Raw genomic sequence first — 56,587 nt, 5'->3', positions numbered from 1 at the left:
TGCTCCGGCGAGGCGCTGCCCGCGGATCTGGTGCAGCGCTGGTATGGGTCATTTTCAGCCCCCCTGCACAACCTCTATGGCCCGACCGAGGCAGCGGTGGATGTCACCTGGTATCCCTGCCGGGCAGACGAGGCGGTGACCAGCGTGCCCATCGGCTATCCGGTCTGGAATACCTGCATCCACATTCTCGATCCCTGGTTGCAGCCGGTGCCCCCCGGTGTAGCGGGGGAGCTCTGGATCGGCGGCGTGCAGGTGGCGGATGGCTACTTTGGCCAGCCCGAGCTCACCGCCGAGCGCTTTATTGCCAACCCCTTCGGCGCGGGGCGGCTCTATCGCAGCGGCGATCTGGCCGCCTGGCGCGAGGATGGCGCCATCGAGTATCTGGGGCGACTCGATTTTCAGGTGAAGATCCGCGGTCAGCGCATCGAACTGGAGGAGATCGAGCTGGTGCTGCTGCGCCATCCCCGGGTGGCACAGGCGGTGGTGCTGGCCCCCGAATTTGCCCCCGGCGATCGCCGTCTGGTGGCCTATGTGGTGGCTGCAGATAGCACAGAATTGACGCTGGCCGAGCTGGCACCAGCCCTTGGCGCCGCCTTGCCCGACTACATGGTGCCGGGGCTCCTGGTAAACCTGGCCGAGCTGCCACTCACCCCCAATGGCAAGCTGGATCGCAAGGGGCTGCCGCTGCCCGATATGGCGTCGGCGGTGGGTCAGTCGCTGCCGAAAACCCTGCTGGAGGAGCGGCTCTGTCGCCTCTTCGCCGAGGTTCTGGGGCTGGCGCGAGTCGGCGCCGACGATAACTTCTTTGCCCTCGGTGGCCACTCCCTGCTGGCGGCGCAGCTGGTGGTGCGTATTGAGGAATCAATAGGACAGACTCTCACCTTGGCCAGCCTGTTCGAAGCGCCGAGCCCTGCCCAGCTGGCGCGCCGTCTTGGCGGCGAGCGGGAGGCAATGCCCATGCTGTTGCCCCTGCGAGCGTCAGGTGCGCAGTCGGGCGCATCGGGCCCCACCCTCTTTTGCGTCCATCCTGCAGGGGGGCTCGGCTGGTGTTATGCGCCGCTGGTGCCCCATCTGCCAGCCGACATGGCGGTCTATGCCCTGCAGGCGCGAGCGCTCTGCCAACCGGATGCGCCGCTGCCCGCCAGTTTCGACGAGCTGGCCCTCGACTATGTGACCGAGCTGCGTCGTCAGCAGAGCGAGGGGCCTTACTGGCTGCTCGGCTGGTCCCTCGGGGGCATGCTGGTGCACCGGATGGCCGCCATGCTGCAAGAGCAGGGACAAGAGGTGGCCATGGTGCTGCTGCTCGATGCCTACCCGTGCCAGCAGTGGCAGACCCAGCCGTTGCCCGACGAGCAGCGGATGCTCGATGCGCTGCTGCGGATGGGGGGCATTGCGGTTGCGGACGAGGCGCTCGACTCTCTCACTCGCGACGAGGTAGTGGCCCGGCTGGGGGCGGAGGGGAGTGCGCTGGCCATGCTCGACGAGCAGGTGGTGAGCGCCATGATTGAGCTGGTGGGCCACAACAACCGGCTGATCCGCCAGCCGGTCGACTACTGCTACCACGGGGAGGTGATCTTTATCGAGGCGTCAGCCTCCCGCCAGCCCTGGCTGGATGGACGCGGTTGGGAGTCGCTGACAAAAGGGGAGATCCGCTATGAGCGCTTCCCCTGTCTGCATCAGGAGATGGTGCATCCCGACTGGCTGGCGAAGATCGGCGCCCTTATTTGTGAGCGGGTCGATGGGGTCGGGCAACAACCGCACATCCGGCAGGAGGGGGACGAATGACCCCGGTTGCCGCCATCCGGGAAGCTTTGTTGGCGGGCAAACTGGTGGGGCTGGGGGAACCGCATTGGCACCCAGATTTTATCCGGCGCCAGCACGCCTGGCTCTGCGAACCGACGCTCTGGGGAGTCATGACCGATCTGGTGCTGGAGTGCGGCAACCGCCGCCATCAGGGCTTGCTCGATGCCTGGCTGACGGGGCAGGAGAGCTGGCAGGGTGAGCCGCTGACGCTGGCGCGGCTCTATCCGGTCTGGCTTGACTCCTGCGCCTTTCCCGCCTGGATGGCCCCCGAGTTTCCGGCTCTCTTTTCCGCTCTGCGCCAGAGCAATCTGGCGCGCCCCGAACATGTGCGGCTGCGGGTGCATCTCTGCGAGCCTTCATTCGAGTGGCAGGAGATGAGCCCGGAGCTATGGCAGCAACACAACAGGGGGCGGGATCAGGCGCTGGCCGATTATCTTCTTGCACTTCCCGCCCGCGGCGTGGTGGTGCTGGCGGGGGCGCGCCATCTGCTCAAAGCCGCAGGAGATCCCCACTTTGCGCAGCCGACGCTGGGCCAGTTGCTGGAGGCAGCACGGCCGGGCTGGCTGCAGGTGCTTCACCCCTGGCCAATGGTTGCTGGGAAGGGAGATGAGGAAGATGAGCGGGTGTGCGAGTTGGCCGGGATCACGACTGCCAATCTCTATCCTCATTGGCCGGCGCATCCGCCGCTGGAGACCCTCATCGATCGACTGGTGCGCGTGGCTGACCGGGGACGGGAGATGCGAATTTGCCCCACCTTGCTGGCCGAGCCCTGGCGCAGCCGCTTGTTGAGTCGCGCTCACTTGCTGCCAGTTGGCATGGCCCGCCAGCTGCAACAGTGGTTGGCGTAACTGCTGGTTGGAGTAACCCCTGACAAGAAGTAACAGCTAACTAAAGTAACTCAATGGGGGAGCAAGGCTCCCCTTTTTCACATTTGGCATCCTGCGTTCAGTGCTGCAAAGTTGCACCATTTACGGCATACCTTGCCACTCATCGCCGAAAATTCAGCTCCTTCGCTACTTTAAAGAAGTTTCTACTGGTCTTACCTGAGTAAATCCCTTTGCTTTTTGTTTAACAAGGTATTTACATCTAGGTGTCACCAGCATCGGTGACGCTCACAACGGCAAGGAGCCAGTTATGACCCATGTCGACATCCCTTTCCTTCGTTACCTCGATGCGGAAGGGTGCCCGGTCGCCACCTTACCGACCTGGCTGGACAAGGCGATACTGCACACCTTCTACCGCAATATGGTGATGGTGCGCAGCTATGACAAAAAAGCGATTGCGCTGCAACGAACCGGCAAACTCGGTACTTTTCCCTCCCATCTCGGCGCAGAAGCCGTGGGGATTGGCATTGGTCTGGCCATGCAGCCGCAGGATGTCTACGTTCCCTACTATCGGGACATGCCCACCCTCTATGTGCGGGGCGTGCCGATGGAGAAGAACCTGCAATATTGGGGTGGTGACGAGCGGGGCAGTTATTTTCTCAAACCTGATGGGACTCCCTCTGAAGATCTCCCCATCTGCGTCCCCATCGCCACCCAGATCACTCACGCCTGCGGTATTGCGTCTGCCTTCAAACTGCGTAATCAACCGCGCGTCGCTGTAGTCACCATCGGCGACGGTGGCACCTCCAAGGGGGATTTTCTGGAGGGGCTCAACTGCGCCGGTGTCTGGCACCTGCCGATGGTCATCATCGTCAACAACAACCAGTGGGCCATCTCGGTGCCACGCAAGCTGCAATCGAGCGCTCCTACGCTGGCCCAGAAGGGGATTGGCGCCGGGGTGCGCAGTCTGCAGGTGGATGGCAACGATGTGGTGGCGGTCTACGATGCCGCTCGCAGTGCCGTCGAACGGGCCCGCAGCGGCAAGGGGCCGACTTTGATCGAGGCGGTCAGTTATCGCCTCGGCGATCACACCACGGCCGATGATGCCACTCGCTATCGCGATGGGGCCGAGGTCGAGGCAGCCTGGGCGAAAGAGCCGGTCAAGCGGCTGCGCCAGTTTATGCACAGCCAGGGCTGGTGGGATGAAGAGCAGGAGCAGAGCCTGCTGGCGGAGGCTACCCGAGAGGTAGAGCTGGCGGTCGCCCGTTATGAGGCGATGGTGCCCCAGCCACCGGAGGCGATGCTCGACTACCACTATGCCAGCCTGCCCGCCGAACTATTGCCCCAGCGCGAGCGACTGATAGCCAAGGGGATGAAGCAGGAGGTTGGCCATGAGTGAGATCAGTTTGCTGGAAGCGGTCAACATGGCCCTTCACTACGAGATGGAGCACGACCCGGATGTGGTAGTACTCGGCGAGGATGTGGGAGTCAACGGCGGGGTGTTTCGCGCCACAGTGGGACTGCGCGATAAGTTCGGTTTCAAGCGGGTGATCGACACGCCGCTGGCCGAGGGATTGATCGCCGGGGTGGCGGTTGGCATGGCCACTCAGGGGCTCAAGCCGGTGGCTGAGTTCCAGTTTCAGGGTTTCATCTTCCCCGGGATGGAGCAGATCATCTGTCAGGCGGCGCGGATGCGAAACCGCACCCGTGGCCGCCTCTCCTGTCCCCTCGTCTATCGCTCCCCGTATGGCGCGGGCATCCATTCGCCGGAGCATCACAGCGAGAGTGTCGAGGCGCTGTTTGCCCATATTCCCGGGCTGCGGGTGGTGATCCCCTCCAGCCCGAGGCGTGCTTATGGCCTGCTGCTATCGGCCATACGCGATCCAGATCCCGTGATGTTTTTCGAACCGGACCGCATTTATCGCTCGATGAAATCCGAGGTGGTGGATGACGGTGTCGGCCTGCCGCTGGATGTCTGCTTTACCCTGCGCCCGGGCCGGGATATCACGGTAGTGGCCTGGGGAGCCTGCATTCAGGAGGTGATGCGGGCGGCGAACCTGTTGGCCGAGCAGGATATCCAGTGTGAGGTGCTGGATCTGGCCACCATCAAGCCGCTGGATATGGAGACCATCCTCACCTCGGTACGCAAGACCGGCCGGTTGCTGGTGGTACACGAGGCGTGTGGCAGCTTCGGGGTCGGGGCCGAGATTGTGGCGCGGGTGACCGAGCAGGCACTCCCCAGCCTCAAGGCGCCGCCCAAACGGCTGACCGGCGTGGATGCAGCCGTTCCCTACTATCGCAACGAAGCGTATTACCTCATCACCGAGCAGGATATCGCAGATGCGGCTCATCAGCTGATGGAGAACCAGTGGCTATGAAATTTTTCAAATTACCGGATCTGGGTGAAGGGTTGGCCGAAGCCGAGATCGTCGAATGGAAGGTGAGTGCCGGTGATACCGTTGCGGTCGATCAGGTGCTCTTGTCGGTGGAAACGGCCAAGGCGCTGGTGGATGTGCCCTCTCCGGTGGCAGGGGTGATCGCCCGTCTCTGCGGCGCCGAGGGAGATATCCTCCATATCGGTGCGCCGCTGGTGGAGTTCGAGGGGGGGGAGGATGATGGCACCGTAGTGGGCAAGGTGAGCGCCCATCAGCAGCATATCGAGGATCACTTCGTGGTGGGGGCCATTGTCCCGGGTGGCGCGCTGGTGCAAGCCATGCCTGCCGTGCGCCTGCTGGCACAAAAACTGGGTCTGGATATCGACCGGATCAAGGGAAGTGGCAGCGGCGGCATGGTGACCGAGGTGGATGTGCAGCAGGCATTCGAGGCCCAGCAGAGCAGTGGCAACGAATTCCTCAAAGGGTCGCGGAGGGCCATGGCCAAGGCGATGGAGCTCTCTCATCAGACTGTGGTGCCGGTCAGCATCACCGACGAGGTGGATTTGCGTCATTGGCGCCCTGATGAAGATGTGACGGTGCGCCTTATCAAGGCCATTGGCGTGGCGTGCCGCGCCGAGCCCTCGATGAATGCCTGGTTTGATGGCGACACTCTGTCACGGCGGCTGTTCAAAGAGGTTAATGTAGCCATCGCAGTGGATTCAAAGCATGGCCTCTATGTGCCGGTGATGGAGAACGTGGCCGAGCGGGAGGGGGCGGATATCCGGCAGGGGCTGGATCGGATGATCGCTGATGTGAAGGCGCGCGCCGTGCCGCGCGAGATGTTGCAGGGGGCGACCATTACGCTCACCAACTTCGGCGCCATCGCAGGCCGCTATGCGAGCCCCATCGTGACGCCGCCGCAGGTGGCCATCATAGGGGCAGGCAAACTGTTCGAAAAAGTGGTGTTCATCCATGGTGAAGCGCGTCCCGTCAGGGCATTGCCGCTGTCGATGACATTTGACCACAGAGCCTGTACTGGCGGGGAGGCGGCTCGTTTTCTCAGAGCGCTGGTCGAAGCGTTGGAAGCAGCCACCTTATAACGGTTTGTGCCCTGTCATTGGCAGGGCACAAATTTGTTTGCGTAATCTACAAAGCCACGTATAATCCAAACCAGCTTGAAAGGGCGATAGTTATGTCAATGAATACGATGTTTCACATCTTGTCCTGTTGTTCATAAGTTAATCCCGTTTTTTGAGCTTTACCCGCTGAAAAGCATAAGTAATTATTTTGAATACAGGTTTAAAAGATATGTCTAACATGATCACCGGTACCGTTAAGTTTTTCAACGAAACCAAAGGTTTTGGCTTCATCCAGCAAGAAAACGGCCCGGACGTTTTCGTTCACTTCAGCGCCATTCAAGGTAACGGTTTCCGTACCCTGGCTGAAGGTCAGCGCGTACAGTTCTCTGTGACCCAAGGTCAGAAAGGCCCGCAGGCTGAGAACGTAACCGCTCTGTAATTCTTACAGAATTTAAGAAAGCCGTGGTACCTCTGGTGCCACGGCTTTTTGTTTATCTGGCTTTTGCTACTAATACCTATGTGCTGAATCATGCTGTTATCGCTCCTGCTTGCTGCTACCTTGACTCCGACGTCCGATGCGCCGGTACCGGTTCAATCCGCGATGGAAGCGCAGGTGATCTGCCAGCAATTTGTCCAGATCCGGATGGGCACTGCACAGCAACCCGATGAGGTGAATGCGCGACTGGTGCCTGAAAGGGAGCGGGAGTGGCTGGTGGATGGCAAAGTAAAAGGACCCGAAGGTCCTTTGCTGTTTGCCTGTCATCTTCACCAAGGGGAGCGCTGGGAGCTACTCAACTTTTCCCTCTGGGCACCACAGCCGGTCAAAGCGGTTTGAGTGCGACCAACAGATGTTGCAGGTGTTCAACCATGGTCATGCCAAACGGGGTGAGATATCCGCCATCTTCTGCGCTGATGAGCCCCTGTTGATGCAGACGGGCTGCCGCTTGGCACAACTCTTCAGACATATCGCTGCGTAATTTAATCCCTAGGCTCATGTTGGCCGGATCAAAGCATGCCAGTATTTTCAAATCGTTCACGAATTCGTTAGAAACCTGGTCGATCCCAATCATGGATTTACTCCTTACGCTAAAGATGTATGCAAACTAGCATCCCCGGATCCACTTTAGTGGGCGCTGGCTCAAATTATTGACCTTTGACTGGATGCTGCGTTTCAAATGCTGTTTTTTTCGGCGTAATCAGATGGTTGGCTGACAGCTTCGCCAAGGGCCGAGCCGGACCAAACGTGGTAGGATAGGGCACTTCTTTATATCGGACGGTCTATTGGTGGCTGTTCGCCCTGTTCAAGGTATCGCTCATGGTCAAGATCACTCTGGTATCCCTGCTGCATTCACTTTGTACCCGCTTTCCGGTTTACCCCGCTGCTTCGTTGACGTCCCTGCTGGATGCCCATCAGGGCGAGGTATGGTTGCCTGCACGTAAGGGAGCCGACATTGCACTGTTGCGCAAGCATGCCAAGGGGGCTCATGAGCTGGCGTCACTCGATGCGGGCTGGTGCGATTTTGCCGCCAGCGATAGCGGTGATACACCCGAGCTGGATGCACTGGCCAACTACGACAGCGAGATGATGGATAACCTGCTGATGTACTGGCACACCGCCGCCAAGATCAACAGCCCGATCACCGATAACCTGTTCGAGCTGCGTCGCGAAGTGGTGGATGAGGCCCACGGTGCCAAACTCGCTGCCGCCTGGGAGCAGCAACAACAGCTGCGTTTTGAGCAGCTGATGGCGATGGCGGCCAATGTCCGGGATCTGCTCTGCTTTGTCGAGGTGGAGTCCGCCTACTGGCTGCGGCAAAAGCTGAGCGAGCAGCCTGATGTGGAGCTGATCACCCCTGCGCTGTAAAAGGGGCAATATGATTGCTGGCGGTCTCGTTATCGAGGAGGCTGCTCTATCCTTATTTGCGTCATTGTCCTCCCCATCCGGTGCCAAGGGGCTGCAAGCTGGACAAGCTGACGACAAGATGTGAACATGGCGCCCTTTATCGAGAGAGAGACTTGGCCAATGAGCTATGAACTGAGCGACACCGAGCGCAATGCCGCGCTGCAACTGAACGCTGACTACCGTTACGATCACTTCATCAGCAAGCTGGTCGAGCATGAAGAGCTGTTCGTCCTCACTGACGAGCATGGCGTCATGATGCTGACCACCGATGATGAAGATTGCATCCCGGTATGGCCGCACCCGGAGTACGCCAAGGCGTGGGCCGAAGGCGAGTGGGCCGATTGCAAACCACAGTCCATCACCCTCAAGGTGTGGCTGGAGCGGTGGATTGACGGCATGGAGCAGGACGAGCTGTGTGTTGCCGTGTTCCCGACCCCGGATCAGGAAGGCATCGTACTGGAGCCGGCTGACGTGGCTGACGCCATTGCCGAGAAGCAGGCCAAGCGCGGCTGATCACCGAGCTATTCGCAACACCGGTTGCCAACAAAGACCCCGCTATCTGGCGGGGTCTTTGTTTTAGGTCTGTTTGCCAAACGAGTTGTGGCTATCAGGGCTGGCGATAGGTGGTGTCGATGATGGGCTCGGCCGGGAAAGTCTTGCCACTCTTGATGGCTGCCCTGGTCTCGGATTTTAGCTCTTCATCAATCCACAGCAGACCGCCATAGCTGTAACCGCTGTTGTCGCCACCGAGTGGCCAATAGAGCTGCTCGCTCTTGGGCGTTGCTGGTACTTTTGGCAGTTTGATCCAGCGCCATGCCCCTTCCCGGGTGTAGGGCACCTGATACGCAGGCACGAAGCTGGCCAGCTCATAGAGCCGCTGCTGGATCTGCCGTGACAGGGCCGCTTTTTTGGCAAAGTCGAACTCCTTGTCATACTGCTCCACCAGCGCTGTGATGGCGTCGTCATCGATGTTCATGATGTTGTTGGTCTGGGGCTTGTTGGCGTTGACCTTGTGGAAGAACTCCCAATAGGCGGGATAGCGGCTACCCGCCCAGGCCATCCAGGCGCTCTGGTGCTTTTTCTCCAGCATCGATTTGAAACCGGCCGATGCATCCATCAGGTTGAGCTCCAGATTAAGCCCCGCCTTTTTGGCCTCTTCCCGCAGCAGTGTGAGCCGCTGGGCGTGCTCTGCGGTGGTGTAGGTGATGGCGAGGGTCAGTGACTGCCCCTTGTCGTTTTGCAAAATCCCCTGCGGCCCCACTTTGTTAAAGCCTGCCTTGGCAAAGTATTCCCGTGCCAGTTGGGGATCGAACGGACGGGCCTTGATCTCGCTGTTGGTAAACTCCCCCTGACCTGAGCCATAGCTGTTGAGGCGTTGGTAATCCCCCCGCAGTAGGGTAGCGAGCATTCTGTCGAAATTGAGGGCATGCTGGATGCCGAGGCGAACATCGAGATTGCGCAGCAGCGGATCGGCGGTGTTGAGATAGAGCCCCATCGGCGGTTGCGGGGTCTGGTTGTAGAACCAGCGCCGCTCGATATACCCCTTCTCGAACTCGGCGGTGTTGGTCTTGTCGTGCCACCAGTTGGGGATCACCAGCGGGAAGCTGTCGAGATCGCCGCGCAGGAAGTGCTGCCAGGCGATGTTCAGATCCCTGAGCACCTTGATCTCGATCCGCGCAGGATTGAAGCGATGCTGGAAGTAGCGCTCGTCATCCCCCCACCAGTTTTCAATCCGCTTGAAGGTGACCGATTTGCCCTTTTTCACCTGATCGATCTGATAGGGACCGGTGACCGGCAACACCTTCCAGTTGTACTCCTTGACCCAGTTGGCGGTGAGCTTGATGGCGTGGCTCGGCTCCGGGCTGATGGGCAGCGATTCGAGCAGATCCTGGCGGCTCTTTTCGGTGCCGCTGGTGATGGCCAGGGTGTGATCATCAAACTTGGTTATGTCTGCTATCTGGGTGCTGTAGTAGTTGTTGTACCAGGGGTCGTTGATCTCCTTGCTGCGCATCATCTTGAGGGTAAAGAGCCAGTCATCGGCGGTGACCGGTTGGCCATCTGACCAGCGTGCCTTGGGATTGATGCGAAAATAGAGGGTCTTGTTGTCGGCGCCGAAGGCCCACCCGTTTGCCAGCATCGGCATGGGGTTGCCGGTGACGGGATGAGTGCTCAGCAGTGGCAGGTTGGTTTCCCGCACGTAACCGGCAAAGCTGCCGTTGGAGTCGGGGCCATATTTGCGCAGGGTCAGGGGGAAGCTGGTCATAAAGGTGCGAAAGGTGCCGCCGCGTTTGGCGGCCGGATCGGCATAGAGAGGGTCCTGGTTGTTGCTCTCCCACTTCAAGTCAGCGGGCAGTGTGGCACTCCAGCCAAACGGGCTCCAGCACAGGGTCAGGGTGATGGCGGTGGCGCGAATGATAGGGGGGAGGCGGCGCCCCCCGGCGGTGATGGTCGATGGCATGTCCTTGCTCTCCTGAAGTCTGCTTCCAGCAGATCACACACTGGTGATGTCAGTCCCGATGGGGACTGGCTCATCATGAAAATTTTATCCTGTCAGGTCAATGAAATAGCGTAAATGGGCAGGCGCTCATCATGTCGCTCTCTGTGGTTTGAACCAGCGCAGTCGGCTACCCAGCAGATGGACCACAAAGCCGAGCAGCACCAGAGCTGAGCCCAGCCACTGCAAGGGTGTTGGATGTTCATCGAGCAGCAGCGCTGCCGTGACCATGCCGACACAGGGGATCAGCAGGGAGAGCGGTGCCACCTGCGCCACCGGATAGCGCATCAGCAGTCGTCCCCACAGGCCGTAACCCAGCCAGGTCGCGACATACGAGAGATAGAGCACGCACAGCAATCCCTGCCAGCTGAAGTCGCGCAGGCTGCTGGCCATCAGCTCCGGCCCTTCGAACAGCCAGGAGAGGGCGAAAAATGGCAGGATGGGCACCAGACCGCCCCAGGCGATCAGGCTCGGCAGCGTGGTCTGGTAGCGCAGACCAATCTGGCGATTGATGACGTTGCCAAGGCCCCAACAGGCGGCGGCACACAGCGTCAGGATAAACCCGAGCAAGGTCAGGTTGCCTTCACCGTGAGTGGCGATGAGATAGAGGCCGAATCCCGCCAAGGGCAGCGCCACCCAGTGGTGGGATTGCCAGCGCTCCCCCAGCCAGATCATTGCAAAAAGCAGGGTGAACACCACCTGGGATTGCAGCACCAGCGAGGCCATACCTGCGGGCATGCCGAATTTCATGGCACTGAACAAAAATGCGAATTGACCGAGGCTGATGGCGCCGCCATAGGCCAGCAGCCAGCGCCAGGGCATGGCGGGTTTGGGTACCAGCAAGATGGCGGGGAAGACCACGCCGATAAAGCGCAGCGCACCCAGCAGCAGTGGGGGGATCCCCTCCAGCCCCCACTTGATGGCCACGAAGTTAAGCCCCCAGCAGAGGATGACCAGAGCGGCCAGAAACTTGTCTTTGGTGTGCATGCGGTGTCCTTCGGTCTGTGGCCTCTGCCATGAGAGGCCAAAAGAGGACGAGCATACCCCCGCCAGGGTGGGCGCCGTCAAGCCGACCGGCGGGGGAGCAACCCGGCAACGGGGGCCAGGTGCGATTCAGGCAGAGACGCAGTGCACTGTGATGCCGCGTGCGGCCAGGGTGGCCCGCATGGGGGCGGGCAGGGCATCATCGGTAACCAGCACCTTGATCTGGCCCGGCGCGCCAAGCTGACTCGGGTGGATGGCGCCAAATTTGCTGCTGTCGGTGATCACCACATTGGTCATCCCCTTGGCCAGCACGCTGTTGACCACGTCGGCCCGCATCATGTCGCGGCCGGTGAAACCCATCTCGGGATGAAAGCCATCCACCCCGATAAAGGCCTTGGAGAAGTGCACCTGCTCGATGCAGAGGCGAGTGAGCGGCCCTACCACGCTCTCGCTCTGATGCTGGAACAGCCCGCCGAGCAGCACCACCTGAGCCGGGGTGTCTTTGAGCAGATGGGCGATATAGCTGCTGATGGTGATGATGGTGACCCGTTTGTGCAGGGCCAGATGGCGCGCCAGCATGGCGTTGGCGCTGCCCCCTTCGATAAAGACCGTTTCGCCATCTTTCACTAGCTGGGCGGCCCGCTCGGCGAGGCGCTCCTTGAGCAGGTAATTGATATTCATCCGGGCATCCGGGTCATCGGTCTCCAGCGCCATGGCCGAGCCGTGTACCCGTCTGAGCAGTCCCTGCTTCTCCAGCGCGGTGAGGTCGTTGCGCACCGTCACCTCAGACACACCTGTGTGTCGGGAGAGTTCACTCACGCTCATCTTGCGAGCCTGATGGACCAGAGTGAGGATCAGTTGGTGGCGTGGATTCATGGTGCGCTCACATAGAAGGTGTTGGATAGCGGCAAGCCACCCATGGGGTGGCTTGCCAATCATATGACGTCACAGGCGCCATGGGGAGCGCCCCGTCAGAGACTGTGCTCGGTGCGGGCGATGATATCATCTTGCGCATCCGGGGATAAGGCGGTGAAGAAGGCTGAATAGCCCGCCACCCGTACCACCAGATCCCGGTATTGATCCGGATTGGCCTTGGCTGCCAGCAGGGTTTCCCGCGAGACGATGTTGTACTGCACGTGCCACCCCTTGTGCACCTCGAAGAAGGTGCGCAGCAGGCTCATCAGCTTGGCCTTGTCCCGCTCGTTCTCAAGGCTCGCCGGACTCAGCTTCTGGTTGAGCAGCACCCCGCCGAGGATGGCAGCCGTGGGCAGCTTGCCGATGGAGTTGAACACCGCCGTCGGGCCGAGACGATCCGAACCCGACGAGGGGCTGGCCCCTTCCGCCAGCGGCGTGCGGGCGTGGCGGCCATCCGGGGTGGCCATGGTGGCGGCACCGAAGGGGACGTTGGCCGAGATGGAGGAGGTGCCGGCATAGTAGGTGCCGCCGATGGGGCCACGGCCGAAGCGGGAGTTGTGCAGCCCCTTGAGCTCGTCGATGTAGCTCTGGTAGGCCTGCACCAGCAGCAGGTCAACCTCGTCCAGATCGTTGCCATATTTGGGGGCTGCATTGGTGAGGCGCTGGCGCAGCTGCTCCCCCGCCAGTCCTGAAAAATCTTGCTCGAGTGCTTCGGCCAGCTCTTGCTGATCCACTATCCCCTGTTCGAACACCAGTTTCTTCAGGGCAGCCAGACTGTTGCCGAGGTTGGCGATCCCCACCTGCAGACCTGAGACCCAGTCATAGACGGCGCCCCCCTCCTTGATGGTCTTGCCGCGCTCGATGCAGTCATCCACCAGGGCGCTGCAGAGGATGTCGTGGGCCTGAGCCTCCAGCACGCTGTCGACCACGCAGTCGATCTCGATGGATTTGCGGGTGAAGTAGCGCACCTGTTCGTCCCAGCGGGCCATCACCTCGTCAAAGTTGCCAAAGCTCCCGTCTCGCAGCGACTGGGGCTGGGGCAGGAATACCTTGCCGGTGGTGGCATCGCGGCCGCCATCAAGGGAGGCCAGCAGGATGCGGGCGAAGTTGATAAAGCTCATGCCGGTGCAGCGATAGCCCCACTTGCCGGGCACGGCGGTCTCGATGCAACCGATGGCGGCGTAGTGGTGGGCATCCTCCACGCTCACCCCGAGCTTGATGAACTCGGGGATCACCACCTCGTCGTTGTTGAAGGCGGGCATGCCAAAGCCGCAGCGGATCACCTGAATGCAGGCGTCGAGGAAATCCTCGCTCATCCCGGCATGGTAGCGCACCGAGAGGTTGGGCTGGGTGGATCTCAGCTGGCCGCAGGACTCCAGAATCGCGTAGGAGAGGCCGTTGACCGCGTCATGGGTACTGCCATCCCGCCAGTTCTGGCCGCCGATGGTGACGTTTTGATAGAGCGGGCTGCCGGCGGATGCCTTGGAGTGGGTGCCGGAGCGGATCTTGTTCACCTCCAGCAACTTGAGCCAGCACCCTTGCAGCAGCTCGATGGCGCGCGTCCGAGGCAGGGATTCCGACAATTCCACCTCGCGGCGATACCAGGGGTAGAGGTGCTGATCCATCCGGCCAAACGACACCGAGTGACCGTTGGATTCGATCTGCAGGATGAGCTGGATAAAGTAGCAGAGCTGCAGCGCCTGCCAGAAGGTCTCGGGGGTCTGGTGGGCGATGTGGGCGCAGTTGAGCGCGATGGTCTCAAGCTCGTTTCGGCGCTCGGGGCGAGATTCTTGTGCTGCCATATCATGGGCAAGTGCGGCGTAGCGCGAGATGTGAGCGCTGACCGCATCCAGAGTGATGGCGACGGCGTGCAGGAACTGCTCGCGCTGCAGATCGGCCCAATCCGCCAAATCCAGCCGACTGCGGCGCTCGGCCACCTTGGCCTTGAAGCCATCGAGCCCCAGCGTGAGCAGCTCCTCATAGTTGACCGCGAGGTGGGCATCCCCCGAGGTCATGTTGCCCTCGGCCTTGATGATGCCGCTCTCCAGCAGCGCTTTCTGCTCGTCGGTAAAGAGGCCGAAGCAGCGATCCTGCACCGTCTGGCCGCGCCAGAAGGGGGTGAGGGCGTGGATGATCGCCTTGTCGGTTTCGCTGACTGCAAAACCGGCGCCGGGGCGATCTGCCAGCTCGTCGATCTCCTTCTCAATCCAGCTCACCGTGTATTCGGGAAAGAGCGGCGCCGCCCGTACCTGACTGGCCTGATTGCCGACGATCAGCTCGTCGTGCTTGATCCAGATGGTGCGTTCCTTGAGGTGATGGGCCAGAGCCAGGGCGCGGCGCACCGGCAGCGGCCGGGCGAGATGAGTCTGATAGGCCTCGGTATAGTGGCGGGCCCGCTCGGTACAGACCGGCGGCTGAACGATGTGGATCAGGCTCTCTTTGTGGGCGCGGATCCGCGGGCTGAGGGTATTGAGGTCGAGCTGGGTCATGATCTTATCCTCTGGTCACAGGGGTCAGCCCCTGACGTTGGGCGTATGCGTGGGCAAAGCGGAGTAAATCGGGGTCGTCAAACGGTGTCTCAGGCGCCTGATAGGGCAGATCCAGCAGGGCATATTTGCCCATCCCCAGCGTGTGGTAGGGGAGGAAGTGGATCTCCTGCACCGTGCCGAGGCTGGCGGCGGTGTCGGTGATGGCTTCGATCGATGCGTGGTCGGCATTGAAGCCGGGAATGAGTGGCACCCGGATCTGCATCGGCACGCCGCGCTCGGCGAGGCGCTTGAGGTTCGCGATGGGCAACTCCACCTTGCCGCGGGTCCAGTGGAAGAAACGTTCTTTATCCACGTGTTTGAGGTCCGCCAGCACCAGATCCAGTGAGGGAAGGCTTTGCTCAATCTGGTGCCAGGGCACATGCAGGCAGCTCTCGACCGCGGTGTGCAGCCCTTCGGCCTTGCAGCGGGCCAGCAGGTTGGCAGCAAATTCGGGCTGCATAAACGGTTCGCCACCGGAGAGGGTGACGCCACCGCCGCTGCGCTCGAAGAAGGGGCGATCCCGCAAGATGGTGTCCATCAGGGTGTCCAGGGTTTCATCGCGGCCGCACACCTGCAGCGCTTCGCTTGGGCAGAGGCCGCGCAGCCGTTCCATATCGTCGGCCTTGAGGGCAGAACGGCTGAGCTGGATGCCCTCGCTGTCACGCAAGATTGCCGGACACGCCTGGCTGCAGAGCTGGCATCCCTCGATGCACTGGCGCCGGTCGAGTAGTATGTCCGGCTTGGGAGAGCGGCTTTCCGGGTTTTGACACCAGCGACAGGCCAGCGAGCACCCCTTGAGAAATACCAGGGTGCGAATGCCGGGGCCATCGTGAGTTGAATATCGTTGCAGGTCGAAAATCATACCGCCTCCTTTTGTATTTGCATTCTATTTGCTTTCATTCGAAAGTTGATTTGATTTCGATCAAGCTATTTGCAGATGTTTTATCGCTAGAATGGCGACATATTGAACATCCCGTTAAGGAGTTAGAGATGGAGCTGTATCTCGATACCGCCGATGTGGCGGCAGTGCGTCGCTGGTCACGGATCCTGCCGTTGGCCGGTGTCACCACCAATCCTTCCATTACCGCCGCCGGGGGATTGCCGCTCTCCGAGCTGCTGCCCGCCCTGCGCGACGTGCTGGGCCCCAAGGTGCGCCTGTTTGCCCAGGTGATGGCCAAAACCGAAACCGAGATGGTGCGTGAGGCGTTCGCCCTGCGTGAGCTGGACCCGGATCTGGTGATCAAGATCCCGGTATGCGCAGAGGGGCTGGCTGCCATCAAGAGCCTGACCGCCAACGGCGTGCCGACTCTGGGCACCGCGGTCTATACCCCGCTGCAGGGCTGGCTGGCGGCGGTGGCGGGGGCAGAGTACGTGGCGCCCTACGTCAACCGGCTGGATGCCCAGGGGGGTGACGGCATCGCCACCGTGCAGGAGCTGCAACAGCTGCTTGCGCTGCACGCGCCGAACAGCAAGGTGCTGGCGGCATCGTTCCGTACCCCGCGCCAGGCGCTCGACTGCCTGCTGGCGGGTTGCCAGTCCATCACTCTGCCGCTCGATGTGGCGGAGCAGCTGATGAACGTGCCAGCGGTGGATGCGGCGCTGGTGAAGTTCGATCAGGATTGGCAGCGCGCTTTCGGTCGCTGATTGCCTGATTGCAGTGACAGATGGGGGAGGGTGAGGAGACGCAGGAGGGGATTGGGATTGACCGACTAGACTTGTAATAGGCAGTCAGATGCGCTGGCTGCCTTGCGATCTACCGGAGGTATCCCATGAGCGACCATCTGCTGCTCCCCCATGGTGAAGATCTGCGACGTGCGGTGCGCTGGCTCAGTGAGCACCACCAGTACGATATCGCCGCCATCGAAGAGGCCAGCCAGCGTTTCGATCTCTCGCCGCTGGATGAGGAGTTTCTGATCCGGCACTGGCTCGATAGCCAGCGCCAGTCGTGAGGACAGAGTTAGAAGAAGTTGGTGAGGTTGATGCCAAACTCTTTGGGGTCGACCGTGCACTCGATGCTCTCCTTCACACTCGATCTGGCCAGATCCAGCCACTGCACATCGAGGTAGTGGCGCTGGGAAGCGTGATAGATCACCTTGACCACCGGCTTGAGCGGCTGCTGCTCGTTGCGCTGCATCACGATGGCCAACCGCTGGTTTGAAAGCTGTACCAGCGTTCCCACCGGATAGACCCCCATGCACTTGATGAACTTGGTGACCAGTTCGGCATCGAAGTGCTGGTTGACTCCCTTTAGCAGAATGCGAAAGGCCTGGGTGGGTTGCATGCCAGCCTTGTAGACTCTGTCGGCAGTCACTGCGTCATAGACATCGACAATACCGCTCATGCGGGTATAGAGGGAGAGTTCATCCCCCTTCAGCCGCTGCGGGTAGCCGGTACCGTCGAGCCGCTCGTGGTGGTTTGCGGCTACCTCCAGCATGGTTGGGGTGATGCCGGGGGTATTGCGGAGAATGTCGTAGCTATGCACCACATGCTGGCGCATAATGGCAAACTCTTCGTCGGTCAGCTTGCCCGGTTTGTTGAGCACCTCGTCCGGCGTCATGATCTTGCCCACGTCGTGCAACAGCCCTCCCAGAGTCAACTCCTTGAGCACGCTGCGTTCCAGCCCCAGATAACGGCCGAAGTTGGCAAGCAGAATGGCCACGTTCATGGAGTGCTCCATCAGGTAAGCATCCTTGGCACGAATACGGGCCAGGCAGAGCATGGCATCGCCGTGGGTGAACATGGTGTCCACCATCTCTTCGGCGACTTGGGCCAATGGGGTAATGTCGATGGGCTCACCCGCCTTGAGGTGGCGAATGAACTTGCCTTGCAGCTCGCGTGCCTCTTGGTAAAGGCGGCGGATCTTCAGTTCCCCACCTTCTCCGTTGGCACTGGCACGGCGTCCCACCTGGGCGCTGTTGGCATTGAGGTTGGGGGAGGTAACGGCGTCACTCTCGGCACTGCCCAGCTTGCTGCGGGCCAGGTCGATGCGCACTGTGAGCACCCCCTGACGTACCAGATTGGCAATTTGTGCCACGTTGGTCACCATGCCCATCCGGGCGATCTCCATCCCACCTGTCTGGCTGGCAATAGCAATCACATACATGCCGGGTTTCAGCTGGTTGACGGGAATGACGGGGTAGGATGCTTGAGACTTCATGAGGGCTTCCTGACTCTTATTATTATGTGTATCGTGCGAATGGCTCGCACCCGAGAAGTGTAACATCGGATGGTTGGTTCGTCATAATTGGCAGCTCCTTAACAGTGGCGTTGTCGCCCCCGCCCGATATAATGACGCCCCTTTACTTGTTGGACTCCGAGGTTGTGAATGCGGCTTGATAAATTTCTGTGCGATTGTTCCGATTTGACCCGCTCGCTGGCAGGCAAACTGATCCGTCAGGGTGAGGTCATGGTGGATGGCATTGTGGTCAAGCAGCCTGCCTTTCATATCAATGAGCAGAGCCAGATCGAGTTTGACGGCGTGCTGCTGACGCTGGAGCAGCGCAACCGTTATTTCATGCTGCACAAACCGGAAGGGTATGTCTGCTCCAACGAGGATCCGGATCACCCGACCGTTTTCTTCCTGATGGATGAGCCGGCGATGGGCAAGCTGCACGTGGTGGGGCGCCTTGACCTCGATACCACCGGACTGGTGTTGGTGACCGACGATGGTCAATGGTCCCATCGCATCACCTCGCCGCGTCGCGAATGTGCCAAAACCTATCACGTCTGGCTGGCCGACCCGGTGAGCCCGGATGCAATCGAGTTGTTCGCCGAAGGGGTCTACCTGCGCAACGAGACCGATAAAACCCGTCCAGCCCAGCTGGAAATTCTCGGTGAGTGCGAGGCCAGGCTGACAATTCACGAAGGCAAGTACCATCAGGTCAAGCGGATGTTTGCCTCCATCGGTAACAAGGTCGTTGGCTTGCATCGCGAGCGAATTGGTGGCCTGACGCTGGATGAGGCGCTAGCTCCCGGTGAATACCGTGAGTTGACCGCTGAGGAGATTGCCCTGTTCTGAGCTGGGATGGTGCCGGGTGTCAATGAGTGCTGAAACCCAGCACCAGTGCCGTACCCAGGGTGGCAATCAGTGCCCCCGCCCAGGCGGCAACGGATGGCCGCTCCCCCGAGTGCCACCACAACAGCGGCAGCAGCAGTACCGGAGTGGTGGAGGAGAGAATGGCCACCATGCCAACCTCGCCCTGCCGTAACGCAATCAGGATCAGCGTCATGCCTAGCGTCATCGCCAGGAAGCCATTAGCGATGATCATAGCTAGGACCCTACGGTTGATAGGGTTTAACGGACGTGCGATAGGCATTCCTGCCAGTCGCAAGCTGCAGTGTGCCAGCAACGCGGTGGCCATTCTGACCCCGGACGCGCTGACGGCATCGACATTGCCGCTCATCATCACAGGTTTGGCGATGATCACACCGAGACTCTGGCAAAGCGCAGCGGTGAGACCCAGCGTGATGCCTATTCCCAGGCCGCCACGGATCTGCTCCCACTCGTTATTGTTGCTGCGCCTGCCAAACAGGATCGCCAGCATCACGCCGACAAAAACCAGCAAGGCACCCAGCAAGCGCCATCCGGTCAGTGGCTCATTAAACAACCAGAGCCCCAGCATGGCTGAGAAGAGGGCATGACAGGAGAAGAGCAGGCCGCTGCGTCTTGGGCCCATCCTGTTCATGCAGGCATAGAGCGCCGTATCACCAATAAAAATGCCGATAAGTCCGGAGAGGGCGAGCAGTGGAAGTGTGCCGGCGGTGAGGGTTTGCCAGCCGCCGCTGAGCAGGCTGATGCTGCCGAGCATCAGGCTGACCAGAAACATGCGCCAGCGGCTGTAGGCAAATGCGCCGAGATGACGGGCCGGTTTGACCGAAATCAGCGCTGCAATTGCCCATAAACTGGCCGAGGCGAGGGCCAGCCACTCATAACCCATAAAAACTCCTGAAAAAAATCTCCCGAAAGACTCCATCTCCCGGGCAAGCCCGATACAATACGGGGCGTTTTCGGGGATAACAAGCGCGGCATCAGGCATTCATAAGGCGAGCCGTCGGCCTTCCCCCTCCTGCAGTAGTTTTATTCGAGGTTTTGTCATGAGGTCTGGTTTCTTCCCCACGCTGGCGCGACGCTGGCTCCCCCCCCTATTGCTTGCCGCGCTGGCCGTTCCACAGGCTCATGCAACAGCCGTTGTACAGCAGCCTCCTGTGGCCGACCGGCAGATGTTGGTCAAAGGCAATGGTGCCGAACCGGAATCCCTTGACCCGGCACTGGTGCGCTCCGGTTTTCCGGGGGAAGCCGTGTTGGTCGATCTTTTTGAAGGGCTGGTCAGTGAGGATGGCCAGGGGCATATCGTCCCGGCTCAGGCACAGCGCTGGGAGGTCAGTGAAGATGGGCTGGAGTGGCGATTTTTCCTGCGCCCCCAACTGAAGTGGTCCAATGGCGAGCCGCTGGTGGCCGCTGATTTCGTCTATGCCTGGCGCCGTCTGCTCGATCCGGCCATCAACTCCCCTTCTGCCGGATTGCTGTTGGCCATGGGGATCAACAATGCGCAATCCATCTATGCCGGCGCACTGGAGCTCGACAATCTTGGCATTGAGGCGCAAAGCGATCAGATCCTGAAAGTCACCCTGGAGCGGCCGGTTCCTTATTTTTTGCAGCTAATAAGTCAGCGTCCCTTTGTACCGGTCAATCGGCAGGTGATAGCCCAGTTTGGCAAACAGTGGACCGAGCCCGGCAAGCTGGTGAGCAATGGGGCGTATCGTTTGGCTAGTTGGGTGCCTAACGAGAGACTCGAAGCCGAACGCAATATCCACTACTGGGACGATCGCCACACTCGCATCGGGCGAGTCACCTACCTGCCGATCACCTCGCAACATGCGGAGCGGCTGCGTTATGAGGCCGGTGAAATCCAGCTGACCAACAAGGTCTCCCTCGGCTATTACCAGAAGATGAAGCGCGGATCCCCGGAGCGGCTCTGGGGCTTGCCGCTGTTTGGTACCTATCTCTATGCATTCAATTTGAAACGCCCGGAACTGCAGGATGTGCGGGTGCGTCAGGCGCTCTCCATGGCGGTTGATCGACTGCAGCTCATTGAATCGGTGAGCGGGCAGGGTGAACAGGCGGCATGGTCGCTGTTGCCGGAGATGCCAGGTTACCCCCGGGTGGTATTGCCTGTCGCGCTTGAAGATATGCCGACCCGTCAGGCCAAAGCGGCTGCACTGCTGTCAGCGGCCGGGTATAACAGCGCTAATCCACTCAAGCTGAGCATTACCTACAACAGTGCCGACACCCACAAGCAGATGGCAATGGCCATTGCTGCCATGTGGCAGAAGCTGGGGGTACAGGTCACCCTCAACAGTCTGGAGTGGGGCTCCTATCAGGTGGCCAAGGATAGCGGTGATTTCCAGGTGGCCAGAAGTTTCCTGTTTGGCGATTACGTGGAGCCGTCAGCCATATTGGGCAGCTTCCGTTGTCAGGATCTGCGCAACGAGAGCGGCTACTGCAATCCCGATTTTGATCTGCTGCTGGAGCAGGCTGCCAATACGCTGGACAGTGCGAGTCGGGTTGAATTGTACCGGCATGCCGAACAGTTGCTGCTTGAAGAGGCGCCGATCCTCCCCGTGTATCATTACAATCAGATGAGACTGGTTGACCCCACCCTGCGGGGACTGCCCAGCCAGAATTTGAAAGGGACGATTGCCACCAAGGATCTCTATTTCAGCCCGCAGTGAGGAGCATTTCATGAAACTTGCCATCATTTCCGACATCCACGGCAGCATCATTGCGCTGGAGCGGGTGTTGACCCGACTTGACTCCTGGCAGCCGGATCACTATCTGCTGCTCGGCGATCTGCTCAACCATGGCCCGCGTAATCCTCTGCCGGAAGGGTATAACCCGGCGGCAGTGGCTGACAGGCTCAACGAGCTTGCGCCACAGATCATCGCGGTGCGGGGCAATTGCGATTCCGAAGTGGATCAGATGCTGTTGCGCTTTCCCATCACCGCCCCCTACAACCAGTTGCTGATCGATGAGCGGCGCTGGTTTGTCAGCCACGGTCATCTTTATCGCCCGGACGAGGTACAGCTACCGGCGGGTAGTCTGTTCCTGAGCGGCCACACCCATGTACCTGTGCTGGAGTGGCAGGGGGAACGGATATTGATGAACCCGGGGTCAATCTGTTTCCCGCGCGGCGAGCTGCCAGCCAGTTATGGAAGCTATGAGGATGGGGTACTGCGCGTCAACGCGTGTGAGGATGGGCGGGAGTTGTTGCGCCTCGCGCTTTAAAACGGAGAGCAAAAATGCAAGGCCTGATAAGAGATGTCAGGCCTTGATACCGTAGGAGCGGGTGCCAGAGCGAGTATTGCCTTTGGCGTCATAGGTCAGGCTGTTGCGATCACGCAACTGACTCAGAAAGGTTGCCAGACGACGGTTGGAGACGATGCTCAATTCAAGCAAGCGACCGTTGATATCATTTTGTGCCTGGCAGGCATCCAGTTTTGCACGAAGCTGCGCCATCTCGTCGGGATAGGCTGCCAGCTGCAGTGCCAGTTCCGGCATCTCTGCCAGTGTCTTGTCCAGAGTTTCTATCGCAGCAAGCAACTGCTGTTTGCGCTCGGTCAGTGCAGGCAGGGCCAGTGCCTGATGCTGCTCGAGCAAGCTGAACTCCTCTTCCAGAATGCCTTGCATCTGGCTGAGGTAATCATCTTGGGTGTGCAGTAACGAAGGTAAGTCCATCATCCCAGAACTTTGTCCAGATTGGCCTCGAAACTGAACATCTTCTTGGCTACAGCGTCGCTGTTAACCTGATATTCGCCACTCGCGACGGCTTTTTTCAGTCGTTCAACCTTGCTCTCGTTGCCGGCTGAGGCGGTATTGAGGTTCTGTTGCATTTTTTGCAATTGTTGCGCCTCACTGGTCAAGGAGACGGAGTCCAGCTTGACAGTGGTCGCTTTGTTTTCGGGCGATGAGGTGACTGACTTGCTGCCTGTCCCTTGGCTATTAGCGGTATTTTGCAACCGATTATTCGCCAAGTTGTTGATATTGTTGATGGCCATTTTAGTTACCTTCGTCTGCTTTAAGGTTTGCTTACCTGTTTATCGGTGCGGCAGCTCAAAACTTTAGAAAAAAAATTGTTCAGGCTCCGGATATCAAAAAGTGACCGATGCGGCACCGACTGCTGTGACTTTACCTTCCACCGTTTTGCCGGAGCGAATATTGACGAGTTTGATGATCTCTCCGAAACTGCCATCTTGCAAGGCTCGGGCCATGGTTTTGATCTGGAAGTTGCTGTTTTCGGCTGTCAGGGTGACCTGATCCCCTTTACATATCACGCAAACCTGGCTCAAGCGGATGGGCTGTCCCGGTTTGATCTCCCGCTTGCTGCGTACCCCAATCAGAGGGGCCGGGTTGGTCAGATAGTCACCACGGATCAGGGTTTGATCCTGAAACGCCACTACCAGCTTGCTTTCATTCAGCAGATCCCCTTTGGTAATGGGGTCGGTGACAGTAACAAAGGGTTTTTGAATACTGACCCTTACCGGTAAGTAGACATCCCAGGGTTTTTCTTCCTCACACTTCATGTAAACAGTTGTATTACGACGAATTTCCATTTTTGCTGGCAAGCTGATGGTCAACAGATCATCGCAACGGGTTAGCGGGAGTCTCTCATCAAGGGTCGCGGCAGTGACCTCTGCTCTGGCATCCAGCGGCAGATCGAGTTGACCATAAACGAACTCTTGTGCCTGCTCTCTCAGATAGGTTGTGACATCCGAGGCATGGCTCGAGGATATGCTGCCAAAAAAGAGGCTGATGAGTAAAAGTCGGTTAATCATTTTCGCTCGTCGGTCGATAAGTTGTTCACGCATATCACCATATTTAACTATGATTGCTTCAGAATCTGTTTGTTGTCACATCGATAGTCTGACGCAATCCATCACGCATGCATGATTAATGCCAAGCGTTTTTAGGGAGTGTTTATGGCCAGTATCCTGGACTCGGTCAACCAACGTACCCAGCTAGTGGGGCAAAACCGGCTGGAATTGTTGTTGTTTCGTCTCAATGGACGTCAAAGATTTGGCATCAACGTATTCAAAGTGCGTGAAGTGTTGCAGTGCCCCCCCTTGACCGTGATGCCCAAGTTGAACTCCTGTATTCGCGGAGTGGCTCATATTCGTGGCCAGACTATCTCGGTCATCGATCTCAGCATGGCAATGGGCAAGCGCCCCATTGAAGATTTGAGCAAGTGCTTCATTATCATCTCCGAGTACAACCGCTCCATTCAGGGTTTTTTGGTGCACTCGGTCGAGCGCATCATCAATATGAACTGGGAATCTATCCTTCCTCCCCCCAAGGGGGCTGGTCGCATCAACTATATGACGGCGGTTACCGAGGTTGATGGCGAGTTGGTCGAGATCCTCGACGTTGAACGTATTCTCAACGAAATATCTCCGGTTTCTACTGAGGTCAGCCAGGAGCTGGTGGAGGCCAGTGTCGAGCATCCGACCTTGGGACGTCCCGTATTGGTTGCTGACGACTCTTCGGTTGCGCGCAAACAGGTACAGCGTGCGCTGGAGGCGATCGGAGTTGAATGCGTGCTGGCAAAAGATGGCCGCGAAGCATTGAACATGCTGCTGGAGATGACCAAAAATGGCCCTATCAAGGATCAGATTGCGCTGGTGATTTCCGATATCGAAATGCCCGAGATGGATGGCTATACATTCACTGCCGAGATCCGGAATAATCCCAATCTCAAAGATTTGCATGTTATTCTGCATACCTCGCTCAGTGGTGTATTTAACCAGGCTATGGTGCAAAAAGTTGGTGCAAACAACTTTATTGCCAAGTTCCAGCCTGATGAATTGGCCAAAGCCGTACAAAACGCACTCTAATTTAAAGAAGAACAGCTGCATGAAGACACTTTCGGATGACTTATACAAACAGTTCAGCAACTTTCTTGCGGTTCAGAGCGGGATCGTGCTGGGTGATAACAAACAGTATCTGGTGAAGAGCCGTCTTTCACCTTTGATGGCACAGTTTGGCATCGAGAGTCTGTCTGAACTGGTCACCCGTGCAATGAGTGTACGAGAGCGTGACCTGAAAATGGCGGTTGTTGATGCGATGACCACTAACGAGACCCTCTGGTTTCGTGATACATATCCGTTCCAGCTGCTGACCGACAAGATTTTTCCTGAATTGGGCAAAAGTGGTCGCCCTGTCAAGATTTGGTCTGCTGCCTCATCTTCGGGACAGGAGCCATATTCTATCGCCATGACGGCGCTGGAGCAGCAGATGAAGAAGCCGGGTACCTTGCCCGGTGGAGTGCAGATTGTCGGGACAGACATATCGACTACCATGCTGAATCAGTGCAAGGAAGGGGTATATGACAGTCTGGCTTTGGCACGCGGATTGTCGCCAGAGCGCAAGAAAATGTTTTTTGAGCCCTATGGTGACAACAAAATGCGGGTGGTAGAGCGAGTCAGAAAATTGACCACCTTCCGGCCGCTCAATCTGCTGGAGAGTTATAGTCTGCTCGGTAAATTTGACATCATTTTTTGCCGTAACGTGCTTATCTACTTTGCACCGGAAGTGAAGTCAAAAATCCTCAACCAGTTTGCATCCAGCCTCAATCCTGGTGGATACCTGATGCTGGGAGCGTCGGAATCGCTGGCGGGTTTGACTGACCGATTCGAGATGATTCGGTGCAATCCCGGAATTGTTTACAAGGTCAAATAACGTTGCAGCCCATGGTATTCAATGAGTTGTGATTGGTGACATTGTTTATAAGAGAAGGAGGCACAGTGCCTCCTTCTCTCTTTATGGCTCCATTCTTATAGCTCCATTCGTGATGGCATTGCGCCATGTTCCTATCTATCGCGCAGCAGATCCTTGCACTCCGTCTAAAGGCTTTCATAGCTAGGCTCGACAACCTGGCAACATTTTGAAAATCGTCTGGCACATCTCTTGCAAGCAAAATATACCAAGCAGGAGGTGTGCTATGGCTTTTTCATTCGACAAGGCATTTGGTATCCATCAATACACGCTGGGTGTTCGCGCCAAGCGTGCCGAGGTGTTGTCCAGCAATATTGCCAATGCGGACACGCCAGGTTTTAAAGCAAGGGATATCAACTTTGCACAGGCATTGCAGGATGCCCAGCATAAACAGGGTTTTGGCCTGGTAACAACCAGTGAAAAGCACTTTGCCTTGAATATGGATGCCCCCGGTACTGTTCAATACCGCAATCCGTTGCAGCCTGATACGGGTGATGGCAACACGGTGGATGTGCAGCAGGAGCGGAGCGAGTTCTTGCGCAACAGTCTGGAGTACCAAACCTCCCTGGAATTTATGAATCGCAAGATCAGTGGCCTGCTTAAAGCCCTGAAAGGAGAGCAGTGATGAGTTTGTTCAAGGTCTTTGATATTGCCGGCTCGGCCATGAGTGCGCAGTCCGTGCGTCTCAATACGGTTGCCAGCAATATGGCCAACGCGGACAGCGTAAGCTCCAGCGTGGAAAACACTTACCACGCAAGGCGGCCAATTTTTGCCGCTCAGCTCGATCAGGCCATGTCAGATAAGCAGGGATCGGTCGGCGTTGAGGTGAAGGGCATTGTCGAGAGCAAGGCTCCACTGCTCAAGGAGTACAACCCTAACCACCCGATGGCGGACAAGGATGGCTTTATCTTCAAACCGAACGTCAACATGGTTGAAGAGATGGCTGACATGATCAATGCCTCGCGCAGCTACCAGACCAATGTACAGGTTGCAGATTCGGCCAAGAAGATGCTGCAGCAGACGCTCCAGCTTGGCAAATCCTGATAGGAGGGATGCAACATGGTCGACACCACAAACAGTGTGAACGGCATTGGCCGTACCACGACCCAGACCACAGGCACCACAACGACGCCGAAGAAAGAGCTGGATCAGGCTTCGTTTATGAAACTGCTGACCATGCAACTATCATATCAGGATCCCTTCAAGCCGGTGGACAATGCCCAGATGCTCTCCCAGATGGCTTCCATGTCTACCTCGGAGGGGATCAGCAGTCTGTCTACCCAGATGGGCAAGCTCAATGAGCAGATGATCTCCAGCCAGGCTCTGCAAGCATCTTCTCTGGTTGGCCAGAATGTACTCTTGCCCAGCAATGTGGGCTATCTGGACAAGGAGGGCCCTGTTTCCGGTGTCGTTCAGGTTGGCACGACCAATCAATACGCGGGTGTCAAGATTATCGTTGAAGACGAGGCGGGTCAGGTCATCAAGGAATTTAGCCTGGAAGGAGAACAGAAGGGCAATGTGGAGATCGCCTGGGATGGCACTGACAAGGCGGGCAACCGGGTCAAGCCAGGCAAATACGTGATCAAGGCCAGTGGCAGTGTGGATGGCAAGGCAGAAACTATTCCCACATACGCTTATGGCAAGGTCGACAGCGTTGCCCTGGGGAATGCAACAAATCCCACAATGCTTAATTTGAAGGGACTGGGGAGCACCCTGCTGAGTTCCGTCCTGCAAATATCAGGCACCAATCCAAACCAGACGGCTACTCCGTCAAAAACCACGTCGACAGCATCGATCTAAGGAGCTGGATATGTCATTTAACAATGCCTTGAGCGGTGTCAACGCGGCACAAAAAGACTTGAACGTCACCGCTAACAACATTGCGAACGTCAATACAATGGGCTTTAAAGAGTCCCGTGCCGAGTTTGCGGATGTCTACGCCAACTCCATCTTTGTCAATGCCAAGACTCAGGTCGGTAACGGTGTGGCGACCGGTGCTGTTGCCCAGCAGTTCCATCAGGGTGCGCTGCAATTTACCAATAACGCGCTGGATTTGGCCATTCAGGGGAACGGCTTCTTTGTCACCTCTGATGGTTTGACCAACCTGGATCGCACTTACACCCGTGCCGGTGCATTCAAGCTCAATGAAAACAGCTATATGGTCAACAATCAGGGCCACTATCTGCAAGGCTACGAGATCAACGCCGATGGCACACCCAAGGCGGTCAGTATCAATGCGACCAAGCCGATCCAGATCCCTGATCGGGCGGGTGAGCCGATCAAAACCAGCAAGATTGATGCAAGTTTCAACTTGCCTTCCACCGCATCGCCCCTGCCTGCAGGTAATGGTGCGGGGGATGCCTCCACCTTTGACCCTAAGGATTCCAAAACCTACTCCTCATCCACCTCAGTGGTGATTTATGACTCGCTCGGTGAACCTCACACTATCACCCAGTATTTTGTCAAAGAAGCAGATCCAGCAGACCTGACCAAGCCAGCTAGCCCGACAGCTTGGCGCATGTATCTTTATCAAGGTGATAAGCCGGTCGATATCGTCGGAGGGGTGACGCCAACAATGGCCACAGGGTTGAATCCTGCACCTGCCGGTGCCCGAATTACCTTTGGTGCCGATGGTAAAATGATTACTCCGACCACACCGGCAAACATCCAAACGGAGCAGTTGGGGGCAGCAGGAGCGGGAATTATTACCAATGGTGCGGATCCTACCCAGCAGGTAGATATCACTTTCGGCACTGTGACCCAATATGCCTCACCGTTTGAAGTCAACAAGTTGTCACAGGATGGTTCCACTGTCGGCCGTTTGACCAAGGTCGAGATCACGCCGGATGGGATTGTCTCTGCAACCTACAGCAATGCCACCACCATCAAGGTAGCCATGGTGGCCATGGCCAAATTTGCCAACTCGCAAGGGCTGACCCAGGTGGGTGATACTTCCTGGCGGCAATCCCTGCTCTCCGGCGATGCTTTGCCGGGAACGCCCAATTCAGGCACCTTCGGTACCATCAAATCGTCGGCGCTGGAGCAATCCAACGTAGATTTGACCTCCGAACTGGTTGATCTGATCACTGCCCAGCGTAACTTCCAGGCGAACTCCCGCTCTCTGGAGGTCAACAGTTCGCTGCAGCAGACCATCTTGCAGATCCGTTAATTCCTCTCAGGCGACGGGGCACCTTGGGTGCCCCGTTTTTTTATCGTTCTCTACTGTCGAATGGCGTGGCATTCCCCTTCTGTTGGCATCCAAATTGCAGTTCTGCTGTCAGAGTCATCTGTTTGACGGAGAATCCCATGGATCACCTGCTTTATATCGCCATGTCCGGGGCCAAAGAGAACATGAACAGCCTGGCTGTTCGCGGTAATAACCTCGCCAATGCCAATACCACCGGCTTTAAATCCGATTTCGAGCAGGCCCGCAGCATGCAGGCCTTTGGTGAGGGGCTGCCCAGTCGGGTATTTGCCATGACGGAACGTCCCGGCCAGAACCTGCGGCATGGCATGTTGATGACCACGGGGAGGGATCTTGACGTGGCGGTGGATGGTCCCGGCTGGATTGCGGTGCAAGATCCGAAGGGGGGGGAGGCCTATACCCGTATGGGAAATCTGCAGGTCAATGCGACTGGCAACCTGCAGACCTCTACCGGCTTGAACGTCGTGGATGACGGTGGTCAACCCATCGTGCTGCCAATGCCGATGGAGAAGCTGGAGATTAACCGGGATGGCACCATCAGTGGCCGTCCTGAAGGGGCCGCCGCGAATTTGTCGGAAGATTTTCAGCGGATCAAACTGGTTAACCCGGCCGCCGATGCGATAGAGAAGGGCCAGGATGGGCTTTTTCGGCGCAAAGATGGCCAGAATGAGCCTGCCTCTGCCAACGTTGGCCTGATCGCCGGCTCCCTGGAGGGGAGCAATGTCAATGTGGTGGATGAGATGACCAACCTGATCCGGTTACAACGACAGTTTGAAACCCAGGTCAAGATGATGAAAACGGCCGAAGAGAATGACGAGGCCCAAACCCAGTTGCTGCGTATCAGCTAATCAAGGAGTTACCTATGAATCCTGCACTCTGGATCAGCAAGACCGGGTTGGATGCTCAGCAGACCAATATTTCGGTCACCTCGAACAACCTGGCGAACGCCAGCACCGTTGGTTTCAAGAAATCGCGGGCCATTTTCGAGGATCTGCTCTATCAAAACATCAATCAGCCCGGCGGCCGTTCGTCGGCGGATACCGAGTTGCCCTCCGGCTTGATGCTTGGCGCGGGCGCCAAGGTGGTGGCTACCCAGAAAAACCACAGTCAGGGCAACGTACAGACTACGGATAACTCGCTGGATCTGATGATCAGTGGCCGTGGCTACTTTGAAATTCAATTGCCCGACGGCAGCCTGGCCTATACCCGTAATGGGCAATTCACCCTTAACAGCGAAGGCACCATAGTGACGCCGGGTAACGGTTATCCCCTGCAGCCAGAAATCCAGATCCCGGAAAATGCCCAGAGTGTCACTGTCGGCACTGATGGTCAGGTCTCGGTACAGTTGAAGGGAGATGGTGCTTCTCAAGTGGTCGGACAGATCACCCTGTCAGACTTTGTCAATGCCAGTGGTCTGCAGCCGATGGGTGAGAACATGTTTCTGGAAACCCAGTCCAGCGGTGCAGCCATTCAGGGAACTGCCGGGGCGGATGGCATGGGGGTCTTGAAGCAAGGGATGCTGGAAAGCTCCAACGTTAACGTCACCGAAGAGCTGGTGAATCTGATCCAGGCTCAGCGGGTCTACGAGATGAACTCTAAAGTCCTCTCTGCGGTGGATGGCATGATGTCCTTCCTGATCCAGCGGACCTAATGGGGAGAGCCATGATGAAAAGCGTATGGATGCTGGGGTTGCTGGTGTTGGGGGGGTGTAGCAGTACTCCCAATACACCCAGGCCTGATGACCCCGAGTTTTCCCCCGTATACGGGGAGTCGGAGCCCGTCTCGGTGAGACCGACGGGTGCTATTTTTCAGCCGGATCAGGTTAATGGCATCTATTCGGATATCAAGGCGCACAAGGTGGGTGACATCATCACCATCGAGCTGGCCGAGTCCACTTCCGCCTCGAAGAAGGCAAATACCCAGAGTGGCAAGGATAACAAGTTCAATCTGGATCCGGTGACGCTGGGGGGCGTGCCTGTCACTGCCAGCCCCTATGATCTCTCCGCATCCATCGCTCAAAACAGTGCCTTCAAGGGGCAGGCCAAGGCGGATCAGAGCAACAGCCTGCAAGGCAATATTTCGGTCAGTGTGGCCAAGGTACTGCCCAATGGCAATCTGCTGGTACGGGGCGAGAAGTGGATCATGCTCAACAATGGCAATGAGTATATCCGTATCACAGGTCTGATTAGACCGGAGGATGTCACCTCGGATAACAGCGTGTCATCCCAGAAAGTGGCGAATGCCCGTATCTACTATGGTGGTACCGGCGATCTTGCCAATACCCAGGAACAGGGATGGCTTACCAGCTTTTTCAATGGTCCCTGGTGGCCGCTCTAGGAGATGTTATGAAGTCACTCCGTTTGGTTACTCTGCTCTGCTGTCTGCTGCCTTTGGGGATGGCGAATGCCGCCCGGATAAAGGACATCAGCTCGGTAGAGGGGGTGCGTAGCAACCAGTTGATCGGCTACGGTCTGGTCGTGGGTCTGCCAGGTACCGGCGAGAAGAACAACGCCTTTACCGAACAGACCTTCCGCACCATGCTCAACAACTTTGGTATCAAGGTGCCGGACAACATCAAACCCAAGATCAAGGATGTGGCGCCGGTGGCAATCCATGCAGATTTGCCGCCGTTTGCCAAGCCGGGCCAGACCATAGACGTCACTGTTTCTGCCATCGGTGAGGCCAAGAGCCTGCGCGGTGGTACGCTGCTGCAGAGTTTCCTGAAAGGGCTGGATGGGCGGGTCTATGCAGTCGCGCAGGGCAGCCTGGTGGTCGGCGGGTTGGGTGCCGAGGGGGCTGATGGCTCCAAGGTGGTGGTCAATACTCCGACCGTCGGCCGGATTGCCAATGGTGCAACCGTAGAGCGAGAGGTGCCCAACTCATTTAGTCAGGGAGATACGATTACCTTCAACCTCAACCGCCCCGACTTTACTACTGCGCGTCGGTTGGCCGATGTGGTCAACGATCTGGTGGGGCCCAATACTGCGCAGGCACTCGATGCCACTTCGGTCAAGGTTTATGCCCCGCGGGATCCGGGCCAGCGAGTCTCCTATCTGGCGACTATCGAGAACCTGGAGGTGGACCCGGCCAACGAGGCGGCCAAGATCATCGTCAACTCCCGCACCGGCACCATCGTTATCGGCAGTCAGGTGAAGCTCAAACCGGCGGCCATCAGCCACGGAGGCCTGACGGTGACCATAGCCGAAAACCAGCAGGTCTCTCAACCCAACCCGCTGGCAGGGGGCGAGACCACGGTCACCAACAACTCGACCATCAATGTCCAGCAGGAGCCCGGGCGGATGTTCAAGTTTGATACCGGTGCGACTCTGGACGATCTGGTCCGAGCGGTCAATCAGGTCGGGGTCGCCCCCGGTGATTTGATGGCTATCCTTGAGGCGCTGCAGCAGGCAGGTGCCATCGAGGGGCAACTGGTCATATTGTAACTGGCGGCAAGTGATTGCCACGGGTGGCAATGAGGTAAGCAAAATGGCGGAGTTTGACACCAACAGCGGCATGAATCTCGGGGTGGTGCAGGATATCAAGAACCTGGACCGTCTGCGCCAGATGAGCCACAGCAAAGAGGGACAGGCCGAGGCACTGCAGGGGGCTGCGCGCCAGTTCGAGTCAATCTTTACCCAGATGTTGTTTCAGAGCATGCGTCAGGCCAACGGGGTGTTGACTCAGGACAACCCGATGAACAGCAGCTATACCCAGTTCTATGAAGGGATGCTGGATGAACAGCGAGTGGCAGACATGTCCAGCAAGGGGGGGCTTGGATTGGCTGATATGGTGGCTAGGCAGCTCTCACCGGCGACATTTGTCCATCAGGATGGCCGGGTGCTCAAGATGCCGCAACGGACGGAACGGGTCTATAAACCCTACGAGCCACCCAAGACGGCTGCCACTGATTTGATCTCGGCATCAAAAGTTGGCAAAGATTTTGCTGAAAAAGAGATGACCGAGGGGGTCAAGGAGAGCCACGCACTCACTATGCCCCGTCGACCGCACCGCAGCATTCCGCCCATGGGACGCATGGCCAGCGAAGAGGGCAGTGCCGCCAGTAGTGGGGGCAAAGAGTTCGATACGCCGGAAGAGTTCGTTAATCGCCTGATGCCGCTGGCCAAGAAAGCGGCCGACAAGTTGGGGTTAAGCCCGGCGGTACTGGTCGCTCAGGCGGCATTGGAGAGCGGCTGGGGCAAACGGGTGATCAAGGATGGTGAAGGGCAGATGACCCATAACCTGTTTGGCATCAAGGCCGATCCTCGCTGGGAAGGGCCCAAGGCGGTAGTCAGCACCCTGGAATATGAAGAGGGAGTGGCGTCCCGCCAGAAAGCGGCGTTTCGTTCCTATGGCTCGTTTGAAGAGAGCTTCAACGACTATGTGGACTTTCTCACCTCCGGTTCCCGCTACAAGGGGGCCCTGGCCAGAGTGGACAGTCCGGATCGCTACTTCGAGGCGCTGCAACAGGCGGGTTATGCCACCGACCCGCACTATGCCAGAAAACTGAAACAGGTATTGCGCAGTGATGCCATTGCCCGATACAACGAGATGGAGCTGTAACATATGGCAAGCGATCTGCTTGGAATTGGTACATCGGGCGTGCTGGCACAGCAGCGCCTGCTGCAGAGCACCAGTAACAATATCGTAAACGTCAATAGCCAGGGCTATGTGCGTGAGCGTACGCTGGTGTATACCAATGCCATCGGTCTTGGCACAGGTGACATCAGGACCGAGCGGGTAATCAACAGCTATATGCAGGGAGAAGTGCGTCGCGATACCTCTGCCTTTTACGCATCCCTGACTCATTACGAGCAGCTGGCCGGCGTGGATCGCCTGCTGGGAGACACCAGCAATAGCGTAGGGGAGACCATCACCTCTTATTTCAAGTCCTTTCATTCGGCAAATGAATCACCCGCCGAGATCGGTGGCCGCAAGGTAGTGATGACGGAGCTGAGCGGTATGGTGAACCGCTTTCACACACTCTCGGCCCAGCTCGACAAGCAGAGCGATACCCTCAACACCCGTATTGAAGATGAGACCAAGCAGGTCAACAGTCTGCTCACCAGCATCAATGATCTCAACCAGGCGATCATCCGTACTCAGGGGTCTCCCGAAGAGAACCTGATGCTGTTTGATCAGCGTGACGAGGCGATCAGGCAGCTCTCCGAGAAGATGGATATCCGTACCGTAACCCAGGCTAACGGCAGCGTATTGGTCAATATGAGCACTGGTCATTCGCTGATCCTGGATGGGGGCGTTGCCCAGTTCAAGGTGGTGGCGGGCGATCCCGATTCCCGTGATCAGGAGTTGCAGCTGACTCTTGGCGACAATCAGGCTCTCATCGATCACGATACCTTCGGGGGGGCCATGGGAGGGCTGTTCAAGGCGCGTACCGACCTGGAGCCGACCAAGCGTGAACTGGGCCAGCTGGCCGTTGCGATGGCGGATGCCATGAACCAGCAAAACCGTCTCGGGATGGATCTGGACAACGAGTTGGGCAGCGATATTTTCACCCTGCCAACCAGCAAGGGATTGCCTTATGGCGACAACACAGGGTCGGTCGGAGCGAATGTCAGCTTTGTACCCGGCAAAGGAAGCTCTGTAACCCCCTTCGACTATGAAGTGCGCTTTAGCAGTGCGACCGGATATGAAGTGTTCTCGCTGGACAAATCTGGTAATCGCACCTCTGTGGCGACGGGCACCACGCCGCCAGCAACGTTTGAACTGGCTGGCCACGGGATCTCGATCGATCTCACCGGTACGCCAGCGGCAGGAGACAAGCTGCTGCTGCAACCAACCAAGGGGGCTGCTGCCGGGCTGGCTCAGCAGATCAACCGGCCGGAAGACCTGGCCTTGGCTGCACCTCTTAAAGTACAGAAGACTACCAACAACATCGGCAGTGCAGACATCAAGCTCGATGGCATCTTCAATACCGGAACGGGTTCCGGTTTTGGTACCAACAGCCTGGATCCCGCCGCTCCCCAGATCGTCAAGATCGGCAATAACGGCAATTATGAGGTGTATGCCGGTGATGGCACTACCTTGATCGGTGTCGCGCCGGCAGCCAGCAAAGGGCAGAATTTGATGGCCTCGATAGTAAACCCCTTTCCGGGTGGGCCTGCGGTCTACAGCAACCCGAAACAGAGCCCGGGCTACGAGTTCAGCATTACCGGCACGGTAGAACAAACCGACAGCTTCCAGCTTAGTTACAACACCAATGGTTTTGCTGATAACAGCAATGGTCTGGCAATGGCTGAGTTGCAGAACAAGGATCTGGTACGCAAAAGCACCAATGGTGGGACGACCAACGACAAGATGACCTTTAACCAGGCTTACTCCGGGTTGGTGATGGAAGTGGGTAACAATACCAGTCAGGCAAAAACCCTGCTCAAGGCTAATGAATCCAAGCTGATCCAGAGTACCGGGATCTACGAGAGCGTCTCCGGGGTCAATCTGGAGGAGGAAGCGGCCAATCTGATCCGTTTCCAGCAATCTTACGCGGCATCCGCGCAGGTGGTCAGTACGGCCAAAACCATCTTCGATACACTGCTTTCGTCCGTGAGGTAACGTCATGCGCATCACTACAAACATGATCTACGATCGGAATCTTTACTCCCTCACCAATACCAACGAGCGACTGGACAAGGCCTATCAGCAGCTGCAAACCGGCAACAAGTTTCAGAGCGCCGGTGAGGATCCGGCAGGCATGAGCCAGAAGATGGCGCTGACCAAAGAGATTGAACTGTTTAAACAGTACGGGGTGAATGGCAGTTTGCTGCAGAACAGTCTGGGGCATGAAGAGACGGTATTGGACTCTCTCAATACTGCGATGCTCAGTGCCCAGACCCTGATCCAGAAATCCAATAATGGTGCCATTAGCCTGGATGACCGAAAGGCCATTGCCAGTGAACTGGAAGGGTTGCAGCAGCAAATGTTTGACCTGATGAACAGCAAGAACTCATCGGGTGAATTTATTTTCGGGGGCAATCAGAGCAAGACCCAGCCCTATGTGAAAGATGCCAACGGTAAATACATTTATCAGGGAGATCCTGGCCAGCGAAATATTCAGGTATCGCCCACAGTGCAAATTGCTGCCAATGACTCCGGACAGGATCTGTTTGAAATCGTAGCAACCAGAAGAACCGCCAGTGCCACCAGTGCGAATATCAAGGTAGGGGTCGGGGATCAGGGGGATTTTGATAATTTCTATAAATCCAGTTACGACCCGGCACTGCCCAGCAACACCTACACAGTCTCCACCACAATTGGCCCGCCCGATACCTATGATATCAAGGATGCGGGTGGCAATACCCTGCAGACAGGTAATTACACTCCCGGTACCAAAATACCGTTCAATGGTCTCGAACTGACACTGGATCAGCCTGCAGGTGGTGCAGCACAGCAGTTTGCTCTCAATCCTCCCAAGAATGACAACGTGTTGAACGGGATGTCAGACTTCATTACGGCTCTGCGTGATCCCAATATTTCAGCCGAGAGTTTTGAGCAAAAAGTGGCCGATGCCACCGTTCATATGAAAAATGCCCGTTTGAACATTGATCATGGGCTGGGTGAACTGGGTGGCCGGATGAACAGTCTGGAGCAGGTGATGGGTTCCAACGAGGGGTTGAGCACCCTCAATGCCGAGGCGAGAGCCAAGGTGTCGGAAGCCGATCTCTATGAGGTAATTTCAGCACTGTCAAAAGAGGATGCGGCATTGAGTGCCTCGCAGCTCTCGTTCAGCAAAATAAGTCGTCTGACGCTATTTGACTATATTCGCTAAGAAAAGGCCCCTATGGGGCCTTTTTGCTATGCATCCCCGGCAGAGTTCCCCTGATATGTTCCAACAATTGTAACAAGCTGTTGCCATACCCTGTTTCCTGGTTGAGGCGGGGTTGACCTCCCTGTGGGATTGGATAATCATGCCGCCCGCACAACAGAGGGTTGTGCATATTATTTGCAGCATCTCGTTAGGCGAGGCTCCTGTATAAACACAGGCCACTGATCTCACGACGTCCAGAGACGCCCAAGATCAGGACAGTTTTCATCGGATTAAGGTGTAAACCCAAGTGGCTTCCGGCATGCCGGATACGTTATGCAGTGCTAAAGCTGGTACGTGGGGATGATGACACGCCGAACGGCGTCATTTCCTGCCTATTACTCGTCAATCAAATTGCTGTTTTCTTTCAGACAGCGAACGGTCTCCGCTCGCGCTCAGGCTTGCCTGAAATCACATGAGGTTCTTTGTGATGAAGAAAACACACACCATTCTCAACCGTCATCAACTGCTCGATCTCGCCAGCCTGCAAGGCTGGCTGGAACACAATCTGGATCCGGTTCAGCGCGCCGATCAGCTGCTGACCCTGCGTCCGGAAGAGCTCAACTGCATCTTTGACACCTTGCCTGCGTCAGAAGGGGCAGAACTGATCGCTTCTCTCTCCGCAGAGAGTGCCGGTCGCCTTTTGCTGCGGCTCCATGGCAGCATCGTCAGCGTGTTGCAGGAGGCTATTCCCCGTCGCGAAATGGTGGCTATCCTGCGCAAACTGAGTCGTCAGGATCGCACCATGTTGCTGGCTCGCTTCCCGACCCAGGCGCAGGCCATCTACTACTCACTGCTGGATTGGCCGCCTGAGTCCGTCGGGGCCAATATGCGCCACGAGTATCTGGCAGTGAGCGAACAGGATTCCGTCGGCAAGGCCAAGCAGCTGATCCACGATGCCTGGGACAATGCCCAGCTGTTCCGCCACATCTATGTGGTCAACGTGGATGGCCGTCTACAGGGGAGTATCTCGCTCAAGAGCTTGCTGATTGCTGACCCCGAGGCCAGTGTCGCTAACCTGATGGACCGAGAGACGGTGCGGATCAACGCTCGGGCTGATCAGGAGCTGGCGGCGCGCCTGCTGATCGACCGCGACCTGTCGGTATTGCCGGTCGAGGATCAGGGGCGACTGGTCGGTATTTTCCACGTCGATGATGCCGCCGACATCCTGGAGCTTGAATCTACCGAGGATGCCGAGATGCAGGGTGGCTCATCACCGCTCGATACCCCTTACTTGCAGGCGACCCCCTGGCAGTTGTGGCGCAAACGGGTGGGCTGGCTGCTTATCCTGTTCGTGGCGGAAGCCTACACCGGCACCGTGCTGCGGGCGTTCGAGGAGCAACTGGAAGCCGCCATCGCGCTAGCCTTCTTTATCCCCTTGTTGATTGGGACTGGCGGTAACAGCGGCACCCAGATCACCACCACGATCGTGCGTGCCATGGCGGTCGGGGAGGTGAGTCTGCGCAATCTCGGCACCGTGCTGAAAAAGGAGCTCTCCACCGGTCTGCTCATCTCGGGGGCCATTGCCATGGCGGCCTGGGTACGGGCATGGAGTCTCGGCGTCGGTCCCCAGATTGGCATGGTGGTGACCTTTACCATCATCGCCATCGTGCTCTGGAGTGCCACGGTCGCATCCATTATTCCCATGGTGCTGCGTCGTTTCCGCATCGATCCGGCGGTGGTCTCTGCACCCTTCATCGCGACGCTGGTGGATGGTACCGGCCTTATCATCTACTTCGAGATGGCCAAGCTGTTGTTGCCCGAGTTGCAGTAACCGGGAGATTGAGATGCAAAAGGCAGCCAGTGGGCTGCCTTTTGCATTTATCTTTCCGGTTTAGCCGAGTTGGAACAACAGTGGCCAGCCCTGCTCCTGGCAATAACGATGCTCTTTCTCCAGATTCTGCATCAGGAGACGGTTCTCCTCGCACCAGTCAATCGGCAGGGTCACGACCAGCTGATCCCCTTGTACCGCGACTTTCCACTCGGGCAGCAGGTTGTCCTGGCGCTTGTGGTGAGCTGCGACTGCGAGGCGCAAGATGCGGATGCAACGCAGCACCGTTTGCATGTCGTGGTTGGGCAGGGGAGGCAGCTCGGAGAGCTTGAGCCCCTTGCGCTGGAAGCGTACCAGCGCTGCCAGCAGGGCCTGATCGTCCTGGTTGAAGCCAGGCAGGTCGGTGTGTTGCAGGATATAGGCTGAGTGGCGATGAATGCCGCTGTAGTTGATGGCAAGGCCGATTTCGTGCAGCCGCGCTGCCCAGCCGAGGATGGCGCGATAGGGCTCAATCTCCATCTGCCAGGGCTCTTGCAGGGCATCAAACAGGGTCAGCACGCTCTGCTCAACCCGGGCTGCTTGTTTGCGGTCCATCCGGTAGTGGGTGCCGAGCGCCTGCGCGGTACGCTCGCGAATATCGTGGTGCTGCAAGCGTTCCTCGAATTCATAAAGCAACCCTTCGCGCAGCGCACCATCGGAGTAGTCGAGCCGCTCTATGGGCAGCGAGGTAAACAGCCCGAGCAGGATGGCGACCGCAGCGGCAAACACCTCCTGACGCTCCTCGGTCAGCCCTGTCAGCTTGAGGTTATCGACTCGCTTGCGCTCAATCATCAGCGCCTTGAGCCGCTCCAGCCCCTCCAGCGTAATGCTGCCGTCAGTCAGCCCTTCACCCTGCAGCACGTCGCGCACGGTACGAATGGAACCTGAGCTGCCAAGGCAGCTCTGCCAGCCCAGCTTGCGGTACTGGTTGACGATGGGGGCGAGCTGGTGCTGCGCCTCCAGCACGGCATTGGTGAAGTGCTTGTCGCTCAGCTTGCCGCTGGCGAAGAAGCTTTGGGTAAAGCTGACGCAGCCCATCTTGCGACTGGTGAGGGCCTTGTGTTCAAACCCTTCACCGATGATGAGTTCGGTGCTGCCGCCGCCGATATCGATGACCAGTACCTGACCCTCGATATGCTGGGTATGGGCAACCCCCTGATAGATGAGCCGTGCTTCTTCCTGCCCGCTGATGATCTCGATGGGGTGGTTGAGCACCTTGGCTGCTTCACTCACAAATTCGCGGGCGTTGCTGGCGCGGCGCAGGGTATAGGTACCTGCGATGCGGATCTGATCCGGCTTGATATTGGTGAGGCGCTCGGCAAACAGCGACAGGCAGGCGAGGCCGCGTTCCATCGCCTCCGGGCTCATCCGCTTTTGCTCATCCATCCCTTCAGCCAGCCGCACCCGCTCCTTGATGCGATCGACGATGCGAAAACGCCCTTCGCTCAAATGGGCGATCACCATATGAAAACTGTTGGAGCCGAGATCAACGGCGGCATAGAGACTATTGTCCATTGTTTGACTCGATACGTTTGAGATAGTCGTAAATCGCCACCTGAGAGCGGATCTTGCGGCGGTTGCCCCGCTTCACATATTCGTTCTGCTGGTCGGCATCAATGACCCGCGCCTTGCAGGTATCACTCAGTTGTAGTTCGAGAATGTCCATGATGCGCTGCTTGAGCCGCTCATCATAAATGGGGGTGCCCACCTCGATCCGGCCGTCGATATTGCGGCTCATCCAGTCGGCGCTGGAGATATAGAGCTGGGGGTTGCCCTTGTTGTGGAACACCATCACCCGCGGGTGCTCGAGGAAGCGGTCGATGATGCTGATCACCTTGATGTTGTCACTGAGGCCCGGTACGCCCGGACGCAGGGCGCACATGCCACGGATGATCATCTGGATCGGTACTCCCGCCTGCCCGGCGGCATAGAGGCGGTTGATGAGATCCTTGTCCACCAGATTGTTGATCTTGAGGATGATGCCGCTCGGCTGGCCCGCCTTGGCGTTGGAGAGCTCGTTGTCGATGAGGCGATAGAGCTGACGGCGGCTGTTGATGGGGGAGACCAGCAGGTGGTTGAATTTGTAACGCTTATAGGGGTACTCGATGTATTCAAATACCCCTTCCACTTCGGCGGTGATATCCGGATTGCGGGTCAGCAGCGAGAAGTCGGTATAGATCTTGGCGGTCTTCTCGTTGAAGTTCCCGGTGCCGATATGGGCGTAGCGCACCGCCTCGCCATTTTCGTGGCGGGTGATGAGGCAGAGCTTGGAGTGGATCTTGAGGCTTGGCACCCCGAACACCACCTTGACCCCGGCATCGGTGAGAATATTGGCCCAGTCTATGTTGGCCGCTTCGTCGAAACGGGCGCGCAACTCGACCACCACGGTCACCTTCTTGCCGTTGTTGGCGGCATCGATGAGGGAGTGGATGATCCGCGACTTCTTGGCGACCCGGTAGATATTGATGCGAATGGCGCTCACCGCCGGATCGAACGCCGCCTGGCGTACCAACTCGGTGAAGTGGTGGAACTTGTGATACGGGTAGTAGAGCAGGATATCCTGCTTGGTAATCGCATCGAAGGCGTTGACGAAGCCGTCAAAATCGCGGCAATCCAGCGCCGGCAGCTTGGGGTTTTCCAGATAGTCACGGCCCACGTTGGGGAAGCCGATGAAATCCTTGAAGTTGTGATAGCGCCCGCCCGGCATGATGGCGTCGTAGGAGCTGATCTGCAGCTTGAGCTTGAGGAAGCTAATCATGGCAGCGGGCATCTCCCGCTCGTAGACGAAGCGCACCGGCATGGCGGTGAGGCGCTGCTTCAAGCCGTCACTCATCTTGTCCACCAGGCTCAAGTCCAGCTGGTCGGAGAGATCATATTCGGCATCCCGGGTCAGCTTCACCGCATAGGCGGCAATCTCGTCGTAGTCGAAGAAACCTTTGAAAATCTCGTCCAGACAGAAGCGGATGACGTTATCTAGAATGATGATCTGCTTCTTGCGGCGGGTCCCTTCCGGCGGCAGCTGGAAGAAGCGGGGCAGGTCGTCGGTCGGCACTTCCACCAGGGCGTACTGGATCACCTGACCGTTCTTCTTCATCTCGATGGCCAGATAGGTGTACTCATCCTTGAGGAATTTGACCGGATTGACCTCTTTGTTGAGCAGGATCGGGATGATGTGACGCAGCACCTTCTCCTTGAAGAAGACCCGCAGCCACTTCTGAATGGCATCGGAGAGCTGGTTCTCGTTGACCAGAAAGATGTTGTGGCGGGCCAGCGCAATCAACAGCTCTTTATAGGTGTTGTCGAACGCCTCACCGAGCGCCATCACCTTCTGCTGGATGGCACGCAGCAGCACTTTTGCTTCATCGTCGCCACCATGTACTTCATTGATGAGGATGCGGCGCTTGACGTCCGATACCCGTACCTTGAAGAACTCATCCTGGTTGGAGGAGAAGATCCCCAGAAAACGAACCCGCTCGATGAGGGGCACCGTCTTGTCCATTGCCTCTTGCAACACCCGTTCATTGAATGAGAGCCAGCTCAGCTCTTTCTCTTCATACTGCTTGTCGGTGCTCATCTTGTGCCTCTGTTTCAGGTCGCGTCTGCGCGGCAGTTATGGCGTTAATATATGACAAATAAATGACAGTATTGTTACTGCTCGCTGAACGCTTCGTCGATGTCGACCACCAGATCGTCGGAGAGGGATTCCAGCGCGGTGATAAGCGTATCCATCGCGAGCCCGTCGGGCAGGGCAACCAGCGCATGGGCATAGAAGAGCGGGGCGCCGGAGTGGGGAGCCGGTTCACAGCCGGTGGTGAGATCGGCCACGTTGATCTCGAGCTGGCGCAGGATGCTGGCTACTTCATGGACGATGCCGGGGCGGTCGTTGCCGGTCACTGTCATCATGACTTGATGGGCGGGCTCGGTGGTAGGTGTCCCTTCGGCAAAGCTGATGGTCAGACCCGGTAGCAGGGCTAGTGCTTCGCACAGGCTGCGATAGTGCTCATCGGGGACAGAGACATGGAGGATACCGGCAAACTGGCCCGCCAGTTCGCTCATGGCGCTGCCCAGCCAGTTGCCCTGCTCGCGGCTGATGACTGCTGCCAGACTCTCGACGATCCCGGGTTTGTCTGCACCGATCACGGTGACCACCAATTGCTTTTGCATCCTGCTCTCCTTGAAATGGGATTTCTTGCTCTATCCCTATTGTGCCTGCTGGGGCTGGTCATATGAACCCCCGCCTGCTGACAAATAGATAAAAAGACGGGACTTTTCACTTTCTATACACGGGTCTGCTGCCTTGCTCCGTGGCGGCTGTGGTAAAGTAATTCCCCTTTCGTGTCGTGAACTGGATCGTGCTCTCATGAATACCCTTGTCCTATCGGGATTGTTGTTGCTGGCGCTGCTTGTGCTGGCGATCTTCTGGAGCAGAGGAAGACAGCAAAAGCGCCTGCCCTATGATGTGCAGGAGACCCTGTTCAGTCCCGCCGAACGATCGTTCCTCGGGGTGCTGGATCTGGCGGTGGGTGACAAGGCCCGGGTCTTTGCCAAGGTGCGGGTGGCTGATGTGCTGACGCCACAGGCCGGGATCGGCAAAAGCAAATGGCAGCAGTACTTCAACAAGATCAGCGCCAAGCATTTCGACTATCTGCTTTGCCACCCTGCGGATCTCTCCTTTATCTGCGCCATCGAACTCGATGACAGCTCCCATCGCCACCAGAAGCGCAAGGCGCGGGATCTCTTTCTGAAAACCGCCTGCGACAGCGCCGGTCTGCCGTTGCTGCAGATCCCGGCAAGTGCCAGCTATCTGGTGGAAGAGCTGCGCGAACAGATCCTGCCGCTGCTGGTCAAAACCAGCGAACCATTGATCGACGATCTGCCGCACGGGGCGCGCCGCGAGCCCACCTTCAACCCTCTGCTGCTGGACGGCGTGGATGTCGGTGCCGGGATGCGTGGTCGCACTGCCCATGCCGAGGCCATTTCGCCTGCGTCGCTCCACGAACCCTCCATCCAGGCCAAGGGGATGGTGGAGGCGCCACAGAGTGAGGGGGGGTTGGTCGATAGCCTGTTCGCCGATGTGGAAGATGATGAAGAGCACGAGGTACACCACTGCCCTCGTTGTGATGCGCCGCTGGTGGAGCGGGAGGCGAAAAAAGGCCCCCACGCCGGTCGACTCTTTCTTGCTTGCAGCCGTTTTCCCGAGTGTCGTTACGCGGCGCCGCATCACCACCACAGCCACTGAGTTCATCTGACCGTATTGCATGCTGCCCTCTGACGAGGGCAGTTTTCTTTCCGCCATTGGCGGCGTTTGCTAGCGGCGCCAATGCAGAAAATTCCTCGGCAAAATTTATCTAATCTCCCGTTTCTATCGATACACTTAGCCTGAATACGACAATTTTTGACAATGTGTCGGTTTTTTGGCACTTTGTGTGCCTGCAAAAAGACAGTCAGTAGCTGTTTTATTACTAAATAAAACAATAAGTTAGTTCAGGATATCGCGAGGGATGGATATGGTGGAGATGGGCGTGTTGATTGTTGATGCCGATGCGCAGCGGCGCCAGCAGTTGGGAACCGTGCTCACGTTTATGGGGATCCTGTGGCAGGATGTCGCAGAAGGGGACCTGGATGTCGCCATCGAATCTTCTGGCCCACTGCAAGGGGTGCTGGTGGGTGAACTGGCAGGTCGCACCTTGCCCGAGTTACTTGCCGCTTTCCCTCGTACCCCCTTTATCTCGCTGGTTGAGGCGGAACTGCCCAACAGCAACTTTATCGGGGTCGCGCTCTCGCCTTTTACCTATGAATCCCTCACCCGTCATCTGCACTTCTGTCAGGCTTTTGTCTCTCTCCATCCCCGTCAACAGACCCACGACAAGGGGCAGACGTTGCTGCGTTTGCTGGTGGGCAAAGGGAAGGGGATCCAGGAGGTTCGCCGCCTCATCAGCCAGGTGGCCGAGACCGATGCCAACGTGCTGATCCTTGGTGAATCGGGAACCGGCAAAGAAGTGGTGGCCCGTGCCATTCACGAACTCTCGGCCCGCAGTAGTGGCCCCTTTGTGCCTATCAACTGTGGTGCCATTCCTGCCGAGTTGCTTGAGAGCGAACTGTTCGGTCACGAGAAGGGAGCCTTTACCGGCGCCATCGCAGCTCGTCGCGGTCGTTTCGAGCTGGCGCAGGGGGGCACCCTGTTCCTCGACGAGATTGGCGACATGCCGATGCCGATGCAGGTCAAACTGCTGCGGGTATTGCAGGAGCGGCTGTTCGACAGGGTCGGTGGTGGCAAGCCCATTCAGGCCGATGTGCGCATCATTGCGGCGACCCATCGGGATCTGGAGGCATTGATCCGCAGTCAGGGTTTTCGTGAAGATCTCTACTACCGCCTCAACGTCTTCCCCATTGAGACCCCGCCACTGCGGGATCGCATCGATGACATTCCGCTGCTGCTGCAGGAGTTGCTCAACCGTCACGCGGAGCAGCACCACAGTGTGATCCGTCTGACCCAGCGGGCGCTGGAGTCGCTGATGCAGTACCCCTGGCCGGGCAATGTGCGCGAGCTTTCCAACCTGCTGGAGCGGCTGCTTATCCTCTACCCGCAACAGATCGTCGATGTGGCGGATCTGCCGAGTCGTTATCGTCTGTTGCCGAGCGAGCCGCGGGATGAGCGGCTGACCGAGATGGATGAGCGGGATGCGCTGGCGGCGGTGTTCCAGGAGCCGCCGGAGCTGGATCACCCCCTCGCCTCTGCCCGCACCATGCAACTGCCGGAGGAGGGGGTCAATCTCAAGGAGATGCTGGCCGACCTTGAAGTGGAGCTGATCCGCCAGGCGCTGGAGTCGCAGGACGGGGTGGTGGCCCGCGCCGCCGATCTGCTCGGCATGCGCCGTACCACCCTGGTAGAGAAGATGAAAAAGTACGGGATGAGCAAGGACGTTTAAGGGTCAAAGCCTTGACGTTAACATGCAATCTATTGCTTTAATTGAAATAATTTAGTGGCATGGAAATTGAATAACCTGACCCAATAGCCAGTTTGAGGTCAGGTTTATGACGATCCAGCAGCAGGACATGCCACTCCAGTCCCACGAAGTGAGCCAGCTCTATGCCATCTTCAAGGCGCTCCCCACCGGGGTGTTGCTGCTTGACGGGGCTGGGGTGGTCACCCGCGCGAATCCGGCAGCCATCTCCCTGCTGGGGGAGCCGCTGGAAGGAGAGCTCTGGCGCCGCATCATTGCCCGCTGTTTTGAACCACGTGAGGATGATGGCCACGAGATCTCCCTGCGCGACGGACGACGGGTCCAGCTTTCTACCCAGCCGCTGCCGGATCAGAGCGGCCAGCTGGTCTTTATCAATGACCTCACTGAAACCCGCAAGCTTCAGGATCGCATCAACCACATGAAGCGGCTGTCGGCGCTGGGCAATATGGCGGCTTCGCTCGCCCACCAGATCCGCACTCCGCTCTCCGCCGCCATGCTCTATGCCGCCAACCTGGCCAACCGTACCCTCAAGCCGGAGTCCCGCAGCCAGTTTCAGCAAAAGCTGATGGCCCGCCTCCAGGATCTGGAGAAGCAGATCAACGACATCCTGCTGTTTGCCCGCAATGGCGACAATCAGGTGGTCACCCCCATCTCGGTACAGGGCTTGCTGGCTGAAGTGCAGGCTGGTGCCGAGGCTTTCTGTCAGCAACAGGGCTGCGAACTGCACATAGAGGCGCCGGAGCCCGATCTCTGCCTGCTGGCCAACAGCAGCGCACTGGCGGGCGCCATCAACAACCTGATCGCCAATGCCCAGCAGGCGGGGGCCACGTCACTCTTGGTCAGCGCGGTGCGCAGTGGTGTCCGGGTGGAGATGCGTGTCATCGACAATGGCAAGGGGATCCCTTCTCACCTGCTTGGTCAGGTATTCGAACCCTTCTTTACCACCCGCTCCCAAGGCACTGGCCTCGGGCTGGCGGTGGTGCAATCCGTCGTGCGTGCCCATCAGGGGGAGGTCGGTGTGGCCTCGGTTCCCGGTGAAGGCACCTGTTTTACTCTGTCGTTCCCCCTGCATCAGCAGCAGGTGCAACTTGGAGGTGCAGCATGAGCCTTGTTAAGGAGCTGTGCCTGCCGAGAGGGAGCCATATCAATGCGGCCAGGTTGGCTGTCGTGGGAGGTGTAGCATGACTCAGGCCCGGATCCTGGTTGTAGAAGATGACAATGGCCTGCGCGAAGCGCTGGTGGATACCCTTTTGCTCGGCGGTTATGAGTGCCGCGAAGCGGACAGCGGCGAGCGGGCTCTGCTGGCTCTCTCCCGTCAGCCGTTTGACATGGTGATCTCCGATATCCAGATGGGGGGAATGGACGGCCTCACCCTGCTGGCGACCATTCGCCAGCAATATCCGCAGATACCTGTGCTGCTGATGACCGCCTACGCCAATATCGACGGCGCGGTGCGCGCCATGCGCGAAGGGGCCATCGACTATCTGGCCAAGCCCTTTTCGCCGGAGGTGCTGCTCAATCAGGTCAGCCGGTATGTGCCCGCTCAGAAGGTGGAAAAACGTGCCGTGGTCTACGGGGATCCCAAAACTGCCGAGCTGTTCCAGCTGGCGACCCGGGTGGCCAGAAGCGAAGCGACCGTGATGGTGACCGGCCCGAGCGGGACGGGTAAAGAGGTGCTGGCCCGTTACATTCATGACAACTCCAGCCGCGCCGAGTTGCCCTTCGTCGCCATCAACTGTGCCGCCATTCCGGAAAACATGCTGGAGGCGACCCTGTTTGGCTACGAGAAGGGCGCCTTCACCGGTGCGGTACAGGGGTGCCCAGGCAAGTTCGAACAAGCGCAGGGAGGCACCCTGCTGCTCGACGAGATCACCGAGATGGATCAGGGGCTGCAAGCCAAATTGCTGCGGGTGTTGCAGGAGAAAGAGGTGGAGCGGCTCGGCAGTCGCAAGATGATCCCGCTGGATGTGCGAGTTATCGCCACCAGCAACCGGGATTTGAAAAAAGCGGTGCAGGATGGCCTGTTCCGCGAAGATCTCTACTATCGCCTCAACGTCTTCCCGCTGCGATGGTCTGCCCTGAGTGAGCGGCCCGGCGACATTCTGCCGCTGGCGGAACACCTGCTGGCCCTGCATGCCAGCCAGCAAGGGCTGCCCACCCCGCAGCTGGAGCCGCAGGCGCGCGAGCGGCTGCTCTCTCATCCCTGGCCCGGCAATGTGCGGGAGCTGGATAACGTGGTACAGCGTGCCCTGATCCTTAGCCCCGACGGGGTCATTGATTGTGACCACCTCATTCTGGAAGAGCTGGACGAGCAGGAGATGGAGTTTGTCAGCGTGGAGCGCAGCTATGGCGGCGATCGCCTCGGCAGCGAGCTCAAGCAGCAGGAGCACCAGATCATTCTCGACACACTGCAAGAGTGCAACGGCAGTCGCAAGGATGTGGCCGACCGGCTCGGGATCAGCCCGCGCACTCTGCGCTACAAGTTGGCCCAGATGCGGGATGCCGGCATCGACTTGCCCGCCTGAATCAGGCTGGTGCCTCAATAGAGGGATGTATCACTGTGTGGGAACCGTCATGGTCTTGATGACGGCTCTCGATTATCATAGGGCCCTTGGCGTTTTGAGCCGGGGCCTTGTTTTTATTGGTAAAACAGGGAATCGCGCCGTTATAAAGGGACCCTTATGATCTCTCATCGAAAATTGGAAACCGTACTGAACCACCTGCTTGAGCCCCACGCCATCAAGGATTACTGCCCCAATGGCCTGCAAGTGGAGGGGCGCGAGCGCATTCGCAAGGTGGTGACAGGTGTCACCGCCAGTCAAGCCCTCATCGATGCCGCCGTGGCTGCCGATGCCGATGCCATTCTGGTTCACCACGGCTACTTCTGGAGCGGTGAGCCGGCCCAGATCACCGGTATGAAGCAGCGCCGCATCAAGACCCTGCTGGTCCACGATATCAACCTGTTTGCCTACCACCTGCCACTGGATGTCCATCCCGAGGTGGGCAATAACGCCCAGCTCGCCAAGCTGCTCGATATCAAGGTGCGTCGCGGTCTGGAGCCGTGGAATAGCAAGAGCGTCGCCATGGTGGGCAAGCTGGAAGAGCCGATGAGTGGCGCCGACTTTGCCAAGCTGATTGCCGAGCGCCTTGGTCGTGAGCCGCTCCACTGTGGCGACAGCGGCCCCGAGCTGATCCGTTCCGTGGCCTGGTGCACCGGCGGCGGTCAGAGCTACATCAATCTGGCGGCGGAGCAGGGCATCGATGCCTTTATCTCCGGTGAAGCCTCCGAGCAGACCATTCACACAGCCCGCGAGATGGGGATGCACTTCTACGCTGCTGGCCATCACGCCACCGAACGTTACGGCGTCAAGGCGCTGGGCGAGTGGCTGGCGACCGTGCACGGGTTGGATGTCACCTTTATCGATATCGACAATCCGGTGTAGGGTCGCTTGGCCGAGTAATCCGAGCTAACCGCTGCCATCGTGCGGTAGGTAGAAATGACAAGGGAGGCTTAAGCCTCCCTGTTGTATCTGACATGCAGTTGTTAGCGGTTACTCGCAGGCGTAACCAGCGGGGCCCAGCAGGGCGCCATCCAGTTGCACAGCGCCGTCCACCATCTGCAGCCTGCCTTCGCAGAACCAGCGCACCACCAGCGGGTAGATGCTGTGCTCCTGCGCCTGTACCCGTGCCGCTACCTCGTCCGCCGTGTCCCCTTCAAAGATGGGCACGCGGGCCTGCAGGATAACCGGGCCACCGTCGAGCTCTTCGGTCACGAAGTGGACGCTGGCGCCATGCTCGCTGTCACCAGCATCAATAGCGCGCTGGTGGGTGTGCAGCCCCTGATATTTCGGCAGCAGGGAGGGGTGGATATTGATCATCCGTCCGGCGAAGTGGCGCACCAGTTGCGGGCTCAATATGCGCATAAAGCCGGCCAGTACCACCAGATCCGGCTGATAGTCAGCCATCAGCGCCAGCAGGGCGGCGTCATACTCCTCCCGACTGGCAAACTGCTGCTGGCTGAGGGTGGCGGTAGCCACCCCTGCCTCTTGTGCGCGGATCAGGCCATAGGCATCGGCCTTGTTGCTGATGACGCCGACCACCTCACCGGCAATCTTGCCGCTGGCGCAGTGGTCGAGGACTGCCTGCAGATTGCTGCCGTTGCCGGAGATAAGGACGAGGATCCGCATCATTTGATGACGACCTGCTCCTCACCATCGGCCGCCTTGGCCACATGACCGATGTGCCATGCGTTCTCGCCTTCTGCCTTGAGCAGGGTCAGCGCCTTCTCCAGCTGGTTGGCGGGCAGGGCGATGATCATGCCGACGCCGCAGTTGAAGGTGCGATACATCTCGTGACGGGTGACGTTGCCAGCCTGCTGCAGCCAGCTGAACACCGCCGGCCACTGCCAGCTCTGCTCGTCGATCACCGCTTGAGTATTGGCAGGCAATACGCGGGGGATGTTCTCCCAGAAGCCACCGCCGGTGATGTGGGAGAGGGCGTGGATCTCGCACTCCTTGATGAGCTTGAGCACAGGTTTCACATAGATGCGGGTCGGCTCCAGCAAGGCATCTGCGAGGGTGCGGTCACCCAGCGGCTGATGCACGTCGGCTTTGGAGACTTCCAGAATTTTACGGATCAGGGAGAAGCCGTTGGAGTGAGGGCCGCTGGCGGCCAGCGCGATCAGGGCATCCCCTTCACCGACCTTGCTGCCGTCGATGATTTCGCTCTTCTCCACCACACCGACGCAGAAACCGGCGATGTCGTAGTCTTCCCCTTCATACATACCCGGCATCTCGGCGGTCTCGCCGCCCACCAGGGCACAGCCTGATTGCTCGCAACCGGCACCGATCCCGGTGACTACCGCGGCTGCGGTGTCCACGTCCAGCTTGCCGGTTGCATAGTAGTCGAGGAAGAACAGCGGCTCTGCGCCCTGTACGATCAGGTCATTGACGCACATGGCCACCAGATCGATGCCCACGGTGTCGTGCTTCTTCAGGTCGATGGCCAGCCGCAGCTTGGTGCCCACACCATCGGTACCGGAGACCAGTACCGGCTCCTTGTAGCCCGCAGGGATTTGACACAAGGCCCCAAAGCCGCCAAGACCACCAAGGACTTCAGGACGACGAGTGCGCTTTGACACGCCCTTGATACGTTCAACCAGTGCATTGCCGGCATCGATATCTACGCCAGCATCCTTGTAGCTCAGTGAGGTTTTGTCAGTCACGAGTATTCCCCGTCATGTAAAGAAGTGGAGGGTAAAATTCGGGGCGTATTCTAACAGTGGCGGTGAAAAACCAGAAAGGAAATCGTTTGCGCGTTTTTGCGCGGAAATGCTCTACAAGCGGTGGCTTTTGTTGTATGATTCCGCGATTTTTTTGCGGCAGGTTAGAGGAGATAATAATGAAAGTCGTTGAAGTCAAACACCCCCTGGTCAAACACAAGATCGGTCTGATGCGTGAAGGCGATATCAGCACCAAGCGTTTCCGTGAACTGGCCAAAGAAGTGGGCAGTTTGTTGACCTATGAAGCGACCTCTGACTTCGAAACCGAGAAGGTTATCATCGATGGCTGGAATGGGCCAGTAGAAGTTGACCAGATCAAAGGCAAGAAGGTAACCGTCGTACCTATCCTGCGTGCCGGCCTTGGCATGATGGATGGCGTGCTGGAGCACATGCCGAGCGCCCGCGTCAGCGTGGTCGGTATCTACCGCGATGAAGAGACCCTGCAACCGGTTCCCTATTTCGAGAAGATCGTCAGCAACATCGAAGAGCGTCTGGCGCTGGTCATCGATCCGATGCTGGCCACCGGCGGCTCCATGATCGCCACCATCGATCTGCTGAAGAAGAAAGGCTGCCAATCCATCAAGGTGCTGGTACTGGTTGCCGCGCCGGAAGGGATCAAGGCGCTGGAAGCCGCTCACCCTGACGTAGAGCTCTACTGCGCTTCTGTCGACCAGGGGCTGAACGAGAAAGGCTACATCGTGCCGGGTCTGGGCGATGCAGGCGACAAGATCTTCGGTACCAAGTAAGTTGACACCTTAACCTGCTTCCCATGTGGAAGGGGTGATCGGAGCCGGCGCATAGCCGGCTCTGCTGTTTGTGGCAGCTTGTGCCAGCCTTGCCGCAAGATGCGCCTTGCCGCTACCATAAGCAAACTCTCCCATTTCGAGACTCTGTTCATGTTCAAACGTGTTGTGACCGCCCTCTGCTGCGGCTTGTCATTCATGGCCTCGGCCGCTCAGGTGACCGACCTCTATCAGGGCAAGGCCCCGACCAGTGGCGATATGGTGGCCGCTCAAGGGCAGGCTCTCGGTCAGGTGCTGATCAAGGTCACCGGCAAGCGCGACATCCTCACCCAACCTGTGGTGGTCAAGGCGCTGGCGGCCCCGGGCGACTATGTCAAAAGCTATGGCTATCAGGATCAGGACTCCGTCAAATATCTGAAGGCCGAGTTCAAGAGTGACAAGGTCAACAGCCTGGTCTCCGAGAGCCTGTTTGCCCTGCTTGGCCCGGCGCGTCCCCAGATGGTGATCTGGCTGGTGGTGGATCAGGGGGAGCGTCGCCTGCTGGCGGATCAATCCAGCGATGGTTGGGCGCAAGCCTTGCGCGAGCAGGCCCAGACGCTGGGGCTACCCATCAGCATTCCGCTGATGGATCTCGATGACAACATGGCGGTCAGTGCCACCGACGTCTGGGGACGCTTTGCCGACCCGATTTTGCAGGCAAGCCAGCGCTATGGCGCCGAGATGGTGGTGCTGGGCAAGCTGACACCGGAAGGTGACAAGTGGAGCATCGATTGGGGACTCTACGGCCCCAAAGCGGCCGGTGAAGTGGCAGAGCTGACCCGTGGCAATAGCACCGGCACTCAGGCCGAAGTGGCGCAAGGGTTTGCCGATACCCTGGCGGCCTGGCTGGTGAAAAACTACGGTGCCCGTATTTCTGGTCCGGCAACCAGCCAGACCCTGGTGGTAGATGGCCTCTCCGAAGTGGACAGCATGATCGCCGTGCAGAAGATGCTGCAGGGGATGGCCAACGTCAGCAAGGTGGCGATCGGCAAGCTGGAGGGGGACCAGGTCACCTTCAACTTTACTTTGCAAGGGGATCAGGCCGAATTGGTGCGGGCACTGCAGCTCGAGAGTCGTTTGCGCAAGGTTGACGATAATGGCAGCGGTTTGCGTTACCAATGGTCGCAGCCCTGATTTTATAAGGCTTTTGTAGACCGCCCGGCTTGTCCGGGCGGTTCTCTATCTGCCTTTGCGATGATACACTTAGCCACAAATGTCACAGTCAAAGCCCAACGAGTGAAGCAACCGGCCCAACTGTCTTTAGCCGTACAACTACCGGATGATGAAACCTTCGTCAGTTTTTATCCCGGCAACAATGCTCATCTGATCACCGCCCTCAAGAATGCGGCCATCGGTCAGGGATCGCCTTTCCTCTATTTCTGGGGAGCCAAGGGATCCGGACGCTCTCATCTGCTCCACGCCACCTGTGCCGAGGTCAACGCCCGCGATGCGGCAGCGGCCTATCTCTCCCTCGATCAATTTGAACAGCTCGATCCCAGCATGCTCGATGCCCTCGAAAGCCTGCCGCTGGTCTGTCTCGACAGTCTCGAGGCGATCGCCGGCAATGCCGTGTGGGAGCGGGCGTTGTTTGATTTTTACAATCGCTGGCAGGAGAAGGGCGAGGGGACGCTGGTGGTCACAGGTTGCAGCGCACCGCGCAAACTGGGGCTGCAACTGCCGGATCTCGCCTCGCGCCTTGACTGGGGGGTGAGTTTCCATCTCGAAGAACTGGATGACGAAGGCAAGCTCAGTGCCCTGCAGCTGCGTGCCGAGCTGCGGGGTTTCAAATTGCCCATCGATGTGGGCCGCTTCCTGCTCAACCGACTTTCCCGCGATATGCGAACCCTGCTCACCACTCTCAATCAGCTCGACAACGCCTCATTTCGAGCCAAGCGCAAGCTGACCATCCCCTTTGTCAAAGAGATCCTCGAGCTCTGATCCTCTCTGCGGTGTGCGGTTGTGGTCTGACTTTCGTTTGAATGGCAGATAAAAAGAAACCCCGGCTTCAGGCCGGGGTTTTGCTATCTCAAGGGACTAGGCCTATCAGTGGAACTGATCTTCTTCGGTCGAGCCGGTCAGGGCGGTGACCGAGGATTGGCCACCCTGAATGACAGTGGTCACCTTGTCAAAGTAACCGGTACCAACCTCCTGCTGGTGGGCTACGAAGGTGTAGCCACGGCTGGCGGCAGCAAATTCCGGCTCCTGCACCATCTCGACGTAGTGCTTCATCCCTTCTCCACGGGCGTACTGGTAGGCCAGTTCGTACATGTGGAACCACATGTTGTGGATACCCGCGAGGGTGATGAACTGGTACTTGTAACCCATATCGGAGAGCGCCTGCTGGAAGCGGGCGATGGTGGCATCGTCCAGATTCTTCTTCCAGTTGAAGCTCGGGGAGCAGTTGTAGGCCAGGATGCGATCCGGAAACTTGGCCTTGATTGCTTCGGCAAATTTACGCGCTTCGTCCAGATCCGGCTTGGCGGTTTCACACCACACCATGTCGGCGTAGGGGGCGTAAGCCAGACCGCGAGCGATGGCCTGATCGATACCGGCACGCACCTTGTAGAACCCTTCGGCAGTGCGCTCGCCAGTCAGGAAGTCTGCATCGTACGGGTCGGCGTCGGTGGTCAGCAGGTCAGCGGCGTTGGCATCGGTACGGGCGATCACCAGGGTGGTGGTGCCGCACACATCGGCTGCCAGACGAGCGGCAACCAGCTTCTGCACCGCTTCCTGAGTCGGTACCAGCACCTTGCCGCCCATATGGCCGCACTTCTTGACCGAAGCGAGCTGATCTTCGAAGTGCACGCCAGCGGCGCCAGCTTCAATCATCCCCTTCATCAGTTCGAAGGCGTTAAGCACACCGCCGAAACCGGCTTCCGCATCCGCCACGATCGGCAGGAAGTAGTCGATAAAGCCCTCATCCTGCGGCCCTACCTTGTTGGCCCACTGGATCTGGTCGGCACGGGCGAAGGAGTTGTTGATGCGCTCCACCACGGACGGTACAGAGTTGGCCGGGTAGAGGGACTGATCCGGATACATGGTGGAGGACAAGTTGTTGTCCGCCGCCACCTGCCAGCCGGAGAGGTAGATCGCCTCGATCCCCGCCTTGGCCTGCTGCACTGCCTGACCACCGGTCAGGGCGCCGAGGCAGTTGACGTAGCCTTTCTTGGCGTCGCCGTGGATCAGACCCCACAGCTTGTCGGCTCCACGCTGGGCCAGGGTGTGCTCTGGCTGCAAGCTGCCGCGCAGGTTCACCACATCTTCGGCGCTGTAGCCGCGCTTGATCCCTTTCCAGCGGGGGTTTTCCGCCCAGTCTTTCTCGATAGCCTGGATCTGTTGCTCACGGGTCAGTGCCATATCAGTTCCCTCTTTCATTGATTTCACGTTTCCATTGACTTGTTATTGGCGAGCCCCGCTGGGGGCCCGTGATTCAGAGCCGCTCGTAACCGGGCAGCGTCAGAAAATCGATCAGGGTGTCGGCGCAGGTGATCTCTTCCATCAGTTCGCTTGCCTCGGCAAAGCGTCCTGCCTGCCAGCGCGCGGCGCCCACCTCGGCTTTGACCACCTCCAGCTCCTCGGCCAGCATCTGGCGGAACAGCGCCTTGGTCACCACCTTGCCGTTCGACAGGCTTTTGCCGTGGCGGATCCACTGCCAGATGGAGGTGCGGGAGATCTCGGCGGTGGCGGCATCTTCCATCAGACCGTAGATGGGCACGCAGCCGTTGCCGTTGATCCAGGCTTCCAGATATTGCAGGGCAACCCGGATATTGGTGCGCATCCCCGCCTCGGTCCGTTCGCCCTCACAGGGGGCCAGCAGGTCGGTGGCGGTGATGGGGGCATCCTGCTCGCGCAGCACGCCTATCTGGTTCTTGGCACCAACCGCAATGGTGGCGTTGAACACCGCCATGGCGGTATCAGCCAGGCCAGGGTGGGCGACCCAGGTACCGTCGTGACCGTTGTTGGCTTCGCGCTCCTTGTCGGCCTTAACCTTGGCGAAGACCTGCTCGTTGACGGCCGCATCCTTGGCCGGAATAAAGGCAGCCATACCGCCCATCGCCAGCGCTCCGCGCTTGTGGCAGGTCTTGATCAGCAGCCGCGAGTAGGCGGAGAGGAACGGCTTGTCCATGGTCACCACCTGACGATCAGGCAGGACGCGATCCGGATGGTTCTTCAAGGTTTTGATATAGCTGAAGATATAGTCCCAGCGGCCACAGTTGAGGGCAACGATGTGATCCTTCATCTGATAGAGCAGCTCATCCATCTCGAATACGGCTGGCAGGGTTTCAATCAGCACGGTGGCCTTGATGGTGCCACGGGGCAGACCAAACTTGTCCTCGGTCCAGGCGAATACCTCGCTCCACCAGCGCCCTTCCAGATGGCTCTGCAGCTTGGGCACGTAGAAATAGGGGCCCGAGCCTTTGGCCAGCAGCGCCTGATAGTTGTGCAGGAAATAGAGGGCAAAATCGAACAGGCCGCCTGGGATGGGCTCGCCATCGAAAGTGACATGTTTTTCCGGCAGGTGGAGACCACGCACCCGGCAAATGAGCACCGCCGGATTGTGGGTCAGGGTGTAGGCCTTTCCTTCCGGACTGGTGTAAGAGATGGTGCCGTTGACCGCATCTCGCAGGTTGATTTGGCCCTCGATCACCTTATTCCAGGCGGGAGCCAGTGAATCCTCGAAATCCGCCATGAACACCTTGACGTTGGCGTTGAGGGCGTTGATCACCATCTTGCGCTCGACCGGGCCGGTGATCTCCACACGGCGGTCTTGCAGGTCGGTGGGAATACCGCGAATGGTCCAGTCACCTTCACGGATGTGGGCGGTTTCCGGCAGGAAGTCCGGCAGCTCGCCGCCATCGATACGGGCCTGGCGTGCCACACGTTGTTTCAGCAATTCCCCTCTTTGGGGAGCAAAACGTTCCACCAGTTCGGAGACCAGAGCCACCGCGTCCGGCGTCAGAATTTGCGCGTATTCGGGTAGCATCTCGCCCTGGATGCGAAGGCGGGCGCTGCAGTGGGTCTGAGCCGGTGCCGACATAAGGTTCACTCCTTTGA

54 protein-coding genes and 1 riboswitch (1 of these 55 cut by a window edge) are annotated in these 56,587 nt (G+C 58.3%); of the genes, 36 read left to right on the top strand and 18 right to left on the bottom strand.

What is annotated here, in order from left to right:
• The 7 genes from G5315_RS16835 to G5315_RS16805 all read left to right on the top strand — a co-directional run.
• A protein-coding gene (locus G5315_RS16835) for an amino acid adenylation domain-containing protein (RefSeq protein WP_421333480.1) crosses the window boundary here: on the top strand, positions 1-1,785 show its 3' portion. The gene continues 2,190 nt to the left of window position 1, outside the view; 1,785 of the gene's 3,975 nt are visible here — the last part of the coding sequence; the start codon falls outside the window, past its left edge; its stop codon occupies positions 1,783-1,785.
• Entirely contained in the window at positions 1,782-2,651 is an 870-nt protein-coding gene (locus G5315_RS16830; RefSeq protein ID WP_421333478.1) for a hypothetical protein, read from the top strand. Before G5315_RS16835 ends, G5315_RS16830 begins: the two co-directional genes overlap by 4 nt.
• A 286-nt stretch (positions 2,652-2,937) precedes the next feature.
• The gene (gene pdhA / locus G5315_RS16825) at positions 2,938-4,026 is read left to right on the top strand and encodes a pyruvate dehydrogenase (acetyl-transferring) E1 component subunit alpha (protein ID WP_421333477.1); all 1,089 of its coding nucleotides are present in this window, start codon (positions 2,938-2,940) and stop codon (positions 4,024-4,026) included.
• Positions 4,019-5,005: an alpha-ketoacid dehydrogenase subunit beta gene (locus G5315_RS16820; protein ID WP_021231077.1), complete on the top strand. Its 987-nt coding sequence runs from the start codon at positions 4,019-4,021 to the stop codon at positions 5,003-5,005. The genes pdhA and G5315_RS16820 overlap by 8 nt, the downstream gene beginning before the upstream one ends.
• A complete protein-coding gene (locus G5315_RS16815) occupies positions 5,002-6,102 on the top strand; it encodes a dihydrolipoamide acetyltransferase family protein (protein WP_421333475.1) in 1,101 nt (366 codons plus the stop codon). The genes G5315_RS16820 and G5315_RS16815 overlap by 4 nt, the downstream gene beginning before the upstream one ends.
• 208 nt (positions 6,103-6,310) lie before the next feature.
• Positions 6,311-6,520 (top strand): cold-shock protein, encoded by a 210-nt coding sequence (locus G5315_RS16810; protein ID WP_005302803.1) that lies wholly within the window; start codon positions 6,311-6,313, stop codon positions 6,518-6,520.
• A 90-nt stretch (positions 6,521-6,610) separates the two neighbouring features.
• Positions 6,611-6,916 (top strand): hypothetical protein, encoded by a 306-nt coding sequence (locus G5315_RS16805; RefSeq protein WP_338454395.1) that lies wholly within the window; start codon positions 6,611-6,613, stop codon positions 6,914-6,916.
• Here G5315_RS16805 and G5315_RS16800 read toward each other — a convergent pair.
• Positions 6,903-7,151, bottom strand: coding sequence for a TIGR02647 family protein (locus G5315_RS16800; protein WP_005334209.1), 249 nt, complete (start codon positions 7,149-7,151; stop codon positions 6,903-6,905). The two genes, G5315_RS16805 and G5315_RS16800, sit on opposite strands and share 14 nt — an antisense overlap.
• Positions 7,152-7,396: 245 nt before the next feature.
• Here G5315_RS16800 and G5315_RS16795 point away from each other — a divergent pair, with 245 nt between their 5' ends.
• Entirely contained in the window at positions 7,397-7,945 is a 549-nt protein-coding gene (locus G5315_RS16795) for a hypothetical protein (protein WP_421333473.1), read from the top strand.
• A gap of 159 nt (positions 7,946-8,104) precedes the next feature.
• The gene (locus tag G5315_RS16790) at positions 8,105-8,497 is read left to right on the top strand and encodes a DUF2750 domain-containing protein (RefSeq protein ID WP_227340849.1); all 393 of its coding nucleotides are present in this window, start codon (positions 8,105-8,107) and stop codon (positions 8,495-8,497) included.
• A 94-nt stretch (positions 8,498-8,591) separates the two neighbouring features.
• Here the strand turns inward: G5315_RS16790 and G5315_RS16785 are convergent, their stop codons facing one another.
• From G5315_RS16785 to G5315_RS16765, 5 genes are all read right to left on the bottom strand, one after another.
• The gene (locus G5315_RS16785) at positions 8,592-10,442 is read right to left on the bottom strand and encodes an extracellular solute-binding protein (protein WP_421333471.1); all 1,851 of its coding nucleotides are present in this window, start codon (positions 10,440-10,442) and stop codon (positions 8,592-8,594) included.
• Positions 10,443-10,571: 129 nt separating this feature from the next.
• A complete protein-coding gene (locus G5315_RS16780; RefSeq protein WP_216954125.1) occupies positions 10,572-11,465 on the bottom strand; it encodes an EamA family transporter in 894 nt (297 codons plus the stop codon).
• Between the two features lie 126 nt (positions 11,466-11,591).
• Positions 11,592-12,338 carry a DNA-binding transcriptional regulator YciT gene (locus tag G5315_RS16775; protein WP_421333469.1) on the bottom strand — a complete coding sequence of 249 codons (747 nt, stop codon included), beginning with the start codon at positions 12,336-12,338 and terminating at the stop codon, positions 11,592-11,594.
• A 95-nt stretch (positions 12,339-12,433) separates the two neighbouring features.
• Positions 12,434-14,866 (bottom strand): formate C-acetyltransferase/glycerol dehydratase family glycyl radical enzyme, encoded by a 2,433-nt coding sequence (locus G5315_RS16770; RefSeq protein WP_421333467.1) that lies wholly within the window; start codon positions 14,864-14,866, stop codon positions 12,434-12,436.
• Positions 14,867-14,870: 4 nt separating this feature from the next.
• Positions 14,871-15,767, bottom strand: coding sequence for a glycyl-radical enzyme activating protein (locus G5315_RS16765; RefSeq protein WP_421333465.1), 897 nt, complete (start codon positions 15,765-15,767; stop codon positions 14,871-14,873).
• Between the two features lie 128 nt (positions 15,768-15,895).
• Between G5315_RS16765 and fsa the strand changes: the two genes are divergently transcribed.
• Together fsa and G5315_RS16755 are read left to right on the top strand one after the other, a co-directional pair.
• Positions 15,896-16,549, top strand: coding sequence for a fructose-6-phosphate aldolase (gene fsa, locus G5315_RS16760; RefSeq protein WP_421333463.1), 654 nt, complete (start codon positions 15,896-15,898; stop codon positions 16,547-16,549).
• A 125-nt stretch (positions 16,550-16,674) separates the two neighbouring features.
• Entirely contained in the window at positions 16,675-16,854 is a 180-nt protein-coding gene (locus G5315_RS16755) for a hypothetical protein (RefSeq protein ID WP_227340845.1), read from the top strand.
• Between the two features lie 8 nt (positions 16,855-16,862).
• Here G5315_RS16755 and G5315_RS16750 read toward each other — a convergent pair whose 3' ends face one another.
• Positions 16,863-18,062, bottom strand: a complete 1,200-nt coding sequence (locus tag G5315_RS16750; RefSeq protein WP_421333461.1) for an HD-GYP domain-containing protein — start codon at positions 18,060-18,062, stop codon at positions 16,863-16,865.
• A gap of 168 nt (positions 18,063-18,230) precedes the next feature.
• On the opposite strand from G5315_RS16750, the gene rsuA reads away from it, so the two are divergent.
• A complete protein-coding gene (rsuA, locus tag G5315_RS16745; RefSeq protein WP_421333460.1) occupies positions 18,231-18,923 on the top strand; it encodes a 16S rRNA pseudouridine(516) synthase RsuA in 693 nt (230 codons plus the stop codon).
• Positions 18,924-18,942: 19 nt separating this feature from the next.
• Here rsuA and G5315_RS16740 read toward each other — a convergent pair whose 3' ends face one another.
• The gene (locus G5315_RS16740; protein WP_421333459.1) at positions 18,943-19,842 is read right to left on the bottom strand and encodes a DMT family transporter; all 900 of its coding nucleotides are present in this window, start codon (positions 19,840-19,842) and stop codon (positions 18,943-18,945) included.
• Positions 19,843-19,999: 157 nt separating this feature from the next.
• Between G5315_RS16740 and G5315_RS16735 the strand changes: the two genes are divergently transcribed.
• A complete protein-coding gene (locus tag G5315_RS16735; RefSeq protein WP_421333458.1) occupies positions 20,000-21,637 on the top strand; it encodes a peptide ABC transporter substrate-binding protein in 1,638 nt (545 codons plus the stop codon).
• Between the two features lie 10 nt (positions 21,638-21,647).
• Positions 21,648-22,190: a phosphodiesterase gene (gene yfcE, locus G5315_RS16730; RefSeq protein WP_227340840.1), complete on the top strand. Its 543-nt coding sequence runs from the start codon at positions 21,648-21,650 to the stop codon at positions 22,188-22,190.
• Between the two features lie 36 nt (positions 22,191-22,226).
• On the opposite strand, the gene G5315_RS16725 is transcribed toward yfcE, so the two are convergent.
• The 3 genes from G5315_RS16725 to flgA all read right to left on the bottom strand — a co-directional run bounded on the left by G5315_RS16725 (position 22,227) and on the right by flgA (position 23,737).
• A complete protein-coding gene (locus tag G5315_RS16725; protein WP_040066163.1) occupies positions 22,227-22,643 on the bottom strand; it encodes a flagella synthesis protein FlgN in 417 nt (138 codons plus the stop codon).
• Complete coding sequence (flgM, locus tag G5315_RS16720; protein ID WP_421333456.1) at positions 22,640-22,960, bottom strand: flagellar biosynthesis anti-sigma factor FlgM; 321 nt, start codon at positions 22,958-22,960, stop codon at positions 22,640-22,642. Before flgM ends, G5315_RS16725 begins: the two co-directional genes overlap by 4 nt.
• Before the next feature lie 93 nt (positions 22,961-23,053).
• Positions 23,054-23,737, bottom strand: a complete 684-nt coding sequence (gene flgA, locus G5315_RS16715) for a flagellar basal body P-ring formation chaperone FlgA (RefSeq protein WP_421204980.1) — start codon at positions 23,735-23,737, stop codon at positions 23,054-23,056.
• Positions 23,738-23,881: 144 nt separating this feature from the next.
• Here flgA and G5315_RS16710 point away from each other — a divergent pair, with 144 nt between their 5' ends.
• The 14 genes from G5315_RS16710 (at position 23,882) to mgtE (ending at position 38,468) form a co-directional block, all read left to right on the top strand.
• Positions 23,882-24,793 (top strand): chemotaxis protein CheV, encoded by a 912-nt coding sequence (locus G5315_RS16710; protein WP_005344523.1) that lies wholly within the window; start codon positions 23,882-23,884, stop codon positions 24,791-24,793.
• Positions 24,794-24,812: 19 nt separating this feature from the next.
• Positions 24,813-25,637, top strand: coding sequence for a CheR family methyltransferase (locus tag G5315_RS16705; RefSeq protein WP_005344525.1), 825 nt, complete (start codon positions 24,813-24,815; stop codon positions 25,635-25,637).
• Positions 25,638-25,899: 262 nt separating this feature from the next.
• A complete protein-coding gene (gene flgB / locus G5315_RS16700) occupies positions 25,900-26,298 on the top strand; it encodes a flagellar basal body rod protein FlgB (RefSeq protein WP_005344526.1) in 399 nt (132 codons plus the stop codon).
• Entirely contained in the window at positions 26,298-26,717 is a 420-nt protein-coding gene (flgC, locus tag G5315_RS16695; RefSeq protein WP_005344527.1) for a flagellar basal body rod protein FlgC, read from the top strand. The genes flgB and flgC overlap by 1 nt, the downstream gene beginning before the upstream one ends.
• 15 nt (positions 26,718-26,732) lie before the next feature.
• Positions 26,733-27,473 (top strand): flagellar hook assembly protein FlgD, encoded by a 741-nt coding sequence (locus G5315_RS16690; protein WP_216954111.1) that lies wholly within the window; start codon positions 26,733-26,735, stop codon positions 27,471-27,473.
• A gap of 10 nt (positions 27,474-27,483) precedes the next feature.
• The gene (gene flgE, locus G5315_RS16685) at positions 27,484-28,842 is read left to right on the top strand and encodes a flagellar hook protein FlgE (RefSeq protein WP_421173084.1); all 1,359 of its coding nucleotides are present in this window, start codon (positions 27,484-27,486) and stop codon (positions 28,840-28,842) included.
• Positions 28,843-28,979: 137 nt separating this feature from the next.
• Positions 28,980-29,726 carry a flagellar basal-body rod protein FlgF gene (flgF, locus tag G5315_RS16680; RefSeq protein WP_421333454.1) on the top strand — a complete coding sequence of 249 codons (747 nt, stop codon included), beginning with the start codon at positions 28,980-28,982 and terminating at the stop codon, positions 29,724-29,726.
• A 14-nt stretch (positions 29,727-29,740) separates the two neighbouring features.
• Positions 29,741-30,529, top strand: coding sequence for a flagellar basal-body rod protein FlgG (gene flgG / locus G5315_RS16675; RefSeq protein WP_216954109.1), 789 nt, complete (start codon positions 29,741-29,743; stop codon positions 30,527-30,529).
• Between the two features lie 14 nt (positions 30,530-30,543).
• On the top strand, positions 30,544-31,215 hold the full coding sequence (gene flgH / locus G5315_RS16670) for a flagellar basal body L-ring protein FlgH (RefSeq protein WP_216954403.1): 672 nt from the start codon (positions 30,544-30,546) through the stop codon (positions 31,213-31,215).
• 8 nt (positions 31,216-31,223) lie between these two features.
• Positions 31,224-32,321 carry a flagellar basal body P-ring protein FlgI gene (locus G5315_RS16665; protein ID WP_227340838.1) on the top strand — a complete coding sequence of 366 codons (1,098 nt, stop codon included), beginning with the start codon at positions 31,224-31,226 and terminating at the stop codon, positions 32,319-32,321.
• A 43-nt stretch (positions 32,322-32,364) separates the two neighbouring features.
• Positions 32,365-33,438, top strand: coding sequence for a flagellar assembly peptidoglycan hydrolase FlgJ (flgJ, locus tag G5315_RS16660; RefSeq protein WP_216954107.1), 1,074 nt, complete (start codon positions 32,365-32,367; stop codon positions 33,436-33,438).
• A 3-nt stretch (positions 33,439-33,441) separates the two neighbouring features.
• Positions 33,442-35,445 carry a FlgK family flagellar hook-associated protein gene (locus tag G5315_RS16655; protein WP_337072996.1) on the top strand — a complete coding sequence of 668 codons (2,004 nt, stop codon included), beginning with the start codon at positions 33,442-33,444 and terminating at the stop codon, positions 35,443-35,445.
• A 4-nt stretch (positions 35,446-35,449) separates the two neighbouring features.
• Positions 35,450-36,658 (top strand): flagellar hook-associated protein FlgL, encoded by a 1,209-nt coding sequence (gene flgL / locus G5315_RS16650; RefSeq protein ID WP_216954104.1) that lies wholly within the window; start codon positions 35,450-35,452, stop codon positions 36,656-36,658.
• 176 nt (positions 36,659-36,834) lie between these two features.
• A riboswitch (M-box (ykoK) riboswitch) is annotated at positions 36,835-37,004 on the top strand.
• 120 nt (positions 37,005-37,124) lie between these two features.
• The gene (gene mgtE, locus G5315_RS16645; protein ID WP_216954102.1) at positions 37,125-38,468 is read left to right on the top strand and encodes a magnesium transporter; all 1,344 of its coding nucleotides are present in this window, start codon (positions 37,125-37,127) and stop codon (positions 38,466-38,468) included.
• Between the two features lie 60 nt (positions 38,469-38,528).
• On the opposite strand, the gene ppx is transcribed toward mgtE, so the two are convergent.
• The 3 genes from ppx to G5315_RS16630 form a co-directional block, all read right to left on the bottom strand.
• Positions 38,529-40,019, bottom strand: coding sequence for an exopolyphosphatase (gene ppx, locus G5315_RS16640; protein ID WP_042052939.1), 1,491 nt, complete (start codon positions 40,017-40,019; stop codon positions 38,529-38,531).
• Positions 40,009-42,078, bottom strand: coding sequence for a polyphosphate kinase 1 (gene ppk1 / locus G5315_RS16635; protein WP_005350671.1), 2,070 nt, complete (start codon positions 42,076-42,078; stop codon positions 40,009-40,011). Before ppk1 ends, ppx begins: the two co-directional genes overlap by 11 nt.
• Positions 42,079-42,152: 74 nt before the next feature.
• A complete protein-coding gene (locus tag G5315_RS16630) occupies positions 42,153-42,668 on the bottom strand; it encodes a glycine cleavage system protein R (protein WP_005350673.1) in 516 nt (171 codons plus the stop codon).
• 196 nt (positions 42,669-42,864) lie between these two features.
• On the opposite strand from G5315_RS16630, the gene G5315_RS16625 reads away from it, so the two are divergent.
• The 5 genes from G5315_RS16625 to G5315_RS16605 all read left to right on the top strand — a co-directional run bounded on the left by G5315_RS16625 (position 42,865) and on the right by G5315_RS16605 (position 48,912).
• Positions 42,865-43,743, top strand: coding sequence for a DUF2726 domain-containing protein (locus tag G5315_RS16625; RefSeq protein WP_421333452.1), 879 nt, complete (start codon positions 42,865-42,867; stop codon positions 43,741-43,743).
• A gap of 268 nt (positions 43,744-44,011) precedes the next feature.
• Positions 44,012-45,433 carry a sigma-54 dependent transcriptional regulator gene (locus tag G5315_RS16620; RefSeq protein WP_421333492.1) on the top strand — a complete coding sequence of 474 codons (1,422 nt, stop codon included), beginning with the start codon at positions 44,012-44,014 and terminating at the stop codon, positions 45,431-45,433.
• A gap of 106 nt (positions 45,434-45,539) precedes the next feature.
• Positions 45,540-46,574 (top strand): sensor histidine kinase, encoded by a 1,035-nt coding sequence (locus tag G5315_RS16615; RefSeq protein ID WP_216954098.1) that lies wholly within the window; start codon positions 45,540-45,542, stop codon positions 46,572-46,574.
• Between the two features lie 76 nt (positions 46,575-46,650).
• Positions 46,651-47,994 (top strand): sigma-54-dependent transcriptional regulator, encoded by a 1,344-nt coding sequence (locus G5315_RS16610; RefSeq protein WP_421333450.1) that lies wholly within the window; start codon positions 46,651-46,653, stop codon positions 47,992-47,994.
• Positions 47,995-48,150: 156 nt separating this feature from the next.
• Positions 48,151-48,912, top strand: coding sequence for a Nif3-like dinuclear metal center hexameric protein (locus G5315_RS16605; protein WP_421312025.1), 762 nt, complete (start codon positions 48,151-48,153; stop codon positions 48,910-48,912).
• A 108-nt stretch (positions 48,913-49,020) separates the two neighbouring features.
• Here the strand turns inward: G5315_RS16605 and purN are convergent, their stop codons facing one another.
• Together purN and purM are read right to left on the bottom strand one after the other, a co-directional pair.
• Positions 49,021-49,659 (bottom strand): phosphoribosylglycinamide formyltransferase, encoded by a 639-nt coding sequence (gene purN / locus G5315_RS16600; RefSeq protein WP_421333449.1) that lies wholly within the window; start codon positions 49,657-49,659, stop codon positions 49,021-49,023.
• Positions 49,656-50,693, bottom strand: a complete 1,038-nt coding sequence (gene purM / locus G5315_RS16595; RefSeq protein ID WP_421333447.1) for a phosphoribosylformylglycinamidine cyclo-ligase — start codon at positions 50,691-50,693, stop codon at positions 49,656-49,658. The genes purN and purM overlap by 4 nt, the downstream gene beginning before the upstream one ends.
• 176 nt (positions 50,694-50,869) lie before the next feature.
• On the opposite strand from purM, the gene upp reads away from it, so the two are divergent.
• The 3 genes from upp to hda all read left to right on the top strand — a co-directional run bounded on the left by upp (position 50,870) and on the right by hda (position 53,470).
• On the top strand, positions 50,870-51,496 hold the full coding sequence (upp, locus tag G5315_RS16590) for a uracil phosphoribosyltransferase (protein WP_005334115.1): 627 nt from the start codon (positions 50,870-50,872) through the stop codon (positions 51,494-51,496).
• A 150-nt stretch (positions 51,497-51,646) separates the two neighbouring features.
• The gene (locus G5315_RS16585; RefSeq protein WP_421333445.1) at positions 51,647-52,666 is read left to right on the top strand and encodes a DUF2066 domain-containing protein; all 1,020 of its coding nucleotides are present in this window, start codon (positions 51,647-51,649) and stop codon (positions 52,664-52,666) included.
• 102 nt (positions 52,667-52,768) lie between these two features.
• Positions 52,769-53,470, top strand: a complete 702-nt coding sequence (hda, locus tag G5315_RS16580) for a DnaA inactivator Hda (protein ID WP_013723920.1) — start codon at positions 52,769-52,771, stop codon at positions 53,468-53,470.
• Between the two features lie 105 nt (positions 53,471-53,575).
• Here the strand turns inward: hda and aceA are convergent, their stop codons facing one another.
• Together aceA and aceB are read right to left on the bottom strand one after the other, a co-directional pair.
• Complete coding sequence (gene aceA, locus G5315_RS16575) at positions 53,576-54,889, bottom strand: isocitrate lyase (RefSeq protein ID WP_421333443.1); 1,314 nt, start codon at positions 54,887-54,889, stop codon at positions 53,576-53,578.
• Positions 54,890-54,962: 73 nt separating this feature from the next.
• Positions 54,963-56,570: a malate synthase A gene (gene aceB, locus G5315_RS16570; protein ID WP_421333441.1), complete on the bottom strand. Its 1,608-nt coding sequence runs from the start codon at positions 56,568-56,570 to the stop codon at positions 54,963-54,965.
• Positions 56,571-56,587: the final 17 nt, after the last annotated feature.

Origin of the sequence: Aeromonas sp. 603607 (assembly GCF_049171595.1) — a bacterium.
Classification (GTDB): domain Bacteria; phylum Pseudomonadota; class Gammaproteobacteria; order Enterobacterales; family Aeromonadaceae; genus Aeromonas; species Aeromonas veronii.
The sequence above is the reverse complement of the archived record's forward strand: the minus strand, read 5'-3'. Positions and strand labels throughout refer to the sequence as shown.

Bases quoted from the DNA above. Each gene is read 5' to 3' on its own strand.
- G5315_RS16605 (WP_421312025.1), top strand. From the start codon at position 48,151: ATGATCTCTCATCGAAAATTGGAAACCGTACTGAACCACCTGCTTGAG.
- pdhA (WP_421333477.1), top strand. From the start codon at position 2,938: ATGACCCATGTCGACATCCCTTTCCTTCGTTACCTCGATGCGGAAGGG.
- flgG (WP_216954109.1), top strand. From the start codon at position 29,741: ATGAATCCTGCACTCTGGATCAGCAAGACCGGGTTGGATGCTCAGCAG.
- aceB (WP_421333441.1), bottom strand. From the start codon at position 56,570: ATGTCGGCACCGGCTCAGACCCACTGCAGCGCCCGCCTTCGCATCCAG.
- flgA (WP_421204980.1), bottom strand. From the start codon at position 23,737: ATGATTAACCGACTTTTACTCATCAGCCTCTTTTTTGGCAGCATATCC.
- G5315_RS16630 (WP_005350673.1), bottom strand. From the start codon at position 42,668: ATGCAAAAGCAATTGGTGGTCACCGTGATCGGTGCAGACAAACCCGGG.
- G5315_RS16805 (WP_338454395.1), top strand. From the start codon at position 6,611: ATGCTGTTATCGCTCCTGCTTGCTGCTACCTTGACTCCGACGTCCGAT.
- flgF (WP_421333454.1), top strand. From the start codon at position 28,980: ATGGATCACCTGCTTTATATCGCCATGTCCGGGGCCAAAGAGAACATG.
- G5315_RS16725 (WP_040066163.1), bottom strand. From the start codon at position 22,643: ATGATGGACTTACCTTCGTTACTGCACACCCAAGATGATTACCTCAGC.
- G5315_RS16750 (WP_421333461.1), bottom strand. From the start codon at position 18,062: ATGAAGTCTCAAGCATCCTACCCCGTCATTCCCGTCAACCAGCTGAAA.
- flgH (WP_216954403.1), top strand. From the start codon at position 30,544: ATGAAAAGCGTATGGATGCTGGGGTTGCTGGTGTTGGGGGGGTGTAGC.
- G5315_RS16710 (WP_005344523.1), top strand. From the start codon at position 23,882: ATGGCCAGTATCCTGGACTCGGTCAACCAACGTACCCAGCTAGTGGGG.
- G5315_RS16830 (WP_421333478.1), top strand. From the start codon at position 1,782: ATGACCCCGGTTGCCGCCATCCGGGAAGCTTTGTTGGCGGGCAAACTG.
- G5315_RS16820 (WP_021231077.1), top strand. From the start codon at position 4,019: ATGAGTGAGATCAGTTTGCTGGAAGCGGTCAACATGGCCCTTCACTAC.
- G5315_RS16755 (WP_227340845.1), top strand. From the start codon at position 16,675: ATGAGCGACCATCTGCTGCTCCCCCATGGTGAAGATCTGCGACGTGCG.
- purN (WP_421333449.1), bottom strand. From the start codon at position 49,659: ATGATGCGGATCCTCGTCCTTATCTCCGGCAACGGCAGCAATCTGCAG.
- G5315_RS16800 (WP_005334209.1), bottom strand. From the start codon at position 7,151: ATGATTGGGATCGACCAGGTTTCTAACGAATTCGTGAACGATTTGAAA.
- flgJ (WP_216954107.1), top strand. From the start codon at position 32,365: ATGGCGGAGTTTGACACCAACAGCGGCATGAATCTCGGGGTGGTGCAG.
- G5315_RS16665 (WP_227340838.1), top strand. From the start codon at position 31,224: ATGAAGTCACTCCGTTTGGTTACTCTGCTCTGCTGTCTGCTGCCTTTG.
- G5315_RS16790 (WP_227340849.1), top strand. From the start codon at position 8,105: ATGAGCTATGAACTGAGCGACACCGAGCGCAATGCCGCGCTGCAACTG.
- mgtE (WP_216954102.1), top strand. From the start codon at position 37,125: ATGAAGAAAACACACACCATTCTCAACCGTCATCAACTGCTCGATCTC.
- G5315_RS16775 (WP_421333469.1), bottom strand. From the start codon at position 12,338: ATGAATCCACGCCACCAACTGATCCTCACTCTGGTCCATCAGGCTCGC.
- flgM (WP_421333456.1), bottom strand. From the start codon at position 22,960: ATGGCCATCAACAATATCAACAACTTGGCGAATAATCGGTTGCAAAAT.
- flgE (WP_421173084.1), top strand. From the start codon at position 27,484: ATGTCATTTAACAATGCCTTGAGCGGTGTCAACGCGGCACAAAAAGAC.
- G5315_RS16780 (WP_216954125.1), bottom strand. From the start codon at position 11,465: ATGCACACCAAAGACAAGTTTCTGGCCGCTCTGGTCATCCTCTGCTGG.
- ppk1 (WP_005350671.1), bottom strand. From the start codon at position 42,078: ATGAGCACCGACAAGCAGTATGAAGAGAAAGAGCTGAGCTGGCTCTCA.
- G5315_RS16690 (WP_216954111.1), top strand. From the start codon at position 26,733: ATGGTCGACACCACAAACAGTGTGAACGGCATTGGCCGTACCACGACC.
- G5315_RS16815 (WP_421333475.1), top strand. From the start codon at position 5,002: ATGAAATTTTTCAAATTACCGGATCTGGGTGAAGGGTTGGCCGAAGCC.
- G5315_RS16585 (WP_421333445.1), top strand. From the start codon at position 51,647: ATGTTCAAACGTGTTGTGACCGCCCTCTGCTGCGGCTTGTCATTCATG.
- G5315_RS16625 (WP_421333452.1), top strand. From the start codon at position 42,865: ATGAATACCCTTGTCCTATCGGGATTGTTGTTGCTGGCGCTGCTTGTG.
- G5315_RS16765 (WP_421333465.1), bottom strand. From the start codon at position 15,767: ATGATTTTCGACCTGCAACGATATTCAACTCACGATGGCCCCGGCATT.
- G5315_RS16705 (WP_005344525.1), top strand. From the start codon at position 24,813: ATGAAGACACTTTCGGATGACTTATACAAACAGTTCAGCAACTTTCTT.
- G5315_RS16770 (WP_421333467.1), bottom strand. From the start codon at position 14,866: ATGACCCAGCTCGACCTCAATACCCTCAGCCCGCGGATCCGCGCCCAC.
- upp (WP_005334115.1), top strand. From the start codon at position 50,870: ATGAAAGTCGTTGAAGTCAAACACCCCCTGGTCAAACACAAGATCGGT.
- G5315_RS16610 (WP_421333450.1), top strand. From the start codon at position 46,651: ATGACTCAGGCCCGGATCCTGGTTGTAGAAGATGACAATGGCCTGCGC.
- yfcE (WP_227340840.1), top strand. From the start codon at position 21,648: ATGAAACTTGCCATCATTTCCGACATCCACGGCAGCATCATTGCGCTG.
- fsa (WP_421333463.1), top strand. From the start codon at position 15,896: ATGGAGCTGTATCTCGATACCGCCGATGTGGCGGCAGTGCGTCGCTGG.
- G5315_RS16785 (WP_421333471.1), bottom strand. From the start codon at position 10,442: ATGCCATCGACCATCACCGCCGGGGGGCGCCGCCTCCCCCCTATCATT.
- rsuA (WP_421333460.1), top strand. From the start codon at position 18,231: ATGCGGCTTGATAAATTTCTGTGCGATTGTTCCGATTTGACCCGCTCG.
- G5315_RS16795 (WP_421333473.1), top strand. From the start codon at position 7,397: ATGGTCAAGATCACTCTGGTATCCCTGCTGCATTCACTTTGTACCCGC.
- aceA (WP_421333443.1), bottom strand. From the start codon at position 54,889: ATGGCACTGACCCGTGAGCAACAGATCCAGGCTATCGAGAAAGACTGG.
- G5315_RS16740 (WP_421333459.1), bottom strand. From the start codon at position 19,842: ATGGGTTATGAGTGGCTGGCCCTCGCCTCGGCCAGTTTATGGGCAATT.
- flgL (WP_216954104.1), top strand. From the start codon at position 35,450: ATGCGCATCACTACAAACATGATCTACGATCGGAATCTTTACTCCCTC.
- G5315_RS16735 (WP_421333458.1), top strand. From the start codon at position 20,000: ATGAGGTCTGGTTTCTTCCCCACGCTGGCGCGACGCTGGCTCCCCCCC.
- G5315_RS16620 (WP_421333492.1), top strand. From the start codon at position 44,012: ATGGTGGAGATGGGCGTGTTGATTGTTGATGCCGATGCGCAGCGGCGC.
- G5315_RS16615 (WP_216954098.1), top strand. From the start codon at position 45,540: ATGACGATCCAGCAGCAGGACATGCCACTCCAGTCCCACGAAGTGAGC.
- flgC (WP_005344527.1), top strand. From the start codon at position 26,298: ATGAGTTTGTTCAAGGTCTTTGATATTGCCGGCTCGGCCATGAGTGCG.
- G5315_RS16810 (WP_005302803.1), top strand. From the start codon at position 6,311: ATGTCTAACATGATCACCGGTACCGTTAAGTTTTTCAACGAAACCAAA.
- flgB (WP_005344526.1), top strand. From the start codon at position 25,900: ATGGCTTTTTCATTCGACAAGGCATTTGGTATCCATCAATACACGCTG.
- G5315_RS16655 (WP_337072996.1), top strand. From the start codon at position 33,442: ATGGCAAGCGATCTGCTTGGAATTGGTACATCGGGCGTGCTGGCACAG.
- ppx (WP_042052939.1), bottom strand. From the start codon at position 40,019: ATGGACAATAGTCTCTATGCCGCCGTTGATCTCGGCTCCAACAGTTTT.